General features: G+C 40.9%; 48 protein-coding genes and 3 tRNA genes (1 of these 51 running past the window's edge). 31 read left to right on the forward strand and 20 right to left on the reverse strand.

Translation table 11 applies throughout. From position 1 onward, the window contains the following. The 10 genes from BLV99_RS08025 to rpoC form a co-directional block, all read left to right on the forward strand. Nucleotides 1–95, forward strand: a 95-nt coding sequence (locus BLV99_RS08025; RefSeq protein ID WP_005240168.1) for an EF-Tu C-terminal domain-related protein, incomplete at its 5' end; no start/stop codon positions are given. 53 nt (nucleotides 96–148) lie between these two features. Continuing rightward, nucleotides 149–224 (forward strand) — tRNA-Trp (locus tag BLV99_RS08030). Between the two features lie 74 nt (nucleotides 225–298). Then, complete coding sequence (secE, locus tag BLV99_RS08035; protein ID WP_086164762.1) at nucleotides 299–739, forward strand: preprotein translocase subunit SecE; 441 nt, start codon at nucleotides 299–301, stop codon at nucleotides 737–739. 7 nt (nucleotides 740–746) lie between these two features. Continuing rightward, nucleotides 747–1280, forward strand: a complete 534-nt coding sequence (nusG, locus tag BLV99_RS08040) for a transcription termination/antitermination protein NusG (RefSeq protein ID WP_004650657.1) — start codon at nucleotides 747–749, stop codon at nucleotides 1278–1280. Between the two features lie 117 nt (nucleotides 1281–1397). Beyond that, on the forward strand, nucleotides 1398–1826 hold the full coding sequence (gene rplK, locus BLV99_RS08045) for a 50S ribosomal protein L11 (protein WP_086184354.1): 429 nt from the start codon (nucleotides 1398–1400) through the stop codon (nucleotides 1824–1826). A 3-nt stretch (nucleotides 1827–1829) separates the two neighbouring features. Continuing rightward, a complete protein-coding gene (rplA, locus tag BLV99_RS08050) occupies nucleotides 1830–2525 on the forward strand; it encodes a 50S ribosomal protein L1 (RefSeq protein ID WP_092689482.1) in 696 nt (231 codons plus the stop codon). Nucleotides 2526–2851: 326 nt separating this feature from the next. Next, nucleotides 2852–3367, forward strand: coding sequence for a 50S ribosomal protein L10 (gene rplJ / locus BLV99_RS08055; RefSeq protein ID WP_086184352.1), 516 nt, complete (start codon nucleotides 2852–2854; stop codon nucleotides 3365–3367). Between the two features lie 42 nt (nucleotides 3368–3409). Next, complete coding sequence (rplL, locus tag BLV99_RS08060; protein ID WP_086184351.1) at nucleotides 3410–3775, forward strand: 50S ribosomal protein L7/L12; 366 nt, start codon at nucleotides 3410–3412, stop codon at nucleotides 3773–3775. Between the two features lie 305 nt (nucleotides 3776–4080). Beyond that, entirely contained in the window at nucleotides 4081–8169 is a 4089-nt protein-coding gene (gene rpoB, locus BLV99_RS08065) for a DNA-directed RNA polymerase subunit beta (protein WP_092689485.1), read from the forward strand. A 142-nt stretch (nucleotides 8170–8311) separates the two neighbouring features. Further along, entirely contained in the window at nucleotides 8312–12502 is a 4191-nt protein-coding gene (gene rpoC, locus BLV99_RS08070; RefSeq protein ID WP_086164756.1) for a DNA-directed RNA polymerase subunit beta', read from the forward strand. A 166-nt stretch (nucleotides 12503–12668) separates the two neighbouring features. Here the strand turns inward: rpoC and BLV99_RS08075 are convergent, their stop codons facing one another. Further along, on the reverse strand, nucleotides 12669–13535 hold the full coding sequence (locus BLV99_RS08075) for an alpha/beta hydrolase (RefSeq protein ID WP_092689489.1): 867 nt from the start codon (nucleotides 13533–13535) through the stop codon (nucleotides 12669–12671). A gap of 259 nt (nucleotides 13536–13794) precedes the next feature. Between BLV99_RS08075 and BLV99_RS08080 the strand changes: the two genes are divergently transcribed. The 6 genes from BLV99_RS08080 to htpG all read left to right on the forward strand — a co-directional run bounded on the left by BLV99_RS08080 (nucleotide 13795) and on the right by htpG (nucleotide 20326). After that, on the forward strand, nucleotides 13795–14154 hold the full coding sequence (locus BLV99_RS08080) for a DNA transfer protein p32 (protein WP_086164754.1): 360 nt from the start codon (nucleotides 13795–13797) through the stop codon (nucleotides 14152–14154). 322 nt (nucleotides 14155–14476) lie between these two features. Beyond that, nucleotides 14477–15355: an alpha/beta fold hydrolase gene (locus tag BLV99_RS08085; RefSeq protein ID WP_092689492.1), complete on the forward strand. Its 879-nt coding sequence runs from the start codon at nucleotides 14477–14479 to the stop codon at nucleotides 15353–15355. A gap of 111 nt (nucleotides 15356–15466) precedes the next feature. Then, nucleotides 15467–16840: a Na+/H+ antiporter family protein gene (locus BLV99_RS08090; RefSeq protein ID WP_092689719.1), complete on the forward strand. Its 1374-nt coding sequence runs from the start codon at nucleotides 15467–15469 to the stop codon at nucleotides 16838–16840. Nucleotides 16841–17140: 300 nt separating this feature from the next. Continuing rightward, nucleotides 17141–17800: an OmpW/AlkL family protein gene (locus BLV99_RS08095; RefSeq protein WP_086184347.1), complete on the forward strand. Its 660-nt coding sequence runs from the start codon at nucleotides 17141–17143 to the stop codon at nucleotides 17798–17800. Nucleotides 17801–17969: 169 nt separating this feature from the next. Continuing rightward, nucleotides 17970–18314, forward strand: coding sequence for a lysozyme inhibitor LprI family protein (locus BLV99_RS08100; RefSeq protein WP_092689495.1), 345 nt, complete (start codon nucleotides 17970–17972; stop codon nucleotides 18312–18314). Between the two features lie 92 nt (nucleotides 18315–18406). Then, nucleotides 18407–20326 (forward strand): molecular chaperone HtpG, encoded by a 1920-nt coding sequence (gene htpG / locus BLV99_RS08105; RefSeq protein WP_092689722.1) that lies wholly within the window; start codon nucleotides 18407–18409, stop codon nucleotides 20324–20326. A gap of 79 nt (nucleotides 20327–20405) precedes the next feature. Here the strand turns inward: htpG and BLV99_RS08110 are convergent, their stop codons facing one another. From BLV99_RS08110 to BLV99_RS08130, 5 genes are all read right to left on the reverse strand, one after another. Then, on the reverse strand, nucleotides 20406–21530 hold the full coding sequence (locus BLV99_RS08110) for a hypothetical protein (RefSeq protein WP_092689497.1): 1125 nt from the start codon (nucleotides 21528–21530) through the stop codon (nucleotides 20406–20408). An 83-nt stretch (nucleotides 21531–21613) separates the two neighbouring features. After that, nucleotides 21614–23095, reverse strand: a complete 1482-nt coding sequence (locus tag BLV99_RS08115) for a hypothetical protein (RefSeq protein WP_092689499.1) — start codon at nucleotides 23093–23095, stop codon at nucleotides 21614–21616. A 10-nt stretch (nucleotides 23096–23105) separates the two neighbouring features. Continuing rightward, on the reverse strand, nucleotides 23106–23285 hold the full coding sequence (locus tag BLV99_RS08120) for a hypothetical protein (protein WP_086164747.1): 180 nt from the start codon (nucleotides 23283–23285) through the stop codon (nucleotides 23106–23108). Nucleotides 23286–23616: 331 nt separating this feature from the next. Then, on the reverse strand, nucleotides 23617–23802 hold the full coding sequence (locus BLV99_RS08125; RefSeq protein WP_092689501.1) for a hypothetical protein: 186 nt from the start codon (nucleotides 23800–23802) through the stop codon (nucleotides 23617–23619). 227 nt (nucleotides 23803–24029) lie between these two features. After that, nucleotides 24030–24245: a hypothetical protein gene (locus BLV99_RS08130; protein ID WP_086184342.1), complete on the reverse strand. Its 216-nt coding sequence runs from the start codon at nucleotides 24243–24245 to the stop codon at nucleotides 24030–24032. Nucleotides 24246–24485: 240 nt separating this feature from the next. Between BLV99_RS08130 and BLV99_RS08135 the strand changes: the two genes are divergently transcribed. Beyond that, nucleotides 24486–24686, forward strand: coding sequence for a dodecin family protein (locus BLV99_RS08135; protein WP_086164744.1), 201 nt, complete (start codon nucleotides 24486–24488; stop codon nucleotides 24684–24686). A gap of 83 nt (nucleotides 24687–24769) precedes the next feature. Here BLV99_RS08135 and BLV99_RS08140 read toward each other — a convergent pair whose 3' ends face one another. Continuing rightward, nucleotides 24770–25471, reverse strand: coding sequence for a DsbA family oxidoreductase (locus BLV99_RS08140; RefSeq protein WP_092689504.1), 702 nt, complete (start codon nucleotides 25469–25471; stop codon nucleotides 24770–24772). A 180-nt stretch (nucleotides 25472–25651) separates the two neighbouring features. Between BLV99_RS08140 and BLV99_RS08145 the strand changes: the two genes are divergently transcribed. Continuing rightward, on the forward strand, nucleotides 25652–26401 hold the full coding sequence (locus tag BLV99_RS08145) for a hypothetical protein (RefSeq protein ID WP_092689507.1): 750 nt from the start codon (nucleotides 25652–25654) through the stop codon (nucleotides 26399–26401). A gap of 148 nt (nucleotides 26402–26549) precedes the next feature. Here BLV99_RS08145 and BLV99_RS08150 read toward each other — a convergent pair whose 3' ends face one another. The 3 genes from BLV99_RS08150 to ompR form a co-directional block, all read right to left on the reverse strand. Then, nucleotides 26550–28067, reverse strand: a complete 1518-nt coding sequence (locus tag BLV99_RS08150; RefSeq protein WP_092689509.1) for an acetyl-CoA hydrolase/transferase family protein — start codon at nucleotides 28065–28067, stop codon at nucleotides 26550–26552. Between the two features lie 204 nt (nucleotides 28068–28271). Continuing rightward, entirely contained in the window at nucleotides 28272–29732 is a 1461-nt protein-coding gene (locus BLV99_RS08155) for an ATP-binding protein (protein ID WP_092689511.1), read from the reverse strand. 231 nt (nucleotides 29733–29963) lie between these two features. Beyond that, a complete protein-coding gene (gene ompR, locus BLV99_RS08160; RefSeq protein ID WP_004650626.1) occupies nucleotides 29964–30728 on the reverse strand; it encodes an osmolarity response regulator transcription factor OmpR in 765 nt (254 codons plus the stop codon). A gap of 336 nt (nucleotides 30729–31064) precedes the next feature. On the opposite strand from ompR, the gene BLV99_RS08165 reads away from it, so the two are divergent. Further along, the gene (locus BLV99_RS08165) at nucleotides 31065–33428 is read left to right on the forward strand and encodes a Tex family protein (RefSeq protein ID WP_092689514.1); all 2364 of its coding nucleotides are present in this window, start codon (nucleotides 31065–31067) and stop codon (nucleotides 33426–33428) included. Nucleotides 33429–33470: 42 nt separating this feature from the next. Here BLV99_RS08165 and BLV99_RS08170 read toward each other — a convergent pair whose 3' ends face one another. The 3 genes from BLV99_RS08170 to BLV99_RS08180 all read right to left on the reverse strand — a co-directional run bounded on the left by BLV99_RS08170 (nucleotide 33471) and on the right by BLV99_RS08180 (nucleotide 36359). Next, on the reverse strand, nucleotides 33471–33785 hold the full coding sequence (locus BLV99_RS08170; RefSeq protein WP_086184336.1) for a hypothetical protein: 315 nt from the start codon (nucleotides 33783–33785) through the stop codon (nucleotides 33471–33473). A 79-nt stretch (nucleotides 33786–33864) separates the two neighbouring features. Next, nucleotides 33865–34752 (reverse strand): SDR family NAD(P)-dependent oxidoreductase, encoded by an 888-nt coding sequence (locus BLV99_RS08175; RefSeq protein WP_086184335.1) that lies wholly within the window; start codon nucleotides 34750–34752, stop codon nucleotides 33865–33867. 329 nt (nucleotides 34753–35081) lie between these two features. Further along, nucleotides 35082–36359 carry an O-acetylhomoserine aminocarboxypropyltransferase/cysteine synthase family protein gene (locus tag BLV99_RS08180; RefSeq protein WP_092689516.1) on the reverse strand — a complete coding sequence of 426 codons (1278 nt, stop codon included), beginning with the start codon at nucleotides 36357–36359 and terminating at the stop codon, nucleotides 35082–35084. 310 nt (nucleotides 36360–36669) lie between these two features. On the opposite strand from BLV99_RS08180, the gene ettA reads away from it, so the two are divergent. Further along, nucleotides 36670–38331, forward strand: a complete 1662-nt coding sequence (gene ettA / locus BLV99_RS08185; protein WP_086184333.1) for an energy-dependent translational throttle protein EttA — start codon at nucleotides 36670–36672, stop codon at nucleotides 38329–38331. Between the two features lie 78 nt (nucleotides 38332–38409). Here ettA and BLV99_RS08190 read toward each other — a convergent pair whose 3' ends face one another. Further along, entirely contained in the window at nucleotides 38410–39201 is a 792-nt protein-coding gene (locus tag BLV99_RS08190; protein ID WP_092689518.1) for a DUF4198 domain-containing protein, read from the reverse strand. A 173-nt stretch (nucleotides 39202–39374) separates the two neighbouring features. Between BLV99_RS08190 and BLV99_RS08195 the strand changes: the two genes are divergently transcribed. Further along, nucleotides 39375–40340, forward strand: coding sequence for a cation diffusion facilitator family transporter (locus BLV99_RS08195; protein ID WP_086184331.1), 966 nt, complete (start codon nucleotides 39375–39377; stop codon nucleotides 40338–40340). 30 nt (nucleotides 40341–40370) lie between these two features. On the opposite strand, the gene BLV99_RS08200 is transcribed toward BLV99_RS08195, so the two are convergent. The 5 genes from BLV99_RS08200 to BLV99_RS08220 all read right to left on the reverse strand — a co-directional run bounded on the left by BLV99_RS08200 (nucleotide 40371) and on the right by BLV99_RS08220 (nucleotide 43338). Further along, nucleotides 40371–40712 carry a hypothetical protein gene (locus tag BLV99_RS08200; protein WP_086184330.1) on the reverse strand — a complete coding sequence of 114 codons (342 nt, stop codon included), beginning with the start codon at nucleotides 40710–40712 and terminating at the stop codon, nucleotides 40371–40373. Between the two features lie 449 nt (nucleotides 40713–41161). Then, nucleotides 41162–41237: transfer RNA gene (locus BLV99_RS08205), tRNA-Glu, on the reverse strand. Between the two features lie 31 nt (nucleotides 41238–41268). Then, nucleotides 41269–41344, reverse strand: a tRNA-Ala gene (locus tag BLV99_RS08210). A 58-nt stretch (nucleotides 41345–41402) separates the two neighbouring features. Then, the gene (gltX, locus tag BLV99_RS08215) at nucleotides 41403–42911 is read right to left on the reverse strand and encodes a glutamate--tRNA ligase (RefSeq protein ID WP_092689521.1); all 1509 of its coding nucleotides are present in this window, start codon (nucleotides 42909–42911) and stop codon (nucleotides 41403–41405) included. A gap of 130 nt (nucleotides 42912–43041) precedes the next feature. After that, a complete protein-coding gene (locus tag BLV99_RS08220; protein WP_086184328.1) occupies nucleotides 43042–43338 on the reverse strand; it encodes a hypothetical protein in 297 nt (98 codons plus the stop codon). 370 nt (nucleotides 43339–43708) lie between these two features. On the opposite strand from BLV99_RS08220, the gene BLV99_RS08225 reads away from it, so the two are divergent. The 9 genes from BLV99_RS08225 (at nucleotide 43709) to BLV99_RS08265 (ending at nucleotide 54179) form a co-directional block, all read left to right on the forward strand. Beyond that, complete coding sequence (locus tag BLV99_RS08225; RefSeq protein ID WP_086184327.1) at nucleotides 43709–44710, forward strand: sulfate ABC transporter substrate-binding protein; 1002 nt, start codon at nucleotides 43709–43711, stop codon at nucleotides 44708–44710. A gap of 245 nt (nucleotides 44711–44955) precedes the next feature. Further along, a complete protein-coding gene (locus tag BLV99_RS08230) occupies nucleotides 44956–45975 on the forward strand; it encodes a sulfate ABC transporter substrate-binding protein (RefSeq protein ID WP_092689522.1) in 1020 nt (339 codons plus the stop codon). Between the two features lie 180 nt (nucleotides 45976–46155). After that, the gene (rsmH, locus tag BLV99_RS08235; RefSeq protein WP_092689525.1) at nucleotides 46156–47079 is read left to right on the forward strand and encodes a 16S rRNA (cytosine(1402)-N(4))-methyltransferase RsmH; all 924 of its coding nucleotides are present in this window, start codon (nucleotides 46156–46158) and stop codon (nucleotides 47077–47079) included. 41 nt (nucleotides 47080–47120) lie between these two features. Continuing rightward, nucleotides 47121–47411 (forward strand): cell division protein FtsL, encoded by a 291-nt coding sequence (gene ftsL, locus BLV99_RS08240; RefSeq protein WP_407079022.1) that lies wholly within the window; start codon nucleotides 47121–47123, stop codon nucleotides 47409–47411. A gap of 13 nt (nucleotides 47412–47424) precedes the next feature. Next, on the forward strand, nucleotides 47425–49248 hold the full coding sequence (ftsI, locus tag BLV99_RS08245) for a penicillin-binding protein PBP3 (protein ID WP_086184324.1): 1824 nt from the start codon (nucleotides 47425–47427) through the stop codon (nucleotides 49246–49248). Nucleotides 49249–49258: 10 nt separating this feature from the next. Beyond that, nucleotides 49259–50755, forward strand: coding sequence for a UDP-N-acetylmuramoyl-L-alanyl-D-glutamate--2,6-diaminopimelate ligase (locus BLV99_RS08250; RefSeq protein ID WP_092689528.1), 1497 nt, complete (start codon nucleotides 49259–49261; stop codon nucleotides 50753–50755). Between the two features lie 8 nt (nucleotides 50756–50763). After that, the gene (locus BLV99_RS08255) at nucleotides 50764–52173 is read left to right on the forward strand and encodes a UDP-N-acetylmuramoyl-tripeptide--D-alanyl-D-alanine ligase (RefSeq protein WP_092689531.1); all 1410 of its coding nucleotides are present in this window, start codon (nucleotides 50764–50766) and stop codon (nucleotides 52171–52173) included. Then, complete coding sequence (mraY, locus tag BLV99_RS08260; protein WP_092689534.1) at nucleotides 52173–53291, forward strand: phospho-N-acetylmuramoyl-pentapeptide-transferase; 1119 nt, start codon at nucleotides 52173–52175, stop codon at nucleotides 53289–53291. Before BLV99_RS08255 ends, mraY begins: the two co-directional genes overlap by 1 nt. Nucleotides 53292–53375: 84 nt before the next feature. Further along, nucleotides 53376–54179 (forward strand): putative RNA methyltransferase, encoded by an 804-nt coding sequence (locus BLV99_RS08265; RefSeq protein WP_092689537.1) that lies wholly within the window; start codon nucleotides 53376–53378, stop codon nucleotides 54177–54179. 404 nt (nucleotides 54180–54583) lie between these two features. Here BLV99_RS08265 and ponA read toward each other — a convergent pair whose 3' ends face one another. Next, the gene (ponA, locus tag BLV99_RS08270; RefSeq protein WP_092689539.1) at nucleotides 54584–57115 is read right to left on the reverse strand and encodes a penicillin-binding protein PBP1a; all 2532 of its coding nucleotides are present in this window, start codon (nucleotides 57113–57115) and stop codon (nucleotides 54584–54586) included. 165 nt (nucleotides 57116–57280) lie between these two features. Between ponA and BLV99_RS08275 the strand changes: the two genes are divergently transcribed. Then, on the forward strand, nucleotides 57281–57671 hold the 5' end (the start) of the coding sequence (locus BLV99_RS08275; protein WP_092689541.1) for a pilus assembly protein PilM. 671 nt of this gene lie beyond the right edge of the window; the window shows 391 of its 1062 coding nt (coding positions 1–391); its start codon is at nucleotides 57281–57283; its stop codon lies beyond the right edge, outside the window.

Consider the following 57671-nt stretch of genomic DNA (forward strand, 5'->3'; position numbering starts at 1 on the left):
TTCACCCAATCGCAATGGACCCAGGTCTACGTTTTGCGATTCGTGAAGGTGGTCGTACAGTTGGTGCTGGTGTTGTTGCGAAAGTAACTGCATAATACGATAAGTGAATATTTACAGGTCGGGAGCTTGGGTTCCCGATTTGTACTCTAGGTCAGTAGTTCAATTGGTAGAGCGTCGGTCTCCAAAACCGAATGTTGGGGGTTCGAGTCCCTCCTGGCCTGCCATTATTTTTAAAAAAAAGCTTGATGCTGGTTAAATTGTCATATAATAAGTCGCGAAGCCTACGACGAGTACAAAAATGTCGAATGATAAATCGCGTGACGCATTAAGCGAAGCGCCAATTCCACAAAGAAATAATCCTGCTGAAGTTGTTCATTCTGGTTCCCCTGTAGATATAGTTCTATGGGTTATCGCATTGATTTTATTGGTTGGTGCGACCATGGTGGGTCAGTATTTGCCAGCGTATTGGGCACCTGCGAATAATGTTTGGGTGCGCGTTGGTGTGATTTTGGCTTGTATCGTAGCGGCTTTGGGTTTATTATACGCCACCCATCAAGGCAAAGGCTTTGTTCGTTTATTGAAAGATGCTCGAATAGAGTTACGTCGTGTGACTTGGCCAACTAAGCAAGAAACAGTGACCACATCTTGGCATGTTCTTGCAGTTGTTGTAATCGCTTCTCTGGTTTTGTGGAGCTTTGATTACATTTTAGGCTGGTTAATGAAGTTTATTATCGGGTAAGAGAGCTATGAAACGTTGGTACATTATTCATGCCTATTCAGGTTATGAAAAACAAGTGATGCGTTCACTTAATGATCGAATCCAGCGTAGCGCTGTAGCCGATAGCTTTGGTGAAGTCCTTGTCCCTACTGAAGAAGTAGTGGAAATGAAGGATGGTAAGAAGCGTAAATCAGAGCGTAAATTCTTTCCAGGCTATGTATTGGTCGAAATGGAAATGAATGATGATACTTGGCATATCGTAAAAGAATGTCCAAAAGTGCTTGGTTTTATCGGTGGTACTGCAGAAAAGCCTGCACCGATTACGCAAAAAGAAGCGGATGCGATTCTTGCGCGTGTACGTAATACTGGTGAAGCACCTCGTCCTAAGACGATGTTTGAACCAGGCGAAGAATTACTTGTTGTTGACGGTCCATTCACCGATTTTAAAGGCGTGGTGGAAGAAGTTCAATACGAGAAGTCACGTTTAACGTTGACCATTAATGTATTTAATCGACCAACTCAAGTTGAACTCGAATTTCGTCAAGTCGAAAAAGCGAACTAATTTAGGTTGGTTGAAAACGCCCGATTTGTTATGGATCGGGCATTGTTGTTGTAACGGTTTTGTTACATGAATAGCGTTGGGGAGCCTAGCGGCGTTTGTACCCAGAGGTAATTTGAAATGGCTAAGAAGATTGACGGCTATATCAAGCTGCAAGTTCCAGCTGGTAAAGCGAATCCATCTCCACCGATTGGTCCTGCATTGGGTCAACGTGGTGTTAACATCATGGCATTCTGTAAAGAATTCAATGCTGCGACACAAAAAGTTGAAGCGGGTCTTCCAATTCCTGTAGTGATTACTGTGTACAACGACAAGTCGTTCACATTCATCATGAAAACTCCTCCTGCTGCGATTCTTCTTAAGAAGGCTGCTGGTATTTCTAAGGGTTCAGCTGTACCTAACAAAACTAAAGTTGGTAAGTTGACTCGCGCTCAATTAGAAGAAATTGCGACTACTAAAGAACCAGATTTAACTGGTGCTGATTTAGACGCACGTGTACGTACCATTGCTGGTTCTGCGCGTTCTATGGGCTTGGAAGTGGAGTTATAAGACATGGCTAAATTAACGAAACGTCAAAAAGCCATCGCTGCTGCTGTTGAAGCAAACAAAGTTTATACTTTGGAAGAAGCGGTACAAGTTCTAAACGACCTTCCTGCTGTTAAATTCAAAGAATCTTTGGATGTTTCAGTAAACCTAGGCGTTGACCCACGTAAATCTGATCAGGTTGTTCGTGGCGCGACTACACTTCCTGCAGGTACGGGTAAAACTGTACGTGTAGCTGTGTTTGCTCAAGGTGCTGCTGCTGAAGCTGCTAAAGCTGAAGGCGCGGACATTGTTGGTTTTGATGATCTTGCTGAAAGCATTCAAGCAGGTAATCTTGACTTTGATGTTGTTATTGCTGCTCCAGATGCAATGCGCGTTGTAGGTAAGTTGGGTACGATTCTTGGTCCACGTGGCTTAATGCCAAACCCGAAAGTCGGTACAGTAACTCCTGACGTAGCTGGCGCTGTTCGCAACGCTAAAGCTGGTCAAGCACGTTACCGTGTAGACAAAGGCGGTATTATTCATGCTGCGATTGGTCAAGTTGGCTTTGAAGCTGCTGCGATCCGTCAAAACCTTGAAACTTTGGTTGTTGATTTGAAAAAATTAAAACCAGCGACTTCTAAAGGCGTTTACATTAAAAAGATCACTTTGAGCTCTACTATGGGTCCTGGTCTTACTATTGATGTATCAAACGTTTCTAACTAAGTTTTTACTTATTAGATAGAACAGAATTTTAAAGCCCTGACTAAAATTTTAAGCACTGCTTAAAATTTTACGCAAAAAAAATCACATTTTGGTTGTTTTGCGGTGTTTTACACATTAGGCAAACTTTGAATTGATAGATGTAAGTTTATCAGCGTCAAAGACCTCGGGCGAGGAGAGTCTTTCGGGACTCACTTCTTAAAAGTCCAGTCCGAGTAGACGCGGTGGTGTGATTTATTCCTCCTCCGCGTGTAAGTCAAATTTTTGTTGACTTACGAATTGGGAGTGTACTCGTTTGAGTACATAAATCACCGTTAGGAGGATTTACAATGGCTCTTCTTATAGAAAGCAAAAAACAGATCGTTGTTGAAGTAGCTGAAATTGCTTCTACAGCGTTCGCTGCCGTTGTTGCTGACTACCAAGGTTTAACTGTTGGGCAATTAACTGCTCTTCGTGTTGAAGCTCGTAAACTAGGTGTTGCTACACGCGTTGTACGTAATACTTTGGCTAAACGTGCTCTTCAAGATACGCAATTCTCTATCTTGAATGACAACCTTGTTGGTCCAACAATCTTAGCATTCTCAACTTCTGAAGACGATATGGGTGCAGCTGCACGCTTGTTCGAAGAATTCGCTAAAACTAACAAAGCATTTGAATTAAAGGCTGCTGCATTTGACGGCAAACTTTATCAAGGTGAAGAAATTAGTGTTATCGCGAATCTTCCGAACCAAGAAAAAGCGCTTACTATGCTCGCATCTGTTCTTCAAGCTCCTATTTCGAAATTGGGTCGCTTACTTACAGCGCTTCAAGAGAAAAACGAAGCTCCAGAAGTTACAGAAGCTTAAATCTACCTTCACACCATTCAATACCCATTTGGAGTTACTCTCATGGCTTTAACAAACGAAGAAATCCTAAACGCAGTTGCTGAAAAAACTGTTCTTGAACTTGTTGAACTTATTTCTGCTTTTGAAGAAAAATTCAACGTATCTGCTGCTGCTGTAGCTGTAGCTGCTGGTCCTGCTGCTGCTGCTGTTGAAGAACAGTCTGAATTCAACGTTGAGTTGACTTCTTTCGGTGCGAACAAAGTAGCTGTAATTAAAGCAGTTCGTGAAGTTACTGGTCTTGGCTTGAAAGAAGCTAAAGATTTAGTTGAAGGTGCTCCACAAATTCTTAAAGAAGGTATTTCTAAAGAAGATGCTGATGCACTTAAAGCTAAGCTTGAAACTACTGGTGCTACAGTTACTGTTAAGTAATTTAGCTAGGGGTCTAATTTTAAATTGACCCCGAAATTTGGCTGATGGCTCTTGGGTCATCAGCCTTTTTGCGTTACAATTATCGGCTCGATTTTTGTTTGATTGGTGTAAAAAGCATCAATTAGTATAATAAATCAATAATATCAAACATTTACCAATATTTTTTCATATTTGAAAATATTGCTAAGCGTTTTAATACCACTAAAAATTGCAGCATTTGTAAAAAGTGGTGGCCATATCGGCCTGTGTAATTCCTTCTAGGCCCGTTCTGCAGGCGGGCTTAGTTTACTTTCCGAGGACTCCAGATGGCATACTCATATACCGAAAAGAAACGGATCCGTAAGAATTTTGGTAAATTGCCTAGCGTCATGGATGCTCCGTACTTGCTTTCGATTCAAGTCGACTCGTACAGAACATTCCTACAAGATGGCAAAACTCCAAAAAACCGCGAAGATATCGGTCTCCAAGCCGCATTTCGTTCAGTTTTTCCTATTGAAAGTTATTCTGGCAATGCTGCTTTAGAATTTGTTGAGTATAGTCTTGGTAAGCCTGAGTTTGATGTGCGTGAATGTATTTTACGTGGTTCGACTTATGCGGCACCAATGCGCGTAAAAATTCGTTTGATCATTAAAGATCGCGAAACCAAATCAATTAAAGATGTACGTGAGCAAGAAGTGTACATGGGTGAAATGCCACTCATGACCGAAAATGGTACCTTTGTCATCAATGGTACTGAGCGTGTAATTGTTTCTCAATTACATCGTTCACCAGGTGTGTTCTTTGACCACGATAAAGGCAAAACTCACTCTAGCGGTAAAGTTCTTTATTCAGCACGTATTATTCCTTACCGTGGTTCATGGTTAGACTTTGAATTTGATGCAAAAGATTTAGTTTTTGTGCGTATTGACCGTCGTCGTAAATTACTCGCGACTGTCGTCCTTCGTGCATTAGGCTATAGCAACGAACAAGTCCTAGACATGTTCTATGAAAAAGTACCTGTGTATCTTGACATGGGTAGTTATCAAATTGACCTTGTGCCTGAACGCCTGCGTGGTGAAATGGCTCAATTCGATATCACTGATGCTGACGGCAAAGTGATTGTTGAACAAGGTAAACGTATTAATGCACGTCATGTACGTCAAATGGAAGCATCTGGCTTAACGAAGCTATCTGTTCCTGATGAATACTTGTATGAGCGCATCACTGCTGAGGATGTTGCTTTACGTGATGGCGATGTAATTGCTGCAAATACTGTGCTTAGTCATGAAGTGATGGTGAAATTGGCAGAAGGCGGTGTTAAACAATTTAACATCTTATTCACCAATGACATTGACCGTGGTTCTTTCGTTGCAGATTCTTTACGTGCAGATACGACTTCAGGTCGTGAAGAAGCACTGGTAGAAATCTACAAAGTAATGCGCCCAGGTGAGCCACCAACCAAAGAAGCTGCTGAAAACTTATTCAACAACTTGTTCTTCTCGTCTGAACGTTATGACCTGTCTCCAGTGGGTCGTATGAAGTTTAACCGTCGTTTGGGTCGTCCATACGATGTGGGTACGGATCAGAAGTCACGTGCAATTGAAGGTATTCTTTCAAACAGTGATATTACAGATGTATTAAAAACATTGGTTGAAATTCGTAACGGTAAAGGTGAAGTCGATGATATCGATCACTTGGGTAACCGTCGCGTACGTTCAGTCGGTGAAATGACAGAAAACCAATTCCGTGTTGGTTTAGTTCGTGTAGAACGTGCTGTTAAAGAACGTTTAAGCCAAGCTGAAACAGATAACTTGTCTCCACAAGATTTGATCAATGCAAAACCAGTTGCTGCTGCGATCAAAGAATTCTTTGGTTCAAGCCAATTGTCACAGTTTATGGATCAAAATAATCCATTGTCTGAAATTACACACAAACGTCGTGTATCAGCGCTTGGGCCGGGTGGTTTGACACGTGAACGTGCAGGCTTTGAAGTACGTGACGTACATCAAACGCATTATGGTCGTGTATGTCCAATTGAAACGCCTGAGGGACCAAACATTGGTTTGATCAACTCACTTTCAGTTTATGCAAAAGCCAACAACTTCGGTTTCTTAGAAACACCATATCGCCGCGTTGTAGATGGTCGTGTAACGGATGATATTGAGTATTTATCTGCCATTGAAGAAGTAGGTACTGTGATTGCACAGGCCGATTCTGGTGTAGATAAAGATGGTACGTTGACTGAAGAATTTGTTTCAGTACGTCATCAAGGTGATTTCGTTCGTATGCCGCCTGAAAAAGTGACGCATATGGATGTTTCTGCTCAACAGGTTGTATCTGTTGCAGCATCACTGATTCCGTTCCTTGAACACGATGATGCCAACCGTGCATTGATGGGTTCAAACATGCAACGTCAGGCTGTACCTACACTGATTGCGGATAAACCGCTAGTTGGTACAGGTATGGAAGCAAACGTAGCACGTGACTCAGGTGTATGTGTTATTGCAAAACGTGGTGGTCGTATTGAATTCGTAGATGCTTCACGTGTTGTGATTCGCGTCAATGAAGATGAAATGATTGCGGGTGAAGCGGGCGTAGATATCTACAACCTGATTAAATATACGCGTTCGAACCAAAACACCTGTATTAACCAAACTGTGGTTGTGAAACTTGGTGATAAAGTAGGTCGTGGTGATGTCTTAGCGGATGGCCCATCGACTGATGGTGGTGAACTTGCGCTAGGTCAAAACATGCGCGTCGCGTTCATGACTTGGAATGGTTATAACTATGAAGACTCGATCTTGTTATCTGAGCGTGTGCTTCAAGAAGACCGTTTGACTTCGATTCATATCCAAGAATTATCATGTGTAGCACGTGATACCAAATTGGGTGCTGAAGAAATTACTGCCGATATCCCGAACGTGGGTGAAGCAGCACTGTCTAAACTTGATGAATCAGGTATTGTTTACATCGGTGCAGAAGTGACTGCGGGCGATATTCTAGTCGGTAAAGTAACCCCTAAAGGTGAAACGCAATTAACACCTGAAGAAAAATTGCTTCGTGCAATCTTCGGTGAAAAAGCAGCTGACGTGAAAGATTCATCTTTACGTGTTCCATCGGGTACTAAAGGTACTGTGATTGACGTTCAAGTGTTTACACGTGACGGTCTTGAAAAAGACGAACGTGCTCAAGCAATTGAAAAAGCGCAGTTAGATGCTTACCGTAAAGACTTGAAAGAAGAGTACAAAATCTTCGAAGAAGCAGCACGTGAACGTATTGTGCGCTTGTTGAAAGGTCAAGAATCGAACGGTGGTGGTACAACTAAACGTGGCGATAAACTTGCCGAAGATATGTTGTCTGGTTTAGAGCTTGTTGATCTGCTTGAAATCCAGCCAAATGATGAAGCAATTGCGGAACGCCTCACTCAAATTCAAGTGTTCTTGAAAGAGAAGAGCATCGAAATTGATGAAAAATTTGCTGAGAAAAAACGCAAACTTTCTACAGGCGATGAACTAACCACTGGCGTATTGAAAGTGGTTAAAGTTTACTTGGCTGTAAAACGTCGCATCCAACCGGGTGACAAAATGGCGGGTCGTCACGGTAACAAAGGTGTTGTCTCTAACATCTTACCAGTCGAAGACATGCCACATGATGCCAATGGTGTCCCTGTTGATATCGTGTTGAACCCACTGGGTGTACCATCACGTATGAACGTGGGTCAGATTCTTGAAACTCACTTGGGTATGGCGGCAAAAGGTCTTGGCGATAAAATTGACAAGATGCTTCAACAGCAACGTACAGTGATTGAGCTTCGTGAATTCCTAGATAAGATTTATAACAAAGTTGGTGGCGAGCAAGAAGATCTTGATAGCTTAACTGATGATGAAGTACTGATTCTTGCAGGCAACTTGCGTAAAGGTATTCCTTTAGCTACACCAGTATTTGATGGTGCAGATGAAGGTCAAATTAAAGAATTATTAGAACTTGCAGACATTCCACGTACAGGTCAAACCGTCTTGTATGATGGACGTACAGGTGAACGTTTTGACCGTCCAGTAACTGTAGGTTACATGTACATGTTGAAACTGAATCACTTGGTTGATGACAAGATGCATGCGCGTTCTACGGGTTCTTATTCACTTGTGACGCAACAGCCATTGGGCGGTAAAGCTCAGTTTGGTGGTCAGCGTTTCGGTGAGATGGAAGTCTGGGCGCTTGAAGCATATGGTGCAGCTTATACCCTGCAAGAAATGCTTACTGTGAAGTCGGATGACGTTGAAGGTCGTACTCGCATCTATAAGAACATCGTAGATGGCAACCATTATATGGATCCGGGCATGCCTGAATCGTTCAACGTATTGACCAAAGAGATCCGTTCTTTAGGTATCAACATTGAACTGAAAAATGGTGACTAAGACTCTCCATTAAATCTCCCCAAATCCCTCTTTAAAAAGAGGGGCTTCCTCAAAAGGGAAGAGGGGGAGATTTCTCAGTTAAAAAACAATATTTGTGACCCAGCCGGGAAGTGAAAATCTTTTCGGCACACGGAGAAAAAAATTGAAAGACTTGCTCGATATCATGCGCAAAAAGACGGATTCAGACGGTCATGCTCCAGTAGAGTTTGATCGCATCCGTATTGGTCTTGCGTCACCAGAAATGATTAAGTCATGGTCTCACGGTGAAGTTAAAAAGCCAGAAACCATCAACTATCGTACGTTCAAACCAGAACGTGATGGTTTATTCTGTGCCAAAATTTTTGGTCCAGTGAAAGATTACGAATGCTTGTGTGGTAAATACAAGCGTATGAAATACAAAGGCGTCATTTGTGAAAAATGTGGCGTTGAAGTAACCACTGCAAAAGTTCGTCGTGAGCGCATGGGTCATATTGATCTTGCTTCTCCAGTGGCGCACATTTGGTTCTTAAAATCATTACCATCTCGTATTGGTCTATTATTAGACATGACTTTACGTGATATCGAACGTGTATTGTATTTCGAATCATACGTTGTCACTGATCCGGGTATGACTCCGATGGAGAAATACCAACTTCTTAACGATGAAGAATACTTCACAGCGTTAGAAGAACACGGTGATGAATTCAGCGCGAAAATGGGTGCAGAAGCGATTCAAGATTTGTTGAAAGACATCGATCTTGAAAACGAAATCTCGCGTCTTCGTGAAGAAATTCCACAAACAACTTCAGAAACGAAGCTTAAAAAAGCGTCTAAACGTTTGAAGTTGATGGAAGCATTCAAAGAGTCGAACAACAAACCAGAATGGATGGTGTTGACTGTATTACCAGTTCTTCCACCAGATCTTCGTCCGTTGGTTCCGCTTGAAGGTGGTCGTTTCGCGACGTCTGACTTGAATGACCTTTACCGTCGTGTGATTAACCGTAACAACCGTTTAAAACGTCTTCTTGACCTTTCAGCGCCAGACATCATCGTACGTAACGAAAAACGTATGTTGCAAGAATCTGTCGATGCATTGCTTGATAACGGTCGTCGTGGTCGCGCAATTACCGGTTCGAACAAACGTCCGCTTAAGTCTTTGGCCGATATGATCAAAGGTAAACAAGGTCGTTTCCGTCAAAACTTATTGGGTAAACGTGTTGACTATTCTGGTCGTTCGGTAATTACCGTAGGCCCAACTTTACGTTTACACCAATGTGGTCTTCCGAAGAAAATGGCACTTGAGTTATTCAAACCATTTATTTTTGCGAAACTACAAGCTTCAGGTCAAGCGACCACCATTAAAGCTGCGAAAAAAATGGTTGAGCGCGAAACGCCAGAAGTTTGGGACGTTCTTGCTCATGTGATTCGCCAACATCCAGTGATGTTGAACCGTGCGCCAACACTTCACCGTTTGGGTCTTCAAGCATTTGAACCGACCCTGATTGAAGGTAAAGCGATCCGTCTTCACCCACTCGTATGTGCTGCGTTCAACGCCGACTTCGACGGTGACCAAATGGCGGTACACGTACCATTAACACTTGAAGCTCAGTTAGAAGCTCGTGCGTTAATGATGTCAACCAACAACATCTTGTCTCCAGCGAACGGTGAGCCAATCATCGTACCGTCTCAGGACGTGGTCTTGGGCTTGTATTACATCACGCGTGATGCAATCAATGCCAAAGGCGAAGGCATGGTATTTGCGGATACTGATGAAGTAAACCGTGCGCTTGCTACAGGTCAGGTGAACTTACACGCTCGCGTAAAAGCACGTGTACATCAAACTGTAATTGATGAAGATGGTAATCGTGAAGATCAAACGATTATTGTAGATACGACACCTGGTCGTTGTTTGCTTTGGGAAGTTGTTCCTAAAGGCATGGACTTCCAGCAAATTAACCTTGAGATGAATAAAAAGAACATCTCGAAGTTAATTAACTCGTGCTACCGTAAGTTGGGTCTTAAAGATACTGTGATCTTTGCGGATCAATTGATGTACTTGGGCTTCCGTCAAGCGACGCGTTCAGGTGTATCTGTTGGTATGGAAGATATGCTTATTCCACCAACGAAATATACGATTATCGAAAAAGCAGAAACTGAAGTTCGTGAAATTGAACAACAGTTTGAACAAGGTTTCGTAACTGCTGGTGAACGTTATAACAAAGTGGTCGATATTTGGGCGCGTACCAATGACCAAGTTGCTAAAGCGATGATGGACAACTTGTCTTTCACAACTGTTAAAAACAAACAGGGTGAAGATGAGAAGCAAAAATCATTCAACAGTATCTACATGATGTCTGACTCTGGTGCCCGTGGTTCGGCAGCTCAGATTCGTCAGCTTGCGGGTATGCGTGGTTTGATGGCGAAACCAGATGGTTCGATCATTGAAACCCCAATTAAAGCAAACTTCCGTGAAGGTTTGACCGTACTTCAGTACTTCATTTCAACACATGGTGCACGTAAAGGTTTGGCCGATACAGCACTTAAAACTGCGAACTCGGGTTACTTGACGCGTCGTCTTGTAGACGTTGCGCAGGATTTGGTGATCAATGAACCTGATTGCGGTACTTTAAGCGGTCTGGTGATGACTCCATTCATTCAAGGTGGCGATGTCATCGAGAACTTGGGTGCACGAGTTCTGGGTCGTGTGGTTGCTGAAGATGTGAAGCGTGCTGGTTCTGACGACGTTATTCTTCCACGTAATACACTTATTGACGAAAAACTTGCTGCCTTCATTGAAGAAGCGGGTGTCGATGAAGTTAAAGTACGTTCAGTGGTTTCTTGTGAATCGACTTTCGGTGTATGTGCGAAATGTTATGGTCGTGACCTTGCACGTGGTCATCAGGTAAATCCTGGTGAGTCTGTAGGTGTTATGGCTGCACAATCAATTGGTGAACCGGGTACCCAGTTAACCATGCGTACATTCCACGTGGGTGGTGCTGCAAGCCGAACTTCTGCTGCAAACAGTGTTCAAGTACGTAACAAAGGTACTATACGTTTCCATAATGTGAAAACGGTACAACATGCCAAAGGTCACTTGGTATCAACGTCTCGTTCAGGTGAAATTGGTATTGCGGATGACTTAGGTCGTGAACGCGAACGCTACAAAATCCCATACGGTGCGTCGATCATCTTGAAAGATGGCGAAGCAGTCGCAGCTGGCGGCATCGTTGCAACTTGGGATCCGCATACACATCCATTGGTAACTGAAGTTGCTGGTAAAGTACGTTTCAGCCAAATTGCTGATGGCGTAACCGTGACATCGAAAACTGATGATGCAACAGGTATGACGACGATTGAAATCTTACCAGTGACTTCACGTCCTGCGTCAGGTAAAGATATGCGTCCTGCGGTCGTATTGGATACCACTGATGGTGGCGAACAATTCTACTTCTTGCCACAAAACACGATTCTTTCTGTCCGTGATGGCGAAACAATTGGTGTGGGTGACGTTATTGGTCGTGTACCACAAGAAACTTCACGTACACGTGACATTACCGGTGGTCTACCGCGTGTAGCTGACTTGTTCGAAGCACGTAAACCGAAAGAACATGCAATCTTGGCTGAAATTTCAGGTGTTGTAAGCTTCGGTAAAGAGACCAAAGGTAAAAACCGTTTAGTAATTACACCAGATGACGGCTCTGAAATTTATGAAGAGTTGATTCCGAAATGGCGTACCATGAACGTGTATGAGGGTGAGCATGTGAACCGTGGTGAAACCGTTTCTGACGGCCCACAAAACCCACATGACATCTTACGTCTGAAAGGCGAAGTAGCGTTAACGAACTACATCGTAAATGAAGTTCAGGACGTTTACCGTCTGCAAGGTGTAAAAATCAACGATAAGCACATTGAAGTCATCGTACGTCAAATGTTGCGTAAAGTTGAAATCACCGATGGTGGTGATACCAGCTTCATTAAAGGCGAACAAGTGGATTACATCCGCATGGTTGCTGAAAACCAAGCTGTACTTGCTCAGAACAAGTTCCCTGCGAAGTATGAACGTCAATTGATGGGTATTACTAAAGCATCGCTTTCGACTGACTCGTTCATCTCTGCTGCATCGTTCCAGGAAACCACACGTGTGTTAACTGAAGCGGCTGTGACAGGTAAAGAAGATGAATTACGCGGTCTGAAAGAGAACGTGGTTGTGGGTCGTTTGATTCCAGCGGGTACAGGTCTTGCGTATCATTTAGAACGTCGTCGTCAAGAAGCAGAAGCTGCTGAACACGAACTTGTAAATGACTTTTCTGATGTAGATCAAGCATTAAGCCAAGCATTTAACCAAGAATTTTAATTCTTAAGTTAAGTGAGTGAGAAAGGCGCCTTCGGGCGTCTTTTTTTATGCGCGGAAATTGGAGAGCCTATTCTAGAATTTGAGGGGGATATTGAATGAGTCTTTTAAAAATAGGCTCTGAATTGCTGCGCAAAGAATCTGTATGTTTAATAAAATCACATTCAGATTATTCAATCGTAAATGAATTGCTTTGTATAAATTGATCCACCGCTTGAGTATATGGATTATTTTTTCCGAGTGATTTATTGATCTCAATATGTGAAAGTGGGAGAGGCAATAACAGAGCTTTAGTCCCTAGTTTTTGTGCTTGTTGAATAAATTGCTGTGCCTGCGCACAAGGTTGGTCTGGACGAGTGGTCGAACAAACCGCGAGAAATGCAGGTAGTGCTTGTTGTAGTTGGAATGTCGGAGACAGCGCCCGCCAGTTTGAGGGCTGATCACCAAAGGCTTGGTCATAAAGACGTGCATGTCGAGTTTGCATAATTTTTTCGACATGATAAGCGGCACTGTCTAAAGCAACCGTAGCACGCCAAGGCTGGGGTTGTGATGTCAGCCAAAGGGGACGAGTTGTGAGTAGGCTAACTAAATGTGCACCTGATGAATGGCCCATGAGAACCAAGCGTTTTGAGTCAGCATGCCAATTGGGTGCTTGTTTCTGGATATAAATGAGTGCTTCTGCAATATCTTGGGTTTGCTGCTGTACTGTCACATCAGGAACTAATCTATAGTTGATAGAAATAAAAATCCAATTTTGTTTTGTCCAATAATCCACTTTGTTTTTGACCACCGCTGCATTATTTTTATCACCTCTGCTCCAAGCACCACCATGTACCATAACGATTAACGGTACTGGAGTTTTATCTGTTAAGGCTTTGACAGGGAAATAGACATCCATCGCTTGTTGAGGATGATGTCCATAAGCAATATTTTTTAAAGATTGAGTTTTGGTGGTTACATTCGTATCAAGATCATTGGGATAGGCTGTTGGATTGCAGCACAGTAATATAAATATCGACAAAAGAAGTTTTTTCATCCTGACTATCCTTCTTGTTTAAGCAAACAGCGCTTTAAATTTTTTGTTATCAGATCATGGATCAATTGGAATACTTTAACTGATTTTCGGATGCTTAAGTGGAACAGTTAAAGTTGTATTGATTGAATTGATCTTTGAGTATTTGAGTTAAAATTAGCTTACAAAATGAAAAGAATGCACGTATGGTAATTACATAATCTGATCATTTGCTACAGAAAATAAGATTAGGCTTTAATTATAAAGTAGAGGAGTCGTGGATATGAAAAAAACAATCGGTTTAATTTCTGCTGTACTGCTGTCTACGATTATGTTTACAGGCTGTGAAAGTATGTCAGCCAATGAACAGCGTATTGGTACTGCTGCTTTAGGTGGTGCAATTGGTGGTGGTGTCGGTAATAGCATCGGTGGTGGTGCTGGTGCAGCGATTGGTGGTGGTGCTGGGGCTGCTGTGGGCAGTAAAACCCAAGGCGGTTCTAACCGTAATGCAACCTATAGTGGTGTCGGTGGTGCAATTGGCTCTGCTGTAGGTAAAAGTGTCATTGGCGGAAATGCTGGTGCTGCGATTGGCGGTGCGATTGGTGGCGGTGCGGGAGCCGCCATTGAACAGAAAAAACGCTAATTACACATTTGAAATGAAGTAAAAAGTGCTTGTTGATCAAGCACTTTTTTTATGATCTTTGCTTATTAAAAGCACTCGTACGCGCAGATGATCGTTCCTTAATTCATCTCATCAACTGCAATATTTGCCCTATGATATGAGGCATTGGGGGCGAATAAAAGATTTAGAACGGGCTGAAATTGTCCGTGGTTTTGTTAAAAGGCATATTTAGGTCAATTGTTTTTTTATCGTTTCAGACCATACTAGAACAAAATTTGTACGGCAGTATTGGTTTCGTTGTCAAAATGCTGCAATAAATCGCCAATAACAAGAAAGGAAGAACATGGAAGCGCAGACTCAATGGGTAAATACCCAAGACCAACACCGTCTTTATGTGAAAACATGGGGCAGTGATGACAAACCAGCCTTAGTTTTGGTACATGGTTATCCTGATAATCAAGAGGTATGGGAGCTGATCATTCAGCAACTAAAACAAGATTTTTATATTCTTACTTATGATGTACGTGGAGCAGGGCAATCCTCTATTCCAACACGTATTCGTGATTATCGTTTAGAACAGTTGTCTTTAGATTTAGAAAGTGTGGTCAATGCAGTATTAAAAGATCGTCCTTTTCATTTAGCTGCACATGATTGGGGTTCGATTCAGTCTTGGGAGTCAGTCACCGAAGCGAAATTTAAGACCCGAATTTTATCTTATAGTACGATTTCAGGTCCTTGTTTAGATCACGCGGCTTTTGCAATGCGAAATCAATTTAAACAGCACAAAGGCAAATTTTTTAAGCAATTAAGTAAATCTTGGTATATTGCCGTTTTTCAGTTGCCTTTGCTTGCACCGACAGTTTGGAATTTTTTTACGCCTCACAAGTGGGCTAAAGTACTGGAGCAGTTAGAAGGTCAAAAAGACTTACCTTTAAATACGAATATCACCTTAGATGGGAAACATGGAATCGGCTTATATCGTGCTAATTTTATTCCGCGTTTAACGCAGCCTCGGCAGCGTTTTGCCGTATGTCCCGTACAGGCGATCGTGCTACAGCGAGATCATTTTGTTAGCCCTGAATTGATTGATGAAATGCCAAAATGGGCAGAACAATTCCAGCGTGTTGGAATTGATGCCAATCATTGGGCAGTTTTAAGTCAGCCAGAAAAAATTGCAGACTATATTAAAACGTTCGCACAGCAGCATACTGCTGCGCATTGAGTAATGTGAACTTAGTGGAAAAATATACTTTAGCTTGGTGAGCAAGGGGATTGAGGAGCAATATTTTGATTAAATTCTGATAAAATGCCTCTTTTTCAAAAATCTTTTCTTATGATTGCAATTATCGCTGCTATCGTGGTCATGTTCGGGCTTTCTTTAGCCCGTGTGCCTGTTGTATTTGCACTAATTATTGGTGCCGTGACTGGTGGATTATTGGCTGGTTTGGGTCTACAGGGAACTTTAGATGCTTTTAATAATGGTTTGGGTGGTGGCGCTAAAATTGCTTTAGCCTATGGTGTGCTGGGCGCCTTTGCTTTAGCTTTGGCCCGCTCAGGTTTACCTGATTTACTGGCTTATAAGCTAATTCGAACTTTAAAAGCAGATAGTGACATCAAATCTCAAAATAAAGTGAAGTATATTATTTTTGTGACCATTGCTTTAGCCGCAGTATCTTCTCAAAATTTAATTCCTGTGCATATTGCCTTTATTCCGGTATTGATTCCGCCTCTATTGGGGGTATTTAACCATTTAAACTTAGATCGACGTGCAGTTGCCTGCCTATTGACCTTTGGTTTATGTGCAACGTATATGCTTATTCCTGTAGGTTTTGGTGCTATTTTCCTTAACGATATTTTAGCGCAGAATATTAATACTTTTGGTAAACCTTATGGATTTGTGATTGCCAATGAACAAATTCCACATGCCATGATGATTCCCGTATCTGGTATGTTTGTTGGTTTGTTGATTGCATTATTTATTAGTTATCGTAAACCACGATATTATCAAGATGTTAAAGTAGAACAAAAAGTGCATAGCATTACGGGTGAGATGACCACTGATGAAGCCGATGATGCAGTACCTAAAATCGCTAAATTTACTTTGTTTATGGCTGCCTTTGCTGTTTTGGCAACATTAACGGTTCAGTTGTATTCTGACTCTATGATTTTAGCAGGGCTGGTCGGTGTTGCAATTTTGAGTTGTGCCGGCATCTTTAAATGGAAAGAGGCGGACGACGTTATTATTACGGGCATGCGGATGATGGCATTGGTCGGCTTCATTATGATTGCTGCACAAGGTTTTGCTGCTGTGATTGAAGCCACGAATCAAGTGCCTGCTTTGGTTGAGGCTTCAGTTCAATGGATTGGCGATAGTAAGGCTTTGGCTGCTTTCTTAATGTTGATCATCGGTTTGCTGATTACTTTAGGCATCGGGTCTTCTTTTTCAACAGTGCCAATCTTAGCGATTATTTATGTCCCGCTTTGTATTCAATTTGGTTTTAGCCCTATGGCAACGATCGCTATTATTGGTACAGCAGCAGCACTAGGTGATGCCGGTTCTCCCGCTTCAGATTCAACTTTAGGCCCTACTTCTGGTTTAAATATGGATGGACAACATGACCATATGAAAGACAGTGTAATTCCTACATTTATTCATTTTAATATTCCGTTATTGGTGTTTGGATGGATTGCCGCAATGGTACTTTAACTGAAACCAATATTTTAATTTACATATAATGTTAATAGATGTATTTTAAATAAATATTTAAATAACTCATTATAATAAAACCAAGCTTTATACTCGGAATATAATAAAAAATATGATTAACTTGGTTGGTGTTAAAACCAACCAAGTTGGTCTGATTAAAATAAATATCAATTACTATCAACAACTTAAAAATAAATAAAATTATTATTAATTCGTAACTATTGCATATTAATTACACTCATGTTTATTATTAATTAATGTTCGAATTTATTGTTATTATTCTTCCTTGAGTTATTTAAAATGTTAAAACAAGCTACTTTTATTGTGTTATTGGGGTTGTCTGCTTCAGCGATGGCTGGTGATTGGCAAGTTAAATTAGGTGCTTCTGCTTTGGCACCACAAAATGATGACAACGGTACATTAAATGTTCCTGTCGGTGGTGTAGTCACGCCATTAAAAGCAGAAGTCAGCAATCAAGTTAATTTCACTCCATCTGTTGAATATTTTTTTAATAATTCACCAATTTCAGTAGAGTTATTGCTCGCATTACCTTTTGATCATGATGTAAACATTGGTCCAATCGAAGATGCAGCATCTTTTAAACACTTGCCGCCGACCATTACAGCGAAATATAATTTTAAAAACTCAACTCGTTTTACACCATACATTGGTGTAGGTGCGACTGTCGTTATACCTTGGGACGAAGAATTATCTCAAACAACTAAAACTGCAACTGGTGCAGAAAGTTTAGATGCTGAGGTAGCCTATGGTGTTGCTGGTCAGATCGGCTTTAATTTTCAACCCGCTGATGCGAAAAATTGGGGTGTGTTTGTAGATGCCCGTTATGCAAATGTGAAAACTGAATTAACAGCAAAAACAGCTAACGGTACTAAAGTAACGTTAGGTGATCTTGAAGTAAATCCGTGGGTTTATACCCTTGGTTATAGCTATAAATTCTAAACATTAGAATTTGAATTAGCCTTTTAAAAACCCATCTTTTGATGGGTTTTTTAATTGCGCTTAAAGTATTGGAGTAAACTACTGTAATTGAGCAAAAATATCTTATTTAATGACAGGCTTGTTGCTAAAATAACCGCAGAAAGATAATCAAATAAAAAGGCAGAAAAAAATGAAAATATGGAAATGTGCTGCTTTATTTTTATGTAGTGCTTTTAATGTTGCTACTTATGCAGCAAGTTTTAATTGTGACAAAGCACGGACACAGACGGAACATGCGATTTGTGAGTATCGAGTGGTCAATGATGCTGATGTAAAAATGGCCACAACCTATAATATTATTAAGCGTTTAGTCCCTATGGGAACACGAGGCGTGATTCAGAATGAACAAGTCAAGTGGTTACAGTTGCGAGATCAATGTGGCAGTTCGAGCAGTTGTTTAAGTGAAGTGTATAAGATGCGCCAGCAAAAGCTAGATATGTATATGGATCGTGTTTATAAACATGGTCCTTTTTAAGAAAAATTTATCGGCTGCTATTGAAAATTGCGCTAATCACTCCAATTCATTAAGCATTCGATAAAAGTGTTTAATGAATTTAAGGAATGATGATGACCGAACAAAGTGCAAAAAAACATAGTTTCCAAGCAGAAGTTGCCCAGCTTCTACATTTAGTGACCCATTCACTGTATTCAAATCCTGAAATTTTCTTACGTGAACTGATCTCAAATGCTTCAGATGCATGTGATAAGTTACGTTTTGAAGGTATCAACCATCCTGAATATTATGAAAATGATCCTGATCTGCATGTGCGTGTCAGTTTAGATAAAGATAATAAAACCATCACTATTTCAGACAATGGCATTGGTTTAACGGCGCAAGAAGCGATTGATAATCTGGGTACGATTGCTAAATCGGGCACCAAAGACTTTATGTCTAAATTGTCGGGTGATCAAAAAGCCGATGCGCAATTGATTGGTCAGTTTGGCGTCGGTTTTTATTCAGGTTTTATTGTTGCTGAAAAAATTACCGTTGAATCTCGTCATGCGGGTGTAGATGCCGCCGAAGCTGTACGTTGGATCAGTACGGGTACAGGTGATTTTGAAGTTGAGCAGATCAATAAGGCTTCACGTGGAACAGATATCATTTTGCATTTACGTGATGATGCAGTGGATTATTTAGAATCGTCTAAAGTGAAACAGATCATCAATAAATATTCTGATCACATTAGCTTGCCGATTGAAATGCAAAAAGAAGTTTGGCAAGAAGACGCGGTTGCTGAAGGTGAAACTCCTCAAGGTGGTCAGATGGTCAAGACTGACGAGTGGGAAGCGATTAACTCAGCCAGTGCCCTTTGGACGCGTAATAAAAATGAGATCACTGATGAGCAGTACATTGAGTTCTATAAGAACTTAAGCCATGACTTTGATGCACCACTGGCATGGGCACATAATCGCGTTGAAGGGAGCACTGAATATACGCAATTGCTATATGTGCCAAGCAAAGCAGCAAATAATCTGTTCACCCGTGAAGCGAAAGCGGGCATTAAACTGTATGTCAAACGCGTCTTCATTATGGATGAAGCGGATAATTTGATTCCGAATTATTTACGTTTTGTACAGGGTGTGGTGGATAGTGCTGATCTGCCATTAAACGTCAGTCGTGAACTGTTACAAGAAAGTCGCGATGTTAAAACCATTCGCGAAGGCAATACGCGCCGTATTTTGACTATGTTGGATGGTTTGGCCAAGTCGGAAGATGAACAAGATCAAGAGAAATTCAAACAGTTTTATGCTGAATTTGGTTCAGTGATGAAAGAAGGTTTGGGGGAAGACTTTGGGAATCGCGAGCGTATTTTAAAACTCCTTCGTTTCTCGACCTCGAATAATGATGATATTTCAACGTCATTGGCAGACTACAAAGCACGGATGAAAGATGGGCAAAAAGCCATTTATTACGTGACCGCAGATAGTTTAAATGCAGCGAAAAACTCACCACAACTTGAACTGTTTAAGAAAAAAGACATTGAAGTGTTGTTGATGGCGGATCGTGTCGATGAATGGGCGATGGAATTCGTCAATGAATTCGATGGCACACCAATGCAGAACGTATCTAAGGGTGCAGTTGACCTAGGTGATTTGCAGGATGCTGAAGAGAAGAAAGCACTTGAAGCTGCGGCTGAACAATTCAAGCCTGTGGTCGATAAACTGTCTGATGCTTTAAAAACCAAAACCAAAGAAGTTCGTGTTACGACACGTTTGGTCGATTCTCCTGCATGTTTAGTCACCAGTGAAGGTGAGCTTTCTCCACAGTTGGTTCGTATGTTGAAACAAGCAGGTCAAGCAATTCCTGAAAGTAAACCGACTCTAGAAATTAACCCAGAACATCCATTGGTGAAAAAACTGGAAAGCTCAAACCAATTTGATGATTTAGCCCATGTGATTTTTGATCAAGCGGTGATTGCAGAAGGTGGCTTACCTGAGGATCCTGCTGCATATGTCAAACGTATTAACAGTTTGTTGTTGAAATAACTGAGATTTTTATGCTCACAATAAAAAACCTCCTGCGGGAGGTTTTTTTATTCATCAACATTGTTGTTCACTCACTCGATTAAAATAAGGCTTCCAAACGGATAGAGGTGCTAATGAAATGACTACGGTCATCACGATGATCATTCATATAGTTTAAATTTCCTTGCACATAAAACCATTCCCGCCATAAAGGTTGGCGCCAAGAAATGAAGGGACCCCAACTATTTAAACGCAAATCTTTATTGTTTAAAAAACCGCCCGTGTAAATGCCATAACTAAAGCTATTTTCATGGAAAAATTGATGTTGTCTAAACAGACTATTATCCCAAGTTAAATCATCCTCTTGATCATCAGAATAAGTAAGATTCAGTTGATTCGACAGGAATGCTTGATTTGGACGCGCATGGGTCAGCTCGATATTGGTTCTTAAATAATTTTTACTATCAATGCCATAACGATAAATTTGTTCAGCATGGAAACTAAAATCATTTTCTAATGCCCAATCTTTAGAGGCTTTTAGACGTAGATAAATATCATTGCCTGAACGTAGACCTAAATCTAAATCTGTTTCGAAGGGCAGGTGCTTAGAAAACTCTGACCAACGTAAGGCAAAAGAGCTGTTATTTTCTCGAGTACGTTGTCGGTCTAGGGTTTTGTCATTACTGTTACCTGGGTTTTCATTGGTAATAGCGACATTATTGTCGAGTTCATTGTCTAAGGAATCATCCCCGAAAACTAAACTAAGTTGACGCTCTAAAGTAGGCAGTTTAATTCTGCCTCGAATACGCGGTTTAATTTCATAACCATCGTATTTATTCCAACTGTTATCCACAATCACGCGTAATGTTGCAGAGGCTGGTTTTTCTGGATCTGTTTCGCCAAACCAATTGTCAATTTTATGCGAAGTATCATCTGCCCAGCTGCGAATTTGAAATTGTTTACGATCGACCCACGTCCGATCTGCCGTTTCGAGGATAGGGCGCACCATAAGTTCATCTGATTGCTGGGGTAAAAAGGTCGGTGCTGCATCAATCCAACTCGGCAGTTGATACAGCAAATTGAAGTTTTCATCCGTTGCTGGCAAAGGCCAGTTTTTTTGCTCCGTTACAGATTCTGTGACCGTTGCCCACGTTGAGCTATACGCCAGCCCCGATAAGAAGATGAATAAAAGTGGTTTTGATAAATTTATTTTAATGTGAGGCATATCCTTGCTCTTCTATTTTTGATAATTGAATAGTCTTGTAAAAAATGAGACTAAAAAGCAAGCGTTTGCTACAAAAATAGAACTTAATCTGAAAGATGTTTTTCAATGGCTTCATATAATTGATGGCAGTCAATTGGGGACTCTAACTGGGTCAGAATGGTTTGGATCAGCTGCCAACTTACGCCTTGATGACGGTCTAATAATAAATAAGGATAAGCAGATTCAGTTCGTGACAGATTTAAGCGGTTTTGCCCATGAATCAGACGAATTTTATGCCGCTCTTTTAATAACAGTAGTGGGGTCTTGCTGTGTGCTGGACTTTCCTCAAACTGGATAAATTTTTGTGTTTGGATCAGTTGTACGGGAATAAAAGGAGTATAGCGGTCAATATTCCAAATTAACGTGGCTTTTTGGCTATAGCTATCAAATAGAGTTTCAAGATGAGTAAAACTGTCTTGTAAGTGATTCCAAAAAATTTCTTTAATCGCGGATGGCTGATGCTGATATGGATCAGTAAATAAATGGATTAAGCGAATGGCTTGCATTTGATTTTCTGTACCCAATAACACTAAATATTTAATAAAGTGACCTTGGGAATTGATTTGCTCGGCAAGATAAATCGGCAATTGTTGCCAATGCTGTACATTTGGGCCATACAATAATAAATCTACATGTTGTGAGATTTCAGGCGCATTGCGTATTTCTAAGCGATATAACGCTTGCTCAGGTTTATTGGTATCGTCAAGAGGGTGAATATGTGCAATATATTGCTTGAGTGCCAAGGTCTGTGGAACAGAATTTTTAGGTAACTTTTCAGCTAACTTGTTTTCTTGAGGGGTTAAAGTTGCCGATACAGGGGGTTCCTGTGACTGATCATTGTATATGGATGGTCGTTCTGGATGCAGAGCAGCACGTAGTTCATCGTGCTGTACTTTTGAATCTATAGCGATGATTTGCTGATCAGGATCAAGTGTTTCAATCGCTTGATTCAGACTATCGGGTATATCCATCTGATTTTGCTCTGGTAGGAGATCTATCAATAGATTCAAATCAGTCTCGGTCAATGCTTTAACCCGTTGATGTTCTAAAAGGGCATGTTGTTTTAATTCATGATCAGTTTGTAAACAGATATAGATCTGTTGTTGTGCCAGCATCCAGTGATAGATATTTTCTAAATAACCCCATTCACTCACTAAAGCCGTGCGGTTTGGCGTTGGAATTAACCAAATTTGCCAACCTTTTTGAGCATGATACAAAATAGCCCAACCCGCATCCGCATTTTGATAGAGTGCTTTTTCTAAAAGAGAGTCTTGTAGAAATACTCCACGAAAAGAAAGCTTATACAGGGTATTCGCAGCGAAATCATAGGCTGCTTTTTCAGGTTGAGTATGGGATTTAAACTTCAAAATTTGTTTTTGAAAAATGGGCTCATCACATAAGCCAAAAATTTCGGTTAAACGTGATTTCGATTTTGCGATTTCAAAGAAAGATAATGATCGATGTTCTAACCCATCAATTAAAATATTTAATTCTTTGATCAGCAGCGCTTTTTCTAAGGCATTCATCAACTGACCTCTAAAGATGTGTTTGTGCTTTTTCGAGATAACTGGCCAAGACAATATTGATGGCAAGTTCAAGTAATTTATATTCAGCAGACATCGGTTTAGGGTAGCGTTCAGCAAGCTCAATCAACTGGTCAATATTGATGGCTTGAGGAGGAATCTTACCTTGAATCAGTGCTTGAAGTTCTTGCATAAGAAAACATTTTCATTTGATGAAATGATGAAGGTCATGCTTTTGATTATATGGATTTAAAAATAAAAATCATGCAAAAAATTGTCATATTTTGAGATTCTTTAGACATAAAAAACAAAAATTGTAAATTTTGAACAATAAATATCCGGTTTTTCAGTATGGCTGAAGAGATAAAATGCTGACTACGAGTTGAATTATTCGATGAATCGATTTAACTGAAGTTGAATTGGAGATTTTTATTGATGTGTTTTCTAAACAGCAGAGCTTTGATGCAGAAATAAAAAAACAGACCCAATTACCTCAAGTCTGTTTTTTGAAAAGCAGAGGTACTTTAAGCGGCTTTTTTAGCTTCAGCAGCTCCTTGAGTCACAGTTTTAGCAGCAGGTACGTTTTGCTCTGTATTCACGCTTTCAACCGCTTTGTTTACAGGAAAATCGGGGATAAAAACAATTTGTGCAGATACGTTTACAGAAATAGCCAAAACAGCGACAGCCACAAGAGATTTAATGATATTCATCATGATGTCCTTTAAAGGAGAAAAATGCCCAAATAAGATGGACGAAAGGGAGAGAGTGCAAAAAATAGACTTCATGTGAATAGTAACAAAAAATAATCAATTTGGCTAAAAAATAGAAAGATAAAAGATGAATGTTGAGTTTAAATTATTATATAAATCATGTATTTAGAGTTTTTGCTCTAAGACAGGTTGTGTTTTGACAAGCTGTCTTAACTGGTTTAAAAATATCAGTTTTTAGGGCATTTGTTATGACATCTTTTCTCGTAAATTTTACCAGAAATACCGCCAATAATAGCGCCACTCAAAGTGCCAAATAGGGATAATATAGCACCAGCAACCGCACCAATGAATACGCCTTTTACCGTAGGTGAAAAACGTAATTTTGAGCATGAATGATGTTCAGGTGGAGAATCAACAGCAGAATTTTGAGTTTCAGTGTCCATATTGACCTCTTTTAAGTTAGATGGTTCAGAACTTAAATGTTCCACGTATTAGCCTAGCGAATTGTTCATGTCTGTGTGTCCAAGCCTTGTATAGATACGTTGTATTTTGTAAGACCCGAAGAATAAAACCTCGTATTGTTTCTCTCTGTAAGTTTTTGCGCTGTAATGTTAAAGTTGAATGTTTTGTTTAAAAAATAGCCTAACATCAGGCTTCAAAAAAATAAAATTTGAGGTTCTAAAATGGCCATCGCTAAAGTCGTTGAAGTTAATTCGAGTAGCCAAAAAAGTTTTGAAGATGCCATTCAAACAGGAATTACCAAGGTGACGGAAACGGTAAAAAATGTACAAGGTGCTTGGATTAATGAGCAAAAAGTGATTATTAAAGAGAATAAAATTACTGAATATCGAGTTAATTTGAAAATTAGTTTCTTGGTCGACTAGATGGATCAATCAGATCATAAAAAATCCCCGAACTCGGGGATTTTTTATGATTAGTTATCTCAATCTATATCAAAAAAATAGCATTATTTTTCTGGAAGATCACAGGTATCATCTTTACAAACAGCGGCATCTTCCGCAGCAATAGAGGCTTGTTCAGGTGCTGCTAAAGCCTTCTCAAAGACTTGTAAAAAGACTTCGCGGGGTTGTGCGCCTGCTAAAGCAATACGTTGATCAAAGATAAAGAAAGGCACGCCCGTGACTTTTAATTGATCTTGAGCGACTTCTTCATCAAATTTAACAAAGTCAGCATATTCTTCTGAATCTAACACGTCCTCGACTTCAACAGGATTGAGTCCAATACGTGCAGCGACGTCTTCAATGGTTTCACGTTCACCAATTGATAAACCTTGTGTCATATAGCTATAGAAAAAGGCTTCTTTGGCTTCTGAGCCTAAACCTTTGCTTTGGGCTAAATGAATAATACGATGTGCATTGAAGCTGTTCCCTGAGTTGGCATTTTCCCAATTAAATTGGATTCCTTCCTCAGCAGCCATAGCGGCAATATTGCGTTGCATATCTTCAACATCGGCAACGGTGCGTCCATATTTTTGCGCGAGGCGTTCAGAATTTGAAACTTCCTGACGAGTGGGTGCTTCTGGATCAAGTTCATAGCTGTGCCAATGCACTTCAAGTTCTACACCCGCTTGTTTCGCTGCCGCTTCCAAACGTTTTTTACCAATATAACAAAATGGGCAAACCACATCTGACCAAATATCTACGCGCATAAGCAATCTCTTCTCTTTTCTTGCCTACATTGATGGGGGTGGCTGGCAAAATTTAAAGCATGAAAGTTGAATTAAAAGCTCATTTGGCAGCAAAAAATGGCAGTCTTTTTGCTGAATAAATAACCAGTTGTATTCTGAATCGCGTTATCATATTGAAAAGTCAGTCGAAGGGAGTCTCGTATGCCAAAGATTTTTTTAATCTTAGCGTTAGCGACATGTACTGTATTTGGTTGGATGTTTTATCAGTATTCGGTACAACAAGACGAGTTAAGTCAAATTAAAGACTATCAAACAGTATTGTATGAAAAAGCAGAACTCATTTATCAACAAGCCCAAGATTGGTCGAAACCGATCGATATCAATGTGTCAGATAATCATTTGCAGGGCGATTATAAAGTGATGGCGGACTTTGTCCTGAGCGATATGATTCAAAATGCTGAAGCAAGAAATCAGTATTTACGTGAACTCAAAGCGCTGCATTGGGATCAGTTTTTAAATATTGATCGTTTAGAGAAAGATCGGAAACAGAATTTTATCGAAACTGAGCAAATGTTAAAACAAGTCCATCTTTTGACCGCTCAGTATCAACAACAAACCCAGCAACGTGAAGAAGATACTTTAGATCGAGCGAAGCATTTATCGATTAAAGCCAACTTGAGACATCAGTTGGCAGATAGCTTACGTGAAAGTCGGGACAGTGATCAAACCCATGCTTTATTTGCATTAGAGTTGCAGATATTAAGCAAGGCTGATGCTTTATTTGAGATTTTAAAAAACAATAAATGGCAGAAAAACCAGCAGACGTTTATGTTTTATGAAGATCAACCCTTAAAGCAATTTAATGCTTTATATGGAGAGATATTGCAGTTGAATGCGGAAATAGAACAAATTAAAAAGCAAAATCGTAAAGCGATTGAACAGCGTTTATAGCATTTGAATTCGCTATGATTTTGAAATAGAGAGCTGGATTGAATGAAATGTCAGGCATCAAGATAGGACATCATGCACTTCAAGCATTCATCTCAGCCATAAAAAAGCGTACTGAAGTACGCTTTTTTATACGAAATATTGAGGTTATTTAAGCAATTTTAGCTTCTGGTTGAGCAACAAGCATTTGACCTTGCTCTTCAAAGTTGACATGCCAAGACAATGCTTCACGAAGAAGGTGAGGGGTATGTCCGCCTTTTGCACAAGAACGGTCAAAGTAGTCATTCAATGCATCACGGTACATTGGGTGGGCACAGTTGTCGATAATGGCACGCGCACGTTCACGTGGTGCTAAACCGCGTAAATCCGCAAGACCTTGCTCAGTCACTAAAATATCGACATCGTGTTCAGAGTGATCGATATGCGATGCCATTGGTACGATTGAAGAGATGTCACCACCTTTTGCAATCGACTTGGTCACAAAAATAGCCAAATGAGCATTACGAGCGAAGTCACCTGAACCACCAATACCGTTCATCATTTTAGTACCGCAAACGTGAGTTGAGTTTACGTTGCCGTAAATATCAAATTCGAGTGCAGTGTTAATGCCGATAATACCTAAACGACGAACCAATTCAGGATGGTTCGAAATTTCTTGTGGGCGAAGCACCAATTTGTCTTTATATGCGTCAAGGTTGTTAAACACTTTTTCGCCATATTTAGCAGAAAGTGTAATTGAGCTACCTGAAGCAAATTTCATTTTGCCCGCATCAATCAATTCGAAAGTACAGTCTTGTAGTACTTCTGAATACATGACTAAATCTTCAAAGTTTGAGTCTTTAAGACCCGTTAATACGGCATTGGCAATAGAACCGATACCGGCTTGTAATGGACCTAAATTTTTCGGTAAACGACCTGCGGCAACTTCTTGTTCGAAGAAATTGATCAAGTGGTTTGCAATACCTTGAGTCTCATCATCTGGTTCAGTCACAGTTGATGGAGAATCATGGTATTCATTGTTAATCACGATACCGACAATTTTAGCAGGGTCGATATTGATGGCATGTGTACCAATACGTTCATCGACCTGAGTTAAAGGAATCGCTTGACGTGTTGGACGATAGCTTGGGATATAAATATCGTGTAGACCTTCAAAAGCAGGGCTTAAGTTGGTGTTGATTTCGACAATCACTTTTTCAGCAAAAATGGCAAAGCTTGCAGAGTTACCCACTGAAGTGGTTGGAATAATCCCGCCATCTTCAGTAATCGCAATGGCTTCAATGATGGCAACATCAGGCTTTTTAAGCTGAAGGTTACGCATTTGTTCAACCGTTTCAGACAAATGCTGATCGATGAACATTACTTCGCCGTTGTTGATGGCTTTACGTAAAGTATTGTCAACTTGGAATGGTAAACGACGAGCAAGCACACCAGCTTCAGTCAATTGTTTGTCTAGGTCATTACCCAAACTTGCACCGGTAATTAACGTGATTTTTAAAGGATTTTCCTTTGCTTGTTTTACAAGTGCTAAAGGTACAGCTTTTGCTTCACCTGCACGAGTAAAACCACTCATCCCTACAGTCATACCATCTTGGATAAAAGTAGCAGCTTGTTCTGCGCTCATGACTTTGTCATGAAGTGACGCTAAACGAATACGATCTAAAAACATGGTTTAAGCTCAATTCTTGTTCGAAACTAGACAGATTGTACCGTCCTAAAAACAAATTGTGCATGCCTGTTAGGCTAAGGTCTAATTTTTTGAGAAAATGTGGGTATAACGATTTTTTATGGTTTTTAATTGATTGATTTTAATGAGCTAAAAATCAACAGCTGCATAACGAAATAAAACTGTTTGTTGCTTATTTAATCAGTGCTAAAAGCGTTCACTGAATGTTTGTTTAATTTTTCCTAATGTGGAGCTATGTATATTCTCCTCAATTTTATCTTGAATAATAGGTAAAGAAATAAGTGCTTCTAAACCGCCTTCAGGTCGATTATGCAGCGTGAGTTGACCTTGGTGGATGTCAACAATACGTTTAACAATGGCTAATCCCAAACCACTGCCTTGTACGGTACGGGCTTCATTGCCTCGGACGAAGGGTTGCATTAAGTCTTCAATTTGATCCTCAGGAATACCCTCACCATGGTCTGCAACACTAATAAAAATATGATCGTTTTCAACTTTTGCTGATAATTCAATGGGTTCAGCGCCATAGCGTTTTGAGTTGTTAATTAAATTACCAATCAGGCGCTTAAGTGAGAGACTTCGCGCTTGAATTACAGGAATGTCTTCAGCTTTGAAACGAATATCTAAAGGTTTGAACTGCACCACTAATTCTTGTAACAACATATTAATGTCGGTGTCTTGTATTTCCTCATCTGAACCGTCACGCATATAGGAGATAAACTGATTCAGAATGGCATCCATATCTTCTACATCATAAATTAAACCTTCTTTGAGAAAGTCATCATCAGGCATCATTTCTGCACTTAAGCGAATACGGGTTAAAGGCGTGCGTAAGTCATGGGAAATACCAGCTAGCATAATACGGCGGTCGCGTTCAGCTTGATCCAAGGTATAGATCATATGATTAAAGGCTTGGTTCACCTCACGGATTTCTTGTGGCCCATGATTGGTTTCAAGATAAGGTGCAGAACCGGTTTTACTATAATTATTGGCAGCATTTTGCAAACGACGTAAAGGGCGGTTGAGCTGGCGCACCAGTGTTAAAATGATGGCAGCAGCAATCAGGGGCACACCCAGCAACCAGCCAAAGACCAGTTCAGGGCTATAGTTGGCATAGGTTTTCAAAGGTTCACGCACCCAGTGCCCATTCATTTCAGGGGTCTGAATCCAAATGCGTGGGCTGGGTTTAAATTGGAAATAGACCGTCACATTTTCAACTTTGAGTTCTTTGGCGAGCTTTTTTTCAATTTGATTGGTAAAAAATTCAGCAATGACTTTGTCGCGAACGCTAGGATATTCTTTGGGGTCGGTGATGTATTCAATACCGACACGATTTTTTAACCAAGTGTCGACATCGACTTCGGCATCATTATGGAAAATACGTAAATCGGGATTGTTAATGATTTCGAGTTCAACACCCAAATATCGGGCATGTTGCTGAATTTCTGGAAGGTAGAGGGTACGCCAAAAGAACCACAACGACATAAATAAACTGAAAAATACAATGAATAACACCAGCACGGTGGTACGCATGGCAGCAGAACGAGGCTTTATTTTGTCCAAAAAACGTTCCGAACGAGTTCGTTTTTTTTCTGAATACGCTTCGTAATCGGTAAATTTCTGTGGGTCGATGGGTTCGAGTTTCACGCCTGATTCCTATGGTGAATCTGAAGTATTTTATTTGTTGAATTTTGAAGGAGTCTTACCGAATTAATTCTAATGGTAGGAGCTCGTATTGTTCTTTTAAAAAAGAACCAAAAACTTTGCCATTCGCTGAACTCGCGCACTTCAATGCGAGCCTTTAATTGAGGGTTAGCTCAAACAGCAGCGAATGGCGTTAAGGGACAAATATATGGTTCATATTGTCAGATTTTTTTCTTATTCCGCACCATCTGGAACAAAGACATAGCCGACACCCCAAACGGTTTGGATATAACGTGCACGGGCTGGATTTTCTTCAACCAGACGACGTAAACGTGATACTTGTACGTCAATTGAGCGTTCCATCGCACCCCATTCACGACCACGGGCCAAATTCATCAATTTGTCACGGGTAAGTGGTTCACGTGGATGTTGGACTAAGGCTTTCAGTACAGCGAATTCACCCGTGGTTAAGGTCACTACCTGACCTTCACGAGTCAGGGTACGTGTAGATAAATCCAGTGACCATGGGCCAAAACTGACCACTTCCATATGTTGGCTTGGCGCACCTGGAACTTCGCGGACTTGACGGCGTAGTACGGCACGAATACGTGCTAACAGTTCATTTGGATTAAAGGGTTTTGGTAGGTAGTCATCTGCACCGGCTTCAAGTCCTGCAATACGATCAGAATCACTGCCACGTGCAGTCAGCATAATAATCGGGGTGTCGATGTTCGATTGACGTAAACGACGACAAATACTCAGACCATCTTCAACAGGAAGCATGAAATCAAGCACGATGAGGGAGAAAAGTTCACGCTGTAACAAACGATCCATTTGTGTTGCATCGTGTGCCGTTTTCACTACGAAGCCTTTATCTTCCAGAAAGCGCTGCAATAACGTACGCAATCGCACATCATCATCCACAACGAGAATGCGTTCGACGCGATCAGTTTCGGTGTGTACTGGATCTGTTTTTTCAGCAGGTACAACTAAACTCATGATGTGCTCCTTTATTCTTTATTGTCATCGTAAACAAAAGTTCGGATAGCCTTGAGTATACGATTCATTTGTATCTGTTTACTATGCTCTAAAGCAACAAATATTGCAGATAAAATCAAGACATAGATACCAAATGTATACATCTAATTGGTCATTAATCTTGCTAAACATGCAGACTAAAAATGAACTTATCCCTTAATTTTGTAGCGAAGTATGAAAAAAACATGGATTGGCAATATTGACCACTTATGAATTTAATAAAAACAATTGTGGATTTTATGGTCTTGGTCTTTATAATCATGCCATTTAGTACTTATCCTTGTGGGATCAAACACGATGACTGACTTAGTTCAGCAGTTAGCAAAAGAAATTGCCGTACGTCCAAATCAAGTAGAAGCTGCCATCAAGCTGATTGATGAAGGTGCAAGCGTTCCTTTTATTGCACGTTACCGTAAAGAGGTAACTCAGGGCTTAGACGATACGCAGTTACGCCAACTTGACACGCGTTTATCGTATTTGCGCGATTTATTTGAACGCCGAGAAAAAGTTATTGAATCTCTGAAAGAACAAAATAAATTGTCAGATGATTTATTAACGCGTGTAAATGCTGCTGAAACAAAGAATGTTTTAGAAGAACTGTATGCACCGTATCGTCCAAAACGTACCAGTAAATCATTTAAAGCCAAAGAAGCTGGTTTAGCACCGATTGCGGCAAAAATCTTTGCAGAGCAAGTCGATCCAACTGAAGCTTTGGCTGGTTTTAGTCATGAAGATTATCCTGATGTTGAAAGTCAGCTTGATGCGATTCAGCATATTTTAATTGATGACTGGGCGCAGAACATTGCTTTAACCACAGAGCTTAAAGCAACATTTGCCAAAACAGCAGTGCTTAAAAGTTTAGTGGCCAGTGATGAGAAAAAAGAAGTCGGTAAAAAATTCCGTGATTACTTCGATTTTTCTGAAAACTTTAATAAAGTGCCATCACATCGTTTATTGGCGATGTTACGTGGTCGTCAAGAAAATGTATTGAACTTAAAAGTGGATGGTGAAAATGATGCACCACTGAGTCGGATTGAAACTGAATATCATCTTGATTCAGTTCAACCCCAAGCACGTGCAGACTATTTAAAACAAACTGCAAAACTGTTTTGGCTAGGCAAAATTCGTCCACAAATCGAACATTCATTGTTAACTGAAAAACGTCTGATCGCTGAAGCTGAAGCAATGGATGTATTTGCTGAAAATTTACGTCATTTATTGCTTTCAGCACCTGCTGGTTCTCGTTGTACCTTAGGTGTAGATCCAGGGATCCGTACGGGCGTGAAATTGGCTGTAGTCAATGCATCGGGTGATGTGGTTGCGCATAGCACGGTTTACCCATTTGCACCGAAAGAAGACAAAGCCGGTTCAATTGCTGAACTTGCGCGTTTGTGCCGTGAGTTTGATGTCGATTTAATTGCCATTGGTAATGGAACTGCAAGCCGTGAAACAGAAGCGGTGGTTGCAGAGATGATGACACAAAATCCTGATTTGAAATTGACACGTGTTTCAGTCAGTGAAGCAGGGGCATCAGTTTATTCAGCATCTGAATTGGCATCTGCTGAACTGCCTGAGTTAGACGTTTCTATTCGTGGTGCAGTTTCTATTGCACGTCGTTTACAAGATCCGCTTGCTGAGCTGGTGAAAATTGATCCGAAATCAATCGGTGTAGGTCAATATCAACATGACGTGAACCAAGCAGGACTTGCAAAAACACTTGAAGCAGTGGTTGAAGACTGTGTGAACTCTGTCGGTGTGGATGTGAATACAGCCTCCGCTGCAATTTTGGGTTATATCGCAGGCTTAAATAAATCCATTGCACAGCAAATTGTAGAATACCGTAAAGACAATGGTCGTTTTGATAACCGTCAAGCATTGAAAAATGTGCCACGTTTAGGCGAACGTACTTTTGAGCAAGCGGCAGGTTTCCTACGCATTCAAGAAGGTTCTGAACCGCTTGATGCTTCAGCCGTTCACCCTGAAAGTTATGCTTTGGTGAGCAAAATTGTTGCTGCTAAAGCGACCACAGTAAAAGATATAATTGGTAATTCTGAAATCATTCGTCAAGTGAATGCAGAAGAGTTTGCCGATGACAAATTTGGTCTTCCAACCATTCAAGACGTATTAAACGAGCTGGATAAACCGGGTCGTGATCCACGTCCAGAATTCCGTACGGCAAAATTCCGTGAAGACATTACTGACGTATCACAATTGACTGAAGGCTTGCAGCTTGAAGGTGTGATTACCAATGTGACTAACTTTGGTGCTTTTGTCGATGTTGGTGTACACCAAGACGGTTTGGTGCATATTTCTGAATTGGCAAATGAATTTGTTGCGGATCCACATAAAGTCGTGAAACCGGGTCAAATTGTGCAAGTACGTGTCTTACAAGTTGATGCTGAACGTAATCGTGTGAACTTGTCGATGCGTCCTGAAGGTTCGGAAGCACCAGTAAAGGCACAGCGTCAACCACGTCGTGAGCAAAATGGTCAAAATGAACCACGTGGTGAGCGTAAGCCGCAGGCTAAACGTCCGCAAACTGCACGCCCTCAAGGTGATCACGCACAAGCGAAGAAACCGCAATCGGCTAAACCACAAGAGCAAAAAATTGGTGGTTTAGGTGCATTGTTATTACAAGCAGGGATTAAAGGTTCAAAGTAATCTTTAAACGCTAAAAAAAACCTCCCAATTTGGGAGGTTTTTTTATGCGAGTTTTGGCACGATCCAACTACAAATAATCAGCATAATGCCCAAATGACCCAACTTGCGGGTGATTTTTTCTAATGTTGAAACTTGGACTGGAGCGTGTTGCGATGTGGCTTTACTTTTGAGTGCTGCAATCGACTTGTTGAAATGTAAGAATATGCCTAGGTCGATACAAATGAGAATCGTGCCGACATTACTGACGATTTCCATTAATTCATAATTTTGTTGATAAATAGAACTGGCAATTTGGTAGCCAAGAAATAGGGCAAAAGCAAAACAACCCAATTGGAACATAACAGCCGCAATGCGCATAAAAATCTAAAAGAAAAAAGAGTAGCTGTTTATAACATAAAAAAGCCAGTCTTATGACTGGCTTTCATTTATCACAATTTTACCAATGTTCGCCTGGGAATAGACGTGCATATGCTTTTTGTACCCAATTGAGTTTTTGTGGTTCGCCCACTGAAGCTGAAGAGCTTGGGAATAGGTTATAACCAATCGACATCAATTTATTATTGACATCTGGTGCAATAGAATAGGTGATAGAGGCTAAACGACCTAAGTTAGTCGCTACTTTCTTCGGACGTTTAATAATCGCATAAGCAATTAAGTCAGCCGCTTGTTCTGGCGATAATGTTGGTACGTACTTATAAATTTTAGTCGGTGCAATCATTGGTGTGCGTACCAATGGCATATAAACCGAAGTAATGGCAATTTTATGTGAATGAACTTCTGCCGACAGACAACGGCTGAAAGCATCTAATGCAGCTTTAGAGGCAACATAGGCTGAAAAACGCGTTGCATTCGCCAATACACCAATCGAGCTGATGTTGATGATATGACCATCACGACGATCCATCATTTGTGGCAAGATGTTCATTACTAAACGGATTGCACCGAAGTAATTGAGCTGCATGGTACGTTCAAAATCATGGAAACGATCTGATGATTCATGCACGGCACGACGAATTGAACGCCCCGCATTATTAATTAAAATATCAATATGATCGACAGAGGCTAAAATTTGTTGAGATACATCATCAATCGATTTCATATCATTTAAATCACATGGAAAAACGGAAGCCTTTCCACCTTTAGCCTCAATTTCTGCTTTGACTTCATCTAATGTCTCTTTGGTACGTGAGACCAATAAAACATGCGCACCGGCATCGGCAAGTTTATGTGCCGCGGTTAAGCCGATACCACTGGATGCACCAGTGATTAAAACAACTTTACCCTTCACTTTATTTTGAAAAAGTTTCTCTAGTTTTGAATTCACGCTGTAGTTTCCTTATTTGTATAGAATAATCTTCTAGATTATGTTTTTTATAGTCGATTATTGGGCTCAAATACTGGGGGAATTGAGCTGTTCTCATGTGGCATATAATAACCAATGTTTAAAAAAAATCCATAAATAAGTTGTTGAATTTATAAATATAATTAGAGTAATTGCTCTATTGTTGTCCGCTCTATAATTGGATTATTACATAGACATTCTGATTGGTGAAGAATATAAATTAAATTAAAAATAAATAATCAGAAAGTGAAAGGCTAAGAAACCTTCTTCCTGTTAGAAAGAAGGTTCAAAATATGCTGCAATAAGAACTGTTAAACGTGTGCCAGTGCTTGTGCTAAATCGGCAATCAAATCATCAATGTGTTCAATTCCCACAGATAGGCGAACCATATCAATACTGACACCCGCAGATTTCAATTCAGCTTCATTCAATTGACGATGGGTGGTGGTGGCTGGGTGGCAAGCCAAACTTTTGGCATCGCCAATATTGACCAGACGGGTAAAGAGTTGTAGTGCATCAATAAAGCGCGTGCCGCCTTCTAAACCGTCTTGTACCCCAAAGGATAAAATGGCAGAAGGTTTACCTTGGACATATTTTTGTGCCAAAGCATGTTGTGGGTGGTTTTTTAGACCCGCATAGTTGACCCATTGTACTTTAGGGTGTTGCTGTAAATATTCAGCCACTTTTTGCGCATTTTCAGTGTGGCGTTCCATGCGTAAATTTAAAGTTTCTAAACCTTGCAGGATTAAAAATACACTCAGTGGGCTAATTGCAGCCCCCGTATTACGTAAAGGCACCACGCGGGCACGTGCGATGTAAGCGGCTTCACCTAAGGCTTCAACGTAGTTCACACCGTGGTAACTTGGATCGGGTGTATTTAAAACTTTAAAACGCTCAGGGTATTTGCCCCACGGGAACTTGCCACTATCCACAATGGCACCGCCAATCGAGTTGCCATGACCGCCAATATATTTGGTCAGTGAATGCACCACAATGTCAGCCCCATGTTCAAAAGGTTTCAGTAGGGCAGGTGTTGCAACCGTATTGTCGACAATCACTGGTACGCCATATTCATGGGCAATTTTTGCAATGGCTTCTAAATCAATAATATTGCCCAGTGGATTACCAATCGACTCGACAAAGACCAGTTTGGTTTTATCATCAATTAAGCCACGTAGCGCTTCAGGATCTTGATAGTCAAAGAAACGCACTTCAATGCCTTGCTTAGGTAAGGTATGCGCGAATAAGTTATATGTACCGCCATATAAGGTTGAAACAGAGGCAATATTGTCACCTGCTTCAGCAATGGTCTGAATCGAATAAGTAATTGCTGCCATGCCTGACGCCAAAGCCAAAGCCCCAATACCCCCTTCAAGTGCAGCCAAGCGTTGCTCTAAAACAGCCGTGGTTGGGTTCATAATGCGAGTGTAAATATTGCCCTGCACCTTTAAATCAAATAAATCGGCCCCATGTTGTGTATTGTCAAAGGCATAAGATGTGGTTTGATAAATAGGCACTGCCACGGCTTTGGTGGTGGCTTCTGGGCTATAGCCTGCATGTATGGCAAGGGTTTCGTCTTTGTAGGTCATGTTTACATCATCTTCGTGAGTTAAATATTGATTGAGTTTAGCATTTCTATATATGAATCAAAGTGCTATTTAAATGAAATTGTTATCTTAAATCCTTATATTAATGATGTTTTTTCAATCCAAGCTGAAAAAAAATAACGGGCTATCAGGATGTTTAAAAAATCGACATGCGCTGAGTTGTAACATTCTATTGAAGATGAGCGCTATGCCTTATTTTTTCGCTGCTTTCATCGTATAATGCCCCAAATATTTGTTCACATCATGTTATTTACATTGTGTGAATGTTGCTTTTTCTATAGAGGAGTCCTACGTGGCCCAATATATTTACACGATGAACCGTGTGTCGAAGATGGTTCCGCCTAAGCGCGAAATCTTAAAAGACATCTCTTTATCATTTTTCCCAGGTGCCAAAATTGGTGTACTTGGTTTAAACGGTGCAGGTAAATCTACCTTGCTTCGTATTATGGCTGGCGTAGATAAAGATTTCTCAGGTGAAGCACGTGCTCAACCGGGTATTAAAATCGGCTATCTTGAGCAAGAACCACCATTAGATCCAAATAAAGATGTTCGTGGTAACGTTGAAGATGGTCTGCGTGAACCACTGGACGCTTTGGCGCGTTTGGATGAAGTGTTTGCTGAATATGCAGCAGAAGATGCTGACTTTGATGCACTTGCGAAAGAGCAAGAAAAATTAGAGTCGATCATTCATGCTTGGGATGCACATAACTTAAGCAACCAAATGGATCAAGCTGCTGCAGCGTTGAACCTTCCTGCTTGGGATGCAGATGTAAACTTGCTTTCAGGTGGTGAACGCCGCCGTGTTGCACTGTGCCGTTTGCTTTTGTCTAAGCCAGACATGTTGCTTCTTGATGAACCGACCAACCATTTGGATGCAGAATCTGTCACTTGGTTAGAGCGTTTCTTGAAGGACTTCGCTGGTACTATTGTAGCAATTACGCATGACCGTTATTTCTTGGATAACGTGGCTGAGTGGATTCTTGAGCTTGACCGTGGCATGGGTATTCCTTACCAAGGTAACTATACCAATTGGTTGGAACAGAAAAATGCCCGTTTAGAGCAAGAAAACAAGCAAGAAGAATCTTTTGCTAAAGCATTGAAGAAAGAACTTGAATGGGTTCGTTCTAATGCCAAAGGTCAGCAAAAGAAAAATAAAGCGCGTATGGAGCGTTTTGAAGAGCTGAACTCTAAAGAATTCCAACAACGTAATGAAACTTCAGAAATCTATATTCCACCTGGCCCACGTTTGGGTAACAAGGTGGTTGATGTTGAAGGCATCAGTAAATCGTTTGATGGTCGTTTATTGTATGAGAACTTAACTTTCTCTGTTCCACCAACGGCGATTGTGGGTATTGTGGGGCCAAATGGTGCGGGTAAAACGACACTATTCCGTATGATGACAGGCGAACAGCAGCCAGATACCGGTACGGTAACACTGGGCGAATCGGTTAAAGTCGCTTATGTGGGTCAGTTACGTGACACCTTAGATGATAAGAAAACAGTTTGGGAAGAAATTTCTGGCGGTTTAGATATCTTACGTATTGGTGATTACGAAATCGCATCGCGTGCCTATATCGGTCGTTTTAACTTTAAAGGTCAAGATCAGCAAAAACGCGTAGGCGAATTGTCTGGTGGTGAACGTAACCGTTTACAACTGGCGAAAATCCTACAAATGGGCGCAAACGTGATCTTACTGGATGAGCCATCGAACGACTTGGATATCGAAACTTTACGTGCGCTTGAGGATGCCATTCTGGTCTTCCCAGGTACAGTAATGGTGGTATCGCATGACCGTTGGTTCTTAGACCGTATTGCAACGCATATCTTATCGTTTGAAGATGATCAACCTGAATTCTACGCGGGTAACTATGCTGAATATGAAGCATACCGTCAGTCACGTTTAAGTGATGCTGGTGTACAAAAGCGTGCTAAATACAAAAAAATTGGCGTTTAATTGCTTATTTTGATGTGATTAAAAAAACCAGCCTACGGGCTGGTTTTTTTCTGCGCTATTTATGCTTTGTTTTATAGATTAAGCAGCAGGTGTTTTAACCCCTAAGCTGATAATGGTGTAATACTGATTTTGAGGTGTGGTTTTACTTTCGATTTTTTCACTCACTTCCAGTAAATAGCTCCCTGCATTCGGGAAAGTAAGTGTCGCTGTTCCATTGGGATTTACAGCCACCGTTTGCGCTTGTTTATCGGTTGTCCCTTGAGCACGAATCAGTACTTCGGCATGGGCAAGTGCTTTGCTTAGTTGAAGCTGAACAGGTTGCCCAGCCACAATTTCATTCGGGTGGGTTTGAAAGGTCACTTGAATGGGTGCTGGAGTGGCTGCAATTGGCGACGTGGTTTGTTTACTGATATAACTTTGAATACTCCACTCGCGAATTGTATCGATCTTCTTCGGTATTTTCCCTTTAAAGTCACTTGGAATTACATAGTCACGTTCACTCAGTGCTGGGACTTTATCTGCGGTAACATCTGCAAAAACTTTCCATTGTTTATTATGTTGTACATACTGAATTGGATAAGAGGTTTTGCCATAAACCGTGTAAGTGCCTTGTTCAGGTAATTTGAGATCGAATGTACTCACCGACTCTAGCTGACTTTGCGGTTGAATACTGATTTGGGTCTGGTTGGGCTGAATCACGCTAAACTGAACATCTTTCAAGGCATATTCTGCATTTAATGCTTCTTCTGCGTAGCCACTGAGCATAGAAATTTGTGTATTTGCAGTCAGGTAACTTAAAGGTGCAATATAAGGTTCATGTGCTTGGCTATATGAGCAGGCGAGTAAAGCCAAAACTAAATATTTTTTCATCAGTAGCTTCCTGAATATTTCTGGTGTGTTTTCATGGGATAATTGAATTAAAGGCAAGCTAAGTATATCGAGGAATGGGTTTAATTGATAATAGTAATGATTATCAATATTAATTTAAGAGTCGAAAAATTGAAATTTAAAAAAAACCATCAAACAAGAAGAAAGGGGATGCAATGAGTAGCCATCATGGGCATGATCATAGTCATGCCGTTGTGACTGAAGACAATGCAAAAAAACTCACTTTTGCATTAATATTAACCACCTCATTTTTAGTGATTGAAGTGATTGCTGGCTTTATCACGCAAAGCTTGGCATTGCTGTCTGATGCTGCACATATGTTTACGGATGCAGCCGCTTTAGCAATTGCTTTGGTGGCGATTAAAATTGGCAAACTTCCCGCGGACGATAAACGAACCTTTGGTTATCAGCGTTTCGAAATTCTTGCCGCGCTGTTTAATGCCTCTATGCTGTTTGTTGTGGCGATGTATATTTTATATGAAGCTTATCAGCGCTTTTCACATCCGCCTGAAATTCAAAGCTTAGGCATGATGATTGTGGCTGCGATTGGTTTAGTGATTAACCTCATTTCAATGCGTATTTTATTTTCCAGTTCCAAAGATAGTCTTAATATTAAAGGGGCTTATCTGGAGGTTCTTAGTGATGCATTGGGTTCGGTTGGCGTAATTATCGGTGCAGTGGTAATTTATGTGACCCACTGGATGTGGGTGGATACTTTAATTGCGGTACTGATTGGTTTTTGGGTGTTGCCAAGAACGTGGATTTTGCTCAAACAAAGTATCAATATTTTGCTTGAAGGTGTGCCTGAAGAAATTGACATTGAAAAATTGCGCAATGATCTTCTAAATTTAAAAGATGTGGAAAGTATTCACCAACTCAAAGTCTGGGCAATTACGTCAAAGAATGTGCATTTGACCGTACATTTGTATGCACCACAGGCGGATCATAATGCTTTGTATCGTGAAGCATTGGAAATATTAAGCCATGAGCATGGCATCACTGAAATGACACTACAGATTGAAAATGATGAATGTCTTGCCCAGTCACATTGTCAGCCCAATTCGGATCATAAGGAACATTTACATGATCATGATGGGCATTCACATCAGCACCTCGGCTGAACATCGGGCTGATGTGAAAATAGCTTTAGGTTAAATTTCCCATTCGTGATCACATTCACGACATTTCCATTTTTTTTGTGACTGCATAAAACCTTGCATGGAAATTTTAAAATCGGGCAAATCACGATAGAACAGGAAGCCTAAAATTAAGCACAAGACAAAAATAACCACTGTGGCCACTTGTAAAGTGGTTCCTGCGCCATCGCCAAAAATCCACATAGCAATACTGATTAACACCAATAGCAATAAAATGAAAATAGCAGAGATTAAAAACACTAAGCTTTTAGGAACGACAGGTCGAGTCGTTGGTCCGCCAGCTTGTGCAACAGGGATGATTTTAGGGCTTTGGCATTTTGGGCAACGGTATTGCATTACAACTCCACAATTTAAATCTATGCGTTATTTTAATGCTAATGAAGCAGAAAGCAAAAATATACTTGGCAGCAGCACAGTATGAATGCAATGGACATCACAGCGTACTTCATTTGAGAGGTCTTGCTGATCTATTTTGCAGGGTTAAAATAGGCACTAGAATAGGTGCTTTAAATTAAAAAATTAGATTATTGGGATGCGCTGGAGTGCTTTTATTTGATGAGGAACCTATATTGGGCATTTTTGGCTGATTGATACGATCACGCTGTATATCTGTAGTTTGGCGCTGTCTGGTAAGTAATGGCACAGAATAATCCAATAAGAATCGGATGAGGTTGGAGAAGCCGTTTTTTTGCTGTTAGATCAATTTACATATTACATAGTGTACAGATTGCATAATGTACAGATAATAAAAAAGCCACTGAATAGGTCAGTGGCTTTTTTGAATTTGGCGTCCCTACGGGGATTCGAACCCCGGTTACCGCCGTGAAAGGGCGATGTCCTAGGCCTCTAGACGATAGGGACTTATCGAGGCAACACAGGTAAAAACATGAGATGGTGGAGTCAAGGAGGATCGAACTCCTGACCTCTACAATGCCATTGTAGCGCTCTACCAACTGAGCTATAACCCCCAGTCTGTGTGAGCACAATATTAGGGGCATTGCGCTCATACGTCAACTATAAAATCAATTATACCGCATCAACTGCATCATTTTTCGGCAATTTTAAGCTTTCATTGAGTTTTTCCCACACTTTCGTTTCTTTTTTGCTCGGACCACCAACAATTTCCAGTGCATGGCGTAAACGGGCAAAGGTTAAATCTGGCCCAATGGTGACCATTGACTGCATCACAGGGGTTGAACTGGTCGAACCCGCAATTGCAATAAAGAAAGTCGGCATAAAGTCACGAAGCTTGATTTCCATTTGGCTGGCTAAATCCATCAGGGTTTGGCTAACGGTGTCATTATTCCAAGTAAATAAGCTTTCCAAGCGCCAAATTGCGAATTGTAAGCTTTGGCGAACTTGTTCTTCCGACAGTTTCTTGCTTTCAAACTGCTCTTTAGACAGTTGTGGAAATTGGTTGAAGTAGAAACCAGCCCAATTGACTGCTTCAGACAGTAAGTTGATACGCGGTTGAATGGCTGCGGCAATGTCTTCCAACATTTTACGGTCTGCTTTCCACGCTAAAAGTGTGTTGAGCAATTCAGCAGGAGAAAGTGCTTTAATCCATTGACCATTTAACCAATTGAGTTTTTCCACATCAAAAATTGGCCCACCCAGTGAAACACGTTTGATGTCGAAGTTTTCGATCATCTCGTGCAAAGTGAATTTTTCACGTTCATCTGGCATTGACCAACCCATACGCGCCAAATAGTTCAATAACGCTTCTGGAAGTACGCCAATGTCTTTGTAGTAATTGATTGAGGTTGGGTTTTTACGTTTAGATAATTTAGATTTGTCTGGGTTACGCAGTAATGGCATGTGACCAAGCACAGGCATTTCCCAGCCAAAATATTGATAAAGCAATTGATGCTTTGGAGCAGAAGGCAACCATTCTTCACCACGGAATACGTGAGTAATTTGCATTAAATGGTCGTCAACTACATTGGCAAGGTGGTAGGTTGGTAAACCATCCGTTTTAAGCAACACTTGCATATCTACTTGTACCCATGGAATTTGCACTTCGCCACGAAGATAATCTTGTACAGTACAAATTCCTTCTTCAGGCACTTTCATGCGAATCACGTGTGGCTCACCTGCAGCAAGGCGACTTTGGACTTCTTCAGTAGATAACTTTAAACCACGACCGTCGTACTTTGGCGTTTCACCACGTGCTTGCTGCTCGATACGCATTTGATCCAGTTCATCGCTGGTTGCGAAACAGTAAAAAGCATGACCTTTTTCAATCAATTCCAGCGCGTATTGCTTATAAATCCCCATACGTTCAGACTGGCGATACGGCGCATGTGGCCCGCCAATGTCTGGGCCTTCAGACCAGTTGAGACCTAACCAACGCAATGAATCTAAAATCATTTTTTCAGATTCAGGAGTTGAGCGAAGTTGGTCAGTATCTTCAATACGAAGAATAAATTCCCCACCATGTTGCTTGGCAAAACATAAATTGAATAAAGCAATATATGCAGTGCCTACATGTGGAAAGCCTGTAGGAGAAGGGGCAATACGAGTACGAACAGTCATAATCAATATTTTCAGAATGTGAATAGATACTATTATAACGAAAAAGCCTAATCACTTAATGTTAAATTCAACATCGAAATGATTAGGCTTGATTGCAACGTCTTAAGGGGGGAAGACGTTTATGATGTTATTAAGAGTTATTTTGAGGAAATAAGGCTTGTACGAAACGGGTAAATTTTTGATTTTGAGATGCAAAAAAGCTTTGCGTCGGTGCGACTTTAATTTCAGTAAGAACTTTTAAATCATTATCGCTACGTAAAATATTGGTTCCTTGCTTTTGTTGCAGGAGTGCTTTTTCAATCAATGACGAGCGTTCAGGCGCAATCTTTGCGTTCATGGTTTTAATGGCAGCCGTATGCCCGACTTGAGCCATCAGACCTAAGCTTAGACTTAAACTACATATCTTGATTAACTGTGTATATTTCATTTCAACTTTCCCCTTAATGCTGCCGTTTGCTACTGGAATTTACTAATTGTTGTTTTATTCTAGCATTATCATTTAAACACATAAAAAAATATAACAGTAGAACTGCATCAAACTCTTTTACAAAATGATGAAAACCAATTGAATAGGCTACTTTGTATCAAAAAAATATGGATAGAACATGGAGATTTGTGCAGGTTATGCAGATTGATCGACATTTGTTATATTTTTAGTCATAAAAGTGTAAATATCAGCATTTAAATTGATATCTATAAAACTGCTTTTGAATAAATAAAATGATATAACCATATGATTGCTAAAATTATTTTAGATTTATATAGTGCTTAAAATCTTCAATAAGCGATTTATAAACATGAAAAAAATAATAGTGTCGACTCTTGTTGCTTTATTGGGCGGAATGACTTCACATAGCTTTGCTGGAAAAGATTTCCTGAATGTTTCCTATGACCCGACCCGTGAATTCTACCAAGAATATAATCAAGCTTTTGGCACATTTTGGAAACAACGGACAGGGCAAGACGTAGACTTTAAACAATCGCATGGCGGATCGGGGAAACAAGCACGTTCGGTCATTGATGGCTTACAAGCCGATGTGGTGACTCTTGCTTTAGCCAATGACATTGAGGAAATTGTCAATGCTGGGCTAATTCATAAAAACTGGCAAAAACAGTTTCCCAATAATTCTGCACCGTATACTTCAACGGTGGTATTTTTAGTGCGTAAGGGTAATCCTAAAAATATTAAAGATTGGAATGATTTAACTAAATCAGGTGTAGAAATTATTACGCCAAATCCTAAAACGGGGGGTGCACCACGTTGGATCTACCTTTCTGCTTGGGGCTATGCTTTAAAACAGCCGGGTGGCAATGATGCCAAAGCAAAAGCGTTGGTGACAAAACTCTATGGCAATGTGAAAGTGCTTGATTCAGGTGCACGCGGTTCTTTAACCACTTTTGCTGAACGGGGTATTGGCGATGTGTTGTTGTCTTGGGAAAATGAGGCCTTACTGGCGACCCAAGGTTTGGGTAAAGACAAATTCCAAATTGTTTATCCTTCAATTTCAATTTTGGCAGAGCCTTCGGTGGCTATTGTTGATAAAACGGTCGATAAAAATGGTAACCGTAATTTAGCCAAAGGTTATCTCAATTATTTATATTCACCCAAAGGGCAGGATTTGGCGGCACAGCATTTTTTCCGTCCACGTAATCCACAAATTGCCGCAAAATATGCAGCACAATTTCCAAAAATTAAGCTTTTCACCATTGGTGATGTGTTTGGCGGGTGGGCAAAAGCGCAGAAAACGCATTTTGTAAATGGGGCGATTTTTGATCAGATTTATAGCAGTAAACAATAAATAAATGACCTGATGTTATTGCGTGTTAGGAAATGGATAGCGATTGTTATCCATTTTTATTATATATAGTGCATAAAATGCTATAAATATAGAATAAGTAAACTGTATTTAAATTTTCTAAACTAAAACAATAAATTAAAATAAAATATCTAATTTAATAGATTTTTCAGTAAGTTGAATGGATTGCGATTTATGATTTTATTTCATATATTTGGCATCAATCAAGATGAGTTGTCTGTATCGTAATGAAAATTCAATTTAAAGCTTTATTCAGTGCAGCATTGCTGGCAACCGGTATAGCTTTTACTGCCACGTCTGCTCAAGCAGCAGATCGTGATTTTTTAAATGTATCTTATGATGCAACGCGCGAATTTTATGATGAATTTAATCAATCCTTTGGTGCGTATTGGAAACAGCGTACCGGTTATACGGTAAATTTCAAACAGTCACACGGTGGCTCGGGTAAGCAAGCCCGTTCTGTGGTCGATGGTTTGCAAGGTGATGTCGTGACTTTGGCTTTAGCCAACGATATTGAAGAAATTGTAAAATCAGGTCAAATTCAGCCGGGTTGGCAAAAAGAGTTTCCGTATAATTCTGCACCTTATACCTCAACCATCGTTTTTATGGTGCGTAAAGGCAATCCGAAAAAGATTAAAGACTGGTCTGATTTAACCAAATCAGGCGTACAAATTATTACGCCAAATCCTAAAACAGGCGGTTTACCGCGTTGGGTGTATTTATCGGCTTGGGGTTATGCATTGAAGCAACCTGCTGGCACAGATGCAACCGCCAAAGATTTTGTCGGCAAAATGTACCGTAACGTCAAAGTCATGGACTCGGCTGCACGTGCATCGATGACCACATTTGCTGAGCGTGGTATTGGGGATGTGTTGTTGACGTGGGAAAATGAAGCTTTAGTAACGCAAAAGACTTTGGGGAAAAATAAGTTCGATATCATCTATCCATCTATTTCAATTTTAACCGAACCTTCAGTTGCCATTATTGATAAGACGGTGGAAAAAAATGGCAATAAATGGTTAGCCAAAGGTTATATCAATTATTTGTATTCACCCTTGGGTCAAGAGATGGCAGCCAAGCATTTCTATCGTCCGCGTAATGCTGAAGTGTTGGCAAAATACAAAGCACAATTTCCGCCATTAAAAACATTCACGATTGATGAAGTGTTTGGTGGTTGGGCGCAAGCACAAAAAACGCACTTTGTGAATGGTGCAACTTTTGATCAGATTTATAATACGCGTAAGTAATTGATTGACGTGTGATTTTAGAAGCCTCCTTGTTGGAGGCTTTTTTTATTGAATATTGGAAAAAGTTAAAACGGTTTTCTCTATAGAAAGTAATATTTATCTACAAAAAGACGTTTGGAGCTTTATGAAAACAAGGTAATAATGTGCAGTTACACTTTTCATAGTATTGATTGAACCCTTATGTCACATATTTCTGTATTACTTCACGAAACTGTTGATGCCTTATTGGCAGATCGCAATACAGGAATTTATGTCGATGGTACGTTTGGCCGAGGGGGGCATACGCGTTTATTGTTGTCTAAATTAGATGAAAATGCCCGTGTCTATGGTTTTGACAAAGACCCACAGGCTTTGGAAACTGCGGCAATCTTAGAACAAGAAGATCCACGTTTTAAAATTATCCATGCTAGTTTTGCCGATTTAAAACAAGAACTTGAAGCACGTGGAATTGGTTTGGTGGATGGTGTGATGGCCGATTTAGGCGTGTCTTCGCCACAGCTGGATCAGGCAGAACGCGGTTTTAGTTTTATGAAAGATGGTCCACTGGATATGCGCATGGACAATTCACAAGGCCCAACTGCGGCTGAGTGGTTGGTCAATATCGAAGAAGAAGCTTTGGCCAATGTGATTTTCCAATATGGTGAAGAGCGTTATAGCCGCCGTATTGCCAAAGCCATTAAAGCTGCGGGCTATATTGACACCACTGCACAATTAGCAGAAATTGTGAAAGTCGCGCATCCGAAATGGGAAAAAAATAAACATGCAGCAACACGAACTTTTCAGGGGATTCGTATTGCCATTAATAAAGAATTAGAAGATATTGAAGCGTTCTTACCGCAAGCGGTTGATGTACTTAAAACAGAGGGACGTTTAGCGGTCATTAGTTTCCACTCGCTAGAAGATCGTTTAATTAAACAATTTATTCAAAAGGAATCCACTTTAGCAGAAGATACCAGTTGGGGTATGCCACAAGAACGGGAAGATACCCGTCGGTTAAAGAAAATTTCCCGAGTCCGTGCCAGTGAAGCAGAAATCAAAGCCAATTTTCGTTCACGTAGTGCATGGCTTAGAGTTGCAGAACGCTTAGCTTTAAAAGGCGAATAATGAAAACTGAAGTTGTTGAAAAAAAAGCAGAAAAATTGGCGATGAAAAAAATCATCAGTTATATCATTTTATTGGTCTTGGTTTTTGTGAGCGCAATTATGGTGGTATTTCAAGTTTTTGAATATCGTCATGATTATCGTGAACTGAGTGCTTTTAACCGAGAAAAAGATGATCTGAATGCCGAGTGGGGGCGTTTGCTGATTGAGCAACAAACCTTTGGTGCGACTGCACAAATTGGCACACGCGCAGTGACCCAATTACGTATGTACTCGCCACCCGTGGCACAGACCGTTGTGATTTCTTTACCAATGACTTCAGAAGATAAAAAATAAGGCTAGCGGTAATATGGTGGACAAGAGAAATAAGCAAGTACGTAAAAAGCAGCAGTCTATTACGGAAAAAACCACATTAAGTGTCGATATGTGGCGTTTTTATCTGATGTGGAGTGTGGTTTTACTCTGCTTTTTAGCTTTAGTGGGACGTGCATTTTATGTGCAGATCATTAATAAAGACTTTTTACAAAATAAAGCCAATGCCAATATTTTAAGAACTGAAAAAGTAAAGGCCATGCGTGGCGTCATTTATGATCGTCACGGTGTACCCTTAGCCATTAGTACGCCTGTCATGAAAGTGGTGATTGACCCACGTGACTATTTTGAAACTAAAAAACAGTTTGATGACATTACCGCTGAACTGGTGAAAGATCCCAAAAACCGTAAGTTAAAACGTCAATTACCCGATAAAAACTTAAATCTGGATGAACTGGCTGATGCTGTGGGTATGGATCGTGCTGAACTGAAAAAGAAAATGAACGAGCGTCCTCGTTCACGTTATTTGGTTTTGCAAAAAGAAATTCCACCTCAGCAAGCTGAATTGATTGCAAAACGTGACTTCCAAGCGGTTTATACCGAGAAAAACTATAAGCGTTACTATCCGCAGCCACAGCCGAATGCACAAATTATTGGCTTAACCAATAGTGAAGGGATCGGGATTGAAGGTCTGGAAATGCAGTTGAATACTGCTTTATCAGGTCATGATGGCGCACAGCAAGTTGTTCGTGATAAAAAAGGCAATCGTTTCAAAGATGCTGAAGTCATTAAAGAAGTAGAAGCAGGGGAAAACATCACCTTAAGTATTGACTCGCGTCTGCAATATATTATGTATCGTGAATTGACGGCTGCTGGTGTTGCCAATAACGCGCGCTCAGCAACAGCAATTGCAGTGGATATCAAAACGGGTGAAATTCTGGCGATGACCAGTTGGCCGTCTTATAACCCGAATGATAAAAATAGTTTAGGTAATAAGGATGCCATGCGTAACCGTGGTGCTGTCGATTCATTTGAACCCGGTTCAACCATGAAGCCGCTAACAGTTTCAATGGCCTTGGAAAGTGGTAAATACACGCCAAACTCAGTGGTGAATACTTCACCGGGGAGTATGCGCATTGGTAACCATACCATTCGTGATACACATAACTATGGTGCACTGACTTTGGGTGGCATTATCCAGAAATCGTCTAACGTTGGTGTTGCCAAACTTGCCTTGTCTTTGCCTTATGCCACCCTGCCGACATTTTATAAGCGAGTCGGTTTTGGGCAGCGTTCAGCAGTCAAATTTCCCGGTGAAAGTGGCGGCTTAATCTTGCCACCAAGCAAATGGAATGTTTCTGAAGTGGGAACCATGGCTTACGGTTATGGCCTAAATGCGACTGTATTACAAATTGCCGATGCTTATGCGATGCTGGCCAATAAAGGGGTCAAGGTTCCTTTAAGTTTATATAAATTAGAACAGCCACCGAAAGGTGAGCAAATTATTGATGCAAAAATTGCCGATCAAGTGCTCTTGATGATGGAAACAGCGACGTTACCCGGCGGTACAGCAACCCGTGCCACGATTCCAGGCTATCGCGTTGCGGGTAAAACAGGAACCGCACATAAACTGCGTGCTGACCGCAAAGGCTATTCAACCAGTGAATATCGTGCCTTATTTGCCGGTGTTGCTCCCGTCAGTGATCCACGTTTAGCCATGATTGTTGTGGTGGAAAATCCGGCAGGCAGTTACTACGGTGGTACGGTCTCTGCACCTGTATTTTCGCGTGTGATGCAAGAGTCATTACGTCTAATGAATGTGCCTTTAGATAAACCTTTAGATACTCCCCAAATCCAGTAATAGGTGATGAATGTCCATTACATTTCAAGATCTCTACACTGCTGAAAAAATCACTGAGTGGATGAGCAAGCCATTGAGTGGTTTGAGTTTAGATAGTCGTAAAGTTGAAGCAGGACAAATTTTTATTGCCCTGAATAGTTTTTCTCAACCTGAAAAAACGCGGCAATTTGCCGTCTCAGCTTTGGCAAATGGCGCTTTAGCGGTGGTCAGTGAAGTTGATTTAGGTCTAGAGCACAGTGTGGTTGTGCCAGATGTTCGTCATTTGATGGGACAGTGGCAAAAACAATATTTACAGGCAACAACCCCTGTACAGGCCGTACGGATACTTGCAGTCACAGGCACCAATGGAAAAACCACGATCTCTCGTTTGGTGGCTGAACTGTTAACGCTGCAAGGTGAAAAATGTGCAGTGATGGGCACGACAGGGAATGGTATTTTACCGAATCTAGAAGCATCTTCGCACACTACATTGGATGCCTTGCATCTGCAAAGTGCTTTGCATGAGTATGCACAACAAGGTGCTGCATTTGCTGCAATTGAAGCCAGCTCACATGGTTTGGAGCAAGGTCGTTTAAATGGCTGTGATATTGAAATTGCAGCCTATAGCAATTTAAGTCGTGATCATCTGGATTATCACGGCACGCTTGAAGCCTATGCGGAGGCAAAATCAGGATTATTTAAATTTGCCGCTTTAAAAGTGGCGATCATTAACCTAGATGATGCCTATGCAGAGATTATGTTGAATGCGGCAAAAGCCAATCCTGCACAGCCGAAAATTTTGACCTATTCAACCACACAAGCTGCGGATTATCAGGTTAAAGATATTCAATATAGTTTGAATGGTGCAAATTTTAAATTGATCACCGCACAGGGCGAATTTGCAGTGCAAAGCCCTTTGTTAGGTCATTTTAATGTGGAAAATTTGCTGGCAAGCTTGATCAGTGCTGAACAGGCAGGTTTTGATTTGGCGGCATTAATTGCCGTGGTTGCGCAGTTAAAAGGTGCACCGGGTCGCATGCAGGTGATTCGTGATGCTGAGCGTTTATTTGTGGTTGATTATGCACATACCCCCGATGCTTTAACGCAAGTGTTGAAGACCTTAAAACGTCATGTTGCGCAAAATTTATGGGCTGTATTTGGTTGTGGTGGGGATCGTGATCGGGGTAAACGTCCACTCATGACTCAGGCCGCCTTAGATGGAGCAGATGTTGCTTTACTGACCTCAGATAATCCACGCAGTGAAAATCCAGAACAAATTTTTGCCGATATGAAAAATGGCATCGCATTTTCAACGCATCTGGTTCATGAAATTCATGATCGCCGTGAAGCGATCAAATTTGCTGTCAATCATGCTCAGGTCGGTGACATTGTGGTGATTGCGGGCAAAGGGCATGAAAATTATCAGGAAGTTGATGGCGTACGCCATTGGTTTGATGATGTGGTTGAAGTGCAGGCAGCGATTGACGCACAGCATCACAGTACAGATTCAGCATATCCGGCTCAATAGGAAGAATGATGCATACCTCAACGACAAGTACCGTGCCTTTAGAGCCTTGGACAGCAGATTTATTGGTTCAAGCGACACAAGGTTATTGGTTTAATGATCAAGCCCCTGTGGGGGATATTAAGCGTATTTTGACTGACTCACGTCATGCAGAAAAGGGTGATGCCTTTTTAGCCCTGAAAGGTGAGCATTTCGATGCCCATGACTTCGTGGCGCAAGTTGCGGCAAAGGGGGGGTGTCAAATCGCCATTGTTAGTCATCCTGTTGATGCTGATATTTGTCAGTTGGTGGTTGCCGATACGCGCTTGGCATTGGGTCATTTGGGAGCTTATCGCCGTGCGCAAAATACGCAATTAAAAGTGATTGCGTTAACAGGGAGTAGCGGTAAAACCACCACCAAAGAAATGTTAGGCAGTATTTTATCCCGCCTTGCACCAACCTTGATTACCCGTGGCAACTTAAATAATGATTTAGGCGTGCCGATGATGTTGCTGGAGCTGCGTGCTGAACATCAATATGCCGTCATGGAACTGGGTGCCAGTCATCAGGGGGAAATTGATTACACCTCGAATTTGGTTCAACCACATGTGGCAGGCATTATTAATATTGGCACAGCACATTTGGGTGAGTTTGGCGGGCGCGATGGCATTTGCCGTGCTAAATCTGAAATTTATGCACATATTGCTCCGTCAGGCACATCCATCATTCCTGCAGCTGATGATTTTGCTGACTGTATTCGTCAGTCGGTCAAAACTGAACAATGTTTAAGTTTTGGTGAGGGGGGGGATGTTTTTGCTACACAGATTGCATTGCAGCCGCAATCCTCTACTTTTAGCTTAAATACACCACAGGGTGTGCGTAGTGTGGATTTACCTTTTGCTGGTGAGCATAATGTGCAAAATGCCACCGCTGCCGCTGCATTTGCTTTAGCGATTGGCATTACTTTGGATGATATTGTACAAGGTCTGGAGCAAGCGAAAGGTGCAAAAGGCCGTTTGAACTTTATTCAGCAAAATAAAAACCTATTCATTGATGATACTTATAATGCCAATCCAACGTCCATGCGAGCAGCCGCTGAAGTGCTTGCTCAGCAAGGCGGGGTGAAAGTGTTGGTGATGGGAGATATTGGTGAATTAGGCGCATCTGCGGCACAACAGCATTATATGCTTGGCCGTGATCTGGTCGCACAAGGCATTCACTTTGTGGTGGCTGTGGGTGAATTTGCACCTGCCGCACAAGAAGGTGCACGTAGTACTCAATATGGTAAAAAAATGCAGGCCTTTTTGACACAGCAACAGGCACTACCTTTTTTAATTGATTTAATTGCAACACATCAACCGCAATCCATGAGTTTTCTGTTCAAAGGTTCTCGTTATACCCACATGGAAACATTGATGGCTGATTTGATGGAGAAACTTTAATGCTGTTATGGCTATTTGAACAACTGGCGGGCTATAACAGCTCATTTCAGGTGGTTCGCTATTTAACATTACGTGCTTTGCTGAGTGTTTTAACTGCGCTGACGATTGGGCTGGTTTTGGGTCCCGTGATGATCCGCAAGCTTCAGACACTCAAATACGGTCAAGCAGTGAGTTCATTCGCACCTGAAAATCATGCTAAAAAAATGGGCACACCGACCATGGGCGGGATTCTCATTCTGCTCTCGATTGGTACTTCAACTTTGCTCTGGGCCGATTTATCCAACCCTTATGTTTGGATTGTACTGGCTGTGATGGTGATTTTTGGTGCTGTAGGTTGGGCAGATGACTGGATTAAAGTTCGCTATAAAGACAATGCCGGCTTGCCTGCCAAGAAAAAATTCTTTTGGACCTCGGTGGCATCCTTAGGGGCAGGTATTGCGCTGTATGTGATTGCGACAGAGCAAAGCAATCCAGTACATACTGCGAATATGTTGGATTTGTTGATTCCATTCTTTAAAAATATCAGTATTCCGTTGTCGGCAATTCCTTTAGGTATTGGTTTTATTCTGTTTACCTATTTGGTGATTAATGGTGCATCCAATGCCGTGAATCTTACCGATGGTCTCGATGGTTTGGCGATTATGCCCATCGTTTTGGTTGCAGCAGGTTTAGGCGTGTTTGCTTATCTTGCCGGTGATGTCCGTTTTGCGAATTATTTACATCTACCTTATGTGAAGTATTCATCTGAACTGGTGGTGATTTGTGCCGCGATGATTGGTGCTGGTTTAGCATTTCTTTGGTATAACGCACATCCAGCGCAAGTATTTATGGGCGATGTCGGCGCACTTTCATTGGGTGCAATGCTGGGGACAATTGCAGTGATGGTTCGTCAGGAAATCGTCTTTGCGATTATGGGTGGCGTATTTGTGGTGGAGGCGATTTCGGTATTTTTACAAATTGGCTCATTGCGGATGCGCAATAAACGCGTCTTCTTGATGGCACCTTTGCATCATCATTATGAGAAAAAAGGCTGGCGTGAAACCCAAGTGGTGATTCGTTTCTGGATTATTACAATTATGCTGGTTGTTTTGGGTTTAATGACCTTAAAATTACGTTAAGCAAATCCTTGAAAAAAGAGCCGGCATTTGCTCCCACATTTGCCGGCTCTTTTTTATTGCACATTTACGCTTTTGGAGAAAATAATGAATTTGCTCATGTGTCCTGTATGTCGTGAGGCATTACACTTAACTGAGAAAACATGGAGCTGTGTCAATAAGCATAGTTACGATGTGGCAAAGCAGGGATATGTGAATTTACATGTCGTACAACATAAGCACAGTAAAAATCCGGGTGATACGCCTGAATCTGTGCAAGCGCGTCGTGCATTTTTAAGTGCAGGTTTTTATGCCCCACTACAACATGCTGTGGTGACAAAAATTCGTGAATTAAAAATTAACAACCTACTGGATATTGGTTGCGGTGAAGGCTATTACACCGATGCAATGCAAGCTGAAGTGTCGCAATGTATTGGGGTTGATATTGCGAAAAATGCCGTACAGGTGGCCGCGAAGCTGAATAAAAAAGTGACATGGGTGGTGGGTACAGGTGCGACTTTACCGGTGTTGGATGCCTCAATTGACCTATGTACGAGTTTATTTAGTCCAATTCCAAAGCAAGAAATATTGCGAGTACTCAAACCCAATGCCTATTTAATGGTGGTCACACCTGCAACTGAGCATTTATATGCCATGCGTGAGGCACTTTTTGAAGAAGTGAATCCCCATGAGTCACATAAGTTTGTTGAGCAATTGGAAGATGCTTTTGAATTGCTTGAAGAGTGTGTTGTTGAATCAGCATTTACTGTGCAACAAACAGACTTGAAAAACCTGATTGCGATGACACCCTATGCCTATAAAGCTAAACCAGAACGCCGTCAGGTTTTGGAGCAGAGTGAGCAATTTAAGTTAACAGGGCAGTTCCAAATTTACCTCTTTAAAAAGAAGTGATCTCAATAAAAAAGCCCTCATTAAATGAGTAATGCCTGTCAGTTAAGGAGTTTTGTAATAAACTCCTTAACTTTTTAGTGCTTCACAACGGAGTCTTATATTTTTAAATCCAATGCTTGGAGCTCATCTATTACTTTGGATAAGCCCAAATGAGAAGCAGAGCTTCGCAAGAAAGGCATCTTGCGGCGCAGTGCGCCTCACCGCAAAACTCGCCAAATTCCTTTTATTGATTAATAAATCGCAGAAACCTTACTTTTTTAATCTTGCGGTGTATACACCTCATGCCTCGAACAGTTGCGGATGACGTTTCCACGTATCGAAGAACATCATGAATTTAAAATAAAAAAGCCAGTCAATTTCTTAACTGACTGGCTTTACTTATCAAATGAGGGCTTTTTTTATTCTTACTGAACTTGATCAATCAGGTGTTCAAGCGCATCGGGTTTAGTTGGTGTTTTTTGCATGGTTGGAGGTGCTGCATGATTAGGGACAAGTGTTTCCTCATCAGGCAGATCTTCAAAATCACGTTCAGGCGCTCGTTTAGGCGTAACCAGTGCAGGGCGGTACAATGGCAGTGCTAAAGGAGGTGAAGAGCGGTCACCTTCGGTCTGTGCATCTACAGTAACCGTCTGGTTGTGATTGCTTGGTGCTTTGGCATTTTTATCGAAATGAACCCATGCTGCTGGTGTGCCTTTTAAGGCATTCCCCATAAAATTGGTCCAGATCGGCAAAGCGGCAACACCACCATATTCACGACGACCCAGTGTGGTTGGCTGGTCAAATCCAACCCATGCCACAGTAACCAGCTTGCCATTAAAGCCAGCAAACCAAGCATCTTTGGCATCATTGGTGGTGCCTGTTTTACCACCAATATCATCACGACCAATTTTAAGTGCAGCTCGACCTGTACCATGCTGAATCACATCACGCAAAATATTGGCCATGTCATAAGCAGAGCTTGATTTTAAAATACGCTGAGCTTGACGATACTGACTTTTGGATTCATCCAATTGAAGTTGGAGCAGTTCTTTTTCTTCTGGCAGCGTTTGGTTGGTCACTTCAATGACTTCATCATCTGGAGTCACAGCTTCTGCCGATTCAATTTCTTCTGCATCTGTTTGATTGATACAAGCAATACAGGCATATTCAGGATTGCTTTGATAAATCACTTTGCCATAAGCATCTTCAATGCGATCAATAAAATGCGGTTGAATGCGATAACCGCCATTGGCAAAGGTTGCATAGCCCGTTGCCATTTGAATAGGCAGAACTTGTGGTGTTCCCAGTGCAATGGTGTAATTACGTGGAATTTGATTTTCGTGCAAACCAAAATCCATAAATAATTGTCGAGTACGTTCAATCCCGACTGTTTGCAACAGACGAACAGAAACTGTATTTCGAGAAAGATATAAGGCACGACGCAGCGGAATCATGCCTAAATAACGTCCATCGGAGTTTTTAGGCGACCATTTGCCAATGGTAATTGGGCTATCATTGACCATGCTATAAGGCGTCATACCACGTTCAAGCGCCAAGGCATACACAAATGGTTTGATGGTTGAACCAGGTTGGCGCCATCCTTGTAATGCACGATTGAATTTAGATTGATAAAAATTATAACCACCGACAATGGCTTCGATTGCACCATTATTGGGGTTGATGGCAATCAGTTGCCCCTGCGCTTTAGGGACTTGAATCAGCGCCCATGAGGTTTTGTTGTCATTTGGGCGTAAGCGAATAATATCTTTTACTTTTACAATTTGAGCGGCTTTGCTTGGTGCAGGACCAACGCTGTTGGCATTTCGGTATGGGGCAGCCCATGACATACCTGACCAAGGTACGGTCACGGTAGAGCCATCTTGCATCAAGGCTTCAAAAGAATTGCCATTAACTTGAATGACCTTGGCAGGGTAAGTATTTGCATAAGCATTAAATTCGGTCAGCGGTTTATCATGCGCTTCGGCACCTCGCCAACCATGGCGACGATCATAGGCTTCTAAACCTTCTTGTACGGCTTGTTCTGCATAGGCTTGGCGTTGACTATTGACCGTTGTGTAAACTTTATAGCCAGAATCGATGGCATGTTCACCAAACTTTTCAACCAGTTCAGAGCGCACCATTTCCCCCACATAAGGGAATTTATTATTGATACCGCGGTCAGGCATATCTAAATTAATTGGTTCAGCAATCGCTTTTTGATATTGGGATTGATTGATTGAGCCTAATTGCAACATCCGTCCTAGAATCCAGTTTCGGCGTTCTAAGGCACGCGTTGGGTTGACCACAGGATTATATTTAGAGGGTGCTTTGGGTAAACCCGAAATCATCGCCATTTGGGCAATACTGAGCTGATCTAAGCTTTTGTTGTAATAAATTTTTGCTGCTGCAGCGATGCCGTAAGCATTTTTTCCTAAGAAAATTTTATTGACATATAACGTTAAAATTTCTTCTTTGCTGAGGTTTTGTTCAATTTTACGTGCAAGAAAAATTTCGGTTAGTTTACGTTTTAGTGTGCGTTCAGGGGTTAAATAATAATTTTTTGCCACCTGCATGGTGATGGTTGAACCACCCGTTTGTACATTCGATCCAATAATGGTTTCACTGACAGCTCGGCCTAAACCTTTAAAGCTAACGCCACTGTGTTCAAAAAATGAAGAATCTTCTGCCGCAAGGAAGGCAGAAATAAAGGGTTTTGGAATTTGTTTATATTCTACAGGGACCGATAATTTTCCACCATATTCCGCAATAAGCTCATTATCAGCACTATACACCTGTAACGGTTTTAACAACGGCGCCTTTTTTAAGGTGGTCATTTTGGGTAAAGACGGGGCAATATAGAGATACATGCCATAGAATCCCATCGGAATTGAGACCAAAACTATAATTATGATCAAAAAAAATGGATGAACACGGCCTGAACGAGATAGCTTTTTCATAACAAGTAAGTTTTAATAAGAGCTAATGGCAAACTAATTGGCGGTCAGTATAGCCTTTACAAATACAGATTGTTAGATGAGTTATTGTATCTGTATAAAATTATAGACCAACACTGATTAGTGGGTTACTTTTATTGGGGATAAAAAAATAATAGGAATTGTATTGTGCTCAGGTTATATCGTAAGCCAAATAAGGGGTTAATTGGAGTGGATATTAGTTCTACTTCTGTTAAATTATTGGAACTTTCTGTTAAAAGCGGTAATAGATATTGGGTTGAAAGCTATGCACTGGTTCCATTACCAGAAGGTAGTGTGGTTGAAAAAAATATATTGAATCCTGAGGCAGTGGGTGATGCATTGGAGCGAGCAATCAATCTAGCCAATACTCAATCTACAGCTGCTGCTTTTGCAATTCCAACCTCAATGGTGATTACCAAAACAATTGAGATGGATGCAGATATGACGGATGATGAACGAGAAGTTCAAATTCGTATGGATGCTGAGCAATATATTCCTTTTCCGATTGATGAAGCGAACCTTGATTTTGAAGTTTTGC

The organism is Acinetobacter kyonggiensis, assembly GCF_900107285.1.
Lineage (GTDB): Bacteria > Pseudomonadota > Gammaproteobacteria > Pseudomonadales > Moraxellaceae > Acinetobacter > Acinetobacter kyonggiensis.

What these genes read in the sequence shown, in the direction of transcription:
- secE (WP_086164762.1), top strand. Translation starts at nt 299, where the DNA reads ATGTCGAATGATAAATCGCGTGACGCATTAAGCGAAGCGCCAATTCCA.
- nusG (WP_004650657.1), top strand. Translation starts at nt 747, where the DNA reads ATGAAACGTTGGTACATTATTCATGCCTATTCAGGTTATGAAAAACAA.
- rplK (WP_086184354.1), top strand. Translation starts at nt 1,398, where the DNA reads ATGGCTAAGAAGATTGACGGCTATATCAAGCTGCAAGTTCCAGCTGGT.
- rplA (WP_092689482.1), top strand. Translation starts at nt 1,830, where the DNA reads ATGGCTAAATTAACGAAACGTCAAAAAGCCATCGCTGCTGCTGTTGAA.
- rplJ (WP_086184352.1), top strand. Translation starts at nt 2,852, where the DNA reads ATGGCTCTTCTTATAGAAAGCAAAAAACAGATCGTTGTTGAAGTAGCT.
- rplL (WP_086184351.1), top strand. Translation starts at nt 3,410, where the DNA reads ATGGCTTTAACAAACGAAGAAATCCTAAACGCAGTTGCTGAAAAAACT.
- rpoB (WP_092689485.1), top strand. Translation starts at nt 4,081, where the DNA reads ATGGCATACTCATATACCGAAAAGAAACGGATCCGTAAGAATTTTGGT.
- BLV99_RS08075 (WP_092689489.1), bottom strand. Translation starts at nt 13,535, where the DNA reads ATGAAAAAACTTCTTTTGTCGATATTTATATTACTGTGCTGCAATCCA.
- BLV99_RS08080 (WP_086164754.1), top strand. Translation starts at nt 13,795, where the DNA reads ATGAAAAAAACAATCGGTTTAATTTCTGCTGTACTGCTGTCTACGATT.
- BLV99_RS08085 (WP_092689492.1), top strand. Translation starts at nt 14,477, where the DNA reads ATGGAAGCGCAGACTCAATGGGTAAATACCCAAGACCAACACCGTCTT.
- BLV99_RS08090 (WP_092689719.1), top strand. Translation starts at nt 15,467, where the DNA reads ATGATTGCAATTATCGCTGCTATCGTGGTCATGTTCGGGCTTTCTTTA.
- BLV99_RS08095 (WP_086184347.1), top strand. Translation starts at nt 17,141, where the DNA reads ATGTTAAAACAAGCTACTTTTATTGTGTTATTGGGGTTGTCTGCTTCA.
- BLV99_RS08100 (WP_092689495.1), top strand. Translation starts at nt 17,970, where the DNA reads ATGAAAATATGGAAATGTGCTGCTTTATTTTTATGTAGTGCTTTTAAT.
- htpG (WP_092689722.1), top strand. Translation starts at nt 18,407, where the DNA reads ATGACCGAACAAAGTGCAAAAAAACATAGTTTCCAAGCAGAAGTTGCC.
- BLV99_RS08110 (WP_092689497.1), bottom strand. Translation starts at nt 21,530, where the DNA reads ATGCCTCACATTAAAATAAATTTATCAAAACCACTTTTATTCATCTTC.
- BLV99_RS08115 (WP_092689499.1), bottom strand. Translation starts at nt 23,095, where the DNA reads ATGAATGCCTTAGAAAAAGCGCTGCTGATCAAAGAATTAAATATTTTA.
- BLV99_RS08120 (WP_086164747.1), bottom strand. Translation starts at nt 23,285, where the DNA reads ATGCAAGAACTTCAAGCACTGATTCAAGGTAAGATTCCTCCTCAAGCC.
- BLV99_RS08125 (WP_092689501.1), bottom strand. Translation starts at nt 23,802, where the DNA reads ATGAATATCATTAAATCTCTTGTGGCTGTCGCTGTTTTGGCTATTTCT.
- BLV99_RS08130 (WP_086184342.1), bottom strand. Translation starts at nt 24,245, where the DNA reads ATGGACACTGAAACTCAAAATTCTGCTGTTGATTCTCCACCTGAACAT.
- BLV99_RS08135 (WP_086164744.1), top strand. Translation starts at nt 24,486, where the DNA reads ATGGCCATCGCTAAAGTCGTTGAAGTTAATTCGAGTAGCCAAAAAAGT.
- BLV99_RS08140 (WP_092689504.1), bottom strand. Translation starts at nt 25,471, where the DNA reads ATGCGCGTAGATATTTGGTCAGATGTGGTTTGCCCATTTTGTTATATT.
- BLV99_RS08145 (WP_092689507.1), top strand. Translation starts at nt 25,652, where the DNA reads ATGCCAAAGATTTTTTTAATCTTAGCGTTAGCGACATGTACTGTATTT.
- BLV99_RS08150 (WP_092689509.1), bottom strand. Translation starts at nt 28,067, where the DNA reads ATGTTTTTAGATCGTATTCGTTTAGCGTCACTTCATGACAAAGTCATG.
- ompR (WP_004650626.1), bottom strand. Translation starts at nt 30,728, where the DNA reads ATGAGTTTAGTTGTACCTGCTGAAAAAACAGATCCAGTACACACCGAA.
- BLV99_RS08165 (WP_092689514.1), top strand. Translation starts at nt 31,065, where the DNA reads ATGACTGACTTAGTTCAGCAGTTAGCAAAAGAAATTGCCGTACGTCCA.
- BLV99_RS08170 (WP_086184336.1), bottom strand. Translation starts at nt 33,785, where the DNA reads ATGCGCATTGCGGCTGTTATGTTCCAATTGGGTTGTTTTGCTTTTGCC.
- BLV99_RS08180 (WP_092689516.1), bottom strand. Translation starts at nt 36,359, where the DNA reads ATGACCTACAAAGACGAAACCCTTGCCATACATGCAGGCTATAGCCCA.
- BLV99_RS08190 (WP_092689518.1), bottom strand. Translation starts at nt 39,201, where the DNA reads ATGAAAAAATATTTAGTTTTGGCTTTACTCGCCTGCTCATATAGCCAA.
- BLV99_RS08195 (WP_086184331.1), top strand. Translation starts at nt 39,375, where the DNA reads ATGAGTAGCCATCATGGGCATGATCATAGTCATGCCGTTGTGACTGAA.
- BLV99_RS08200 (WP_086184330.1), bottom strand. Translation starts at nt 40,712, where the DNA reads ATGCAATACCGTTGCCCAAAATGCCAAAGCCCTAAAATCATCCCTGTT.
- gltX (WP_092689521.1), bottom strand. Translation starts at nt 42,911, where the DNA reads ATGACTGTTCGTACTCGTATTGCCCCTTCTCCTACAGGCTTTCCACAT.
- BLV99_RS08220 (WP_086184328.1), bottom strand. Translation starts at nt 43,338, where the DNA reads ATGAAATATACACAGTTAATCAAGATATGTAGTTTAAGTCTAAGCTTA.
- BLV99_RS08225 (WP_086184327.1), top strand. Translation starts at nt 43,709, where the DNA reads ATGAAAAAAATAATAGTGTCGACTCTTGTTGCTTTATTGGGCGGAATG.
- BLV99_RS08230 (WP_092689522.1), top strand. Translation starts at nt 44,956, where the DNA reads ATGAAAATTCAATTTAAAGCTTTATTCAGTGCAGCATTGCTGGCAACC.
- rsmH (WP_092689525.1), top strand. Translation starts at nt 46,156, where the DNA reads ATGTCACATATTTCTGTATTACTTCACGAAACTGTTGATGCCTTATTG.
- ftsL (WP_407079022.1), top strand. Translation starts at nt 47,121, where the DNA reads ATGAAAAAAATCATCAGTTATATCATTTTATTGGTCTTGGTTTTTGTG.
- ftsI (WP_086184324.1), top strand. Translation starts at nt 47,425, where the DNA reads ATGGTGGACAAGAGAAATAAGCAAGTACGTAAAAAGCAGCAGTCTATT.
- BLV99_RS08250 (WP_092689528.1), top strand. Translation starts at nt 49,259, where the DNA reads ATGTCCATTACATTTCAAGATCTCTACACTGCTGAAAAAATCACTGAG.
- BLV99_RS08255 (WP_092689531.1), top strand. Translation starts at nt 50,764, where the DNA reads ATGCATACCTCAACGACAAGTACCGTGCCTTTAGAGCCTTGGACAGCA.
- mraY (WP_092689534.1), top strand. Translation starts at nt 52,173, where the DNA reads ATGCTGTTATGGCTATTTGAACAACTGGCGGGCTATAACAGCTCATTT.
- BLV99_RS08265 (WP_092689537.1), top strand. Translation starts at nt 53,376, where the DNA reads ATGAATTTGCTCATGTGTCCTGTATGTCGTGAGGCATTACACTTAACT.
- ponA (WP_092689539.1), bottom strand. Translation starts at nt 57,115, where the DNA reads ATGAAAAAGCTATCTCGTTCAGGCCGTGTTCATCCATTTTTTTTGATC.